Consider the following 56,904-nt stretch of genomic DNA (forward strand, 5'->3'; position numbering starts at 1 on the left):
CTCCAGCTCTTTATACATATTCAACAGCGACGGCGGAGTTTGGATCCCCGGCAGTACGGAAAAGGCCAGGCCGTGCGCCTGTCCCGGCCCGTGATAGGGATCCTGCCCGAGGATAACCACTTTTACATCCCCGATCTCGGTATAGCGAAAGGCGTTGAAAATATCTTTTTGCGGCGGGTAAATCGTAATGCCCGACTGGCGCTCTTCGGCGACGGTCTTCAGGGTATTCACAAAATAGGGCTGTTGCTTCTCTTCCGCCAGCACGTCGTGCCAGGTCAGTGGGGTGGTCATCATGCTCTCCTGCAAAGTGGTATCGCTATAGCTTAACTGCTTCTTTCTGCATAACAAAATCGCTGCCGCTTTGCTGACGTTTTGTCTGCAAAAATAGTTGAAAATTTACAAAATTATTTGGCATTGGCTATGGCGTAACTTGATGTAAAACAATAATATCCCTTCATACCCACTTTTAATTAGTGGTTTTTGTTGATTTGGGTCAATGAATACCGTGTGTTCGGCTGATATATATACACTCATACAACAATGGTTTTACCAATTGGCCATGAACGGGCCAACAGAACGAATAAATATTGCCTAAGGGAGGCATCACATGATTACAGGTATCCAAATTACTAAAGCTGCAAATGACGACCTGCTGAACTCTTTCTGGCTGCTGGATAGCGAAAAGGGTGAAGCGCGCTGCCTGTGTGCAAAAGGTGGTTTTGCTGAAGATGACGTGGTTGCGGTGAATAAGCTCGGCGAAATCGAATACCGTGAGATCCCGCTCGACGTTAAACCGGAAGTGCGCGTTGAAGGCGGCCAGCACCTGAACGTTAACGTCTTGCGCCGTGAAACTCTGATGGATGCGGTTGAACATCCGGAGAAATACCCGCAGCTGACCATCCGCGTATCCGGCTATGCGGTACGTTTTAACTCTCTGACTCCAGAGCAGCAGCGCGACGTCATCGCGCGTACTTTCACTGAAAGTCTGTAAGCGTTAGTAAAAACCCCCGGTTCAATCGAGCCGGGGGTTTTTTATTATCTCAGGCTAGCGTTCCTGCCTTACCAGCAGCGTGGTGAGGGTGAACGACAATACGATGGCGATTGCCACGCCCGACAGCGCAAAGATAAAGTAGGGGCCGATGTAAGCCGGCAGGCTAAAAATGCTCGACAGAATGTAGCCATACAGCCGTACGCCGAAGAAAGCGATAAAGGCCGAGGCCAGCGAGCTGGCAACGGTGGCCGCGACGAACGCTTTTTTATAGCGCGTTAAGACGCCAAACAGCGCGGGCTCGGTGATCCCAAGCAGCGCGGAAATTGCCGCAGACAGCGTAACCGTGCGCTGCTGGCGGTCTTTACTCACGCGCCAGATAGCAAAGGTCGCGCCCGCTATCGACATGTTGGCCATAAACATCATCGGCATCAGCATGTCGTAACCGCGATCGCTGAAGTTTTGCAGGGCAATGGGCGTCATGGCGTGATGCATCCCGGTGAGGATCGCGACCGGACGGATTGCCCCCACCACCAGTCCGGCAAAACTCGCGGAGATGCCGAACAGACCTTCAATAAACCACGCCAGCGCTTTGCCAAGCCAAATGCCAACCGGACCAATAATCACCAGCGCCGCCAGGGCACCGATAAACAGCGCCAGCGTCGGCGTGAAAACGGTTTTCAGCACCTCGGGCATAATGCGATCGACCCAGGAGTGGATATATTTCAGCGCCAGCACGGAAAAAATAACCGGGATTACGCTGGAGGCGTAGTTGAATACGGGGATCGGGACAGCGTTTAGCAGCCACAGCGCGGAAGCCGCTCCATCGTGATGGGCCGCCAGCGCCTTCGCGGCGTCAATCAGAGTCGGGTACATCAGGCAGGCGGCAACGGCGACGGCCAGATACTCGTTGGTCTTAAAAATCTTTGCCGCCGAGACGGCAAGGAAAAAGGGCAGGAAATAGAATACGCCGCTGGCGATAAGGTCGATGATCATCACGGTATCGCTATTTTGCGGTACCGCTTTCAGCGCGATCAGTCCGGCCAGCAGGCCTTTTATCATCCCGGCTCCGGCAATGGCCGGCACGATTGGGCCAAAAACGCCCGACACGGTATCCATAAACAGCGATACCAGCCCCTTGCGCTGGTGGGGTTTTTCCGCAGCCTCGCCGCCGACGGGACCTAATGCCGCGAGCAGGCGTTCATACCAGCTATTGACCTTCGGCCCGATGATGATTTGAAACTGATCGCTCTGCAGCTGCGCGCCGAGCACGCCGGGTAGTTTCTTAATCTCTTCTTTTTCTACTTTGTTATCATCAACTAAATCAAAGCGTAATCGGGTCATACAGTGCCAGACGTTATTAATATTTTCTTTTCCGCCAATCAGAAAAATAATTCTGCTGATTGCATCTTGCGTCTCCATACCGGCTCCTGGATTAAGGTGTGGTGCTGTTTGCGTCGTGAAATGGTAAATAAGCCAAACTATAAAAACAAACCAATAAAATATGATTTCAGTCACAAATTACCGTGATTAAGGTAATTTAGAGCGGTTTATGTCTAAATTGGTCCGTTTTTTAATGAAATTAAATCCGTTTTTCAGACCAAAATTTTATTAAATAAAAAGGTTTACCTTGTCTAATAAATAGGGCGAAGATAATTGGCATCATCTTTTATTTTTGCCGCAGGGAGCCTTGCCGTGAACGCTACGCTAATTACTGATATTGAGTGTTTTATCACCCGCCCCGATCGTCATAACCTGGTCACGGTACGCGTTACCACCGACAAAGGCACCGTGGGCCACGGCTGCGCGACTTTCCAGCAGCGTCCGCTGGCGGTCAAAACGATGGTTGATGAATACCTTAAGCCGCTGCTGCTTGGCCGTGATGCCAACAATATCGAAGACCTCTGGCAGATGATGAACGTCAACGCCTACTGGCGAAACGGGCCGGTAATGAATAACGCGATCGCCGGCGTTGATATGGCGCTATGGGATATCAAAGCCCAGCTGGCGGGAATGCCGCTGTATCAGCTCTTTGGTGGCAAATCGCGTGACGCTATCCCGGCTTACACCCACGCCAGCGGCGAGACGCCGGAAGCGCTGTTTATCGCCGTTGAGCGTCTGCTGGAGGAGGGCTATCGCCACATCCGCTGCCAGCTCGGTTTTTACGGCGGCACTGCGCAGGCGATGCACACGCCGGAGAACCCGACGCCGGGCGCCTATTACGACCAGGATGAGTACATCAGGAATACGGTAGAGATGTTCCGGCTGCTGCGAGCGCGCTACGGACACCGTTTTCATATCCTCCATGACGTCCACGAACGGCTCTTCCCGCAGCAGGCGCTGCAGCTGGCGAAGCAGCTCGAGCCCTACCAGCCGTGGTTTATTGAGGATATTTTAGCGCCGCAGCAGAGCGCATGGCTGGCGCAGATCCGTCAGCAAAGCGCAATTCCGCTCGCGATGGGGGAGCTGTTTAATAATCCGGCTGAATGGCATGACCTGATTGTTAACAGGCAGATCGATTTTATCCGCTGCCATATTTCCCAGATAGGCGGGATTACGCCGGCCCTGAAGCTGGCGGTTCTCTGTCAGGCCTTCGGCGTGCGCGTGGCGTGGCACGGGCCAGGCGATATGACGCCGATTGGGGTTGCGGTCAATACCCACCTGAATATCCACCTCAGCAATGCCGCAATCCAGGAGTTTATACCGCGTTCTGACGCGACCGATGCGGTATTCCCCGGCGCGCCGGTTGTCAAAAACGGATTTATCTATCCCCCTACGGCGGCGGGGATTGGCGTCGGTTTTAATCAGCAGCTGGCGCAGGCATATCCGGTGGTCTATCGTCCGCACGAATGGACGCAGAGCCGCCTGCCTGACGGCACGATCCATACGCCATAGCTAGTCCGAGGGGGCCTGGCGGAAGGTTAAGTTGTCGCGGTTATGCGGAATAACGTAGGTACAGGAGTAGTTGATATCGATGATATCGCTGATTTCATACACCTGCCCGCCGTCGAGGATCCCCCGATTGTTAATATGCATGGCCGGGATACCCTTTTTACAACCCAGCAGGGCGGCCTGCTCCCGGCTGACGCTCACCGCCTGATAGGTGGTGAGTAAATGCGAAATTTGATAGCCCTTGGCCAGCACATACTGCTGCAGGGATTTCTCGATAACCTCCCGGCTAAGATCGGCAAAGGCGGCGGCCGGCATACGCGAAATCTCAATCTGCAGCGCCACGTTATCGACGAAGCGCAGGCGGCAAAATTGCCAGATAAAATCCTCATCCGTAATGCCAAAAATCTGCTGCTCCTCGCGGTCGGGGCGCTTTTTATGCAGGCTGATTGTCCGATAGCGCATCCGATCGAAGCGCTTTTCGGTGATGGAGTTATAGACCAGCGGATTGTTGCTCATCCGCTCGTTTATCCAGATCCCCGAGCCCTGCACGATGCGTATGACGCCGATGTCGGCGAGTTTTTCCAGCGCCTGGCGGATAGTAAACCGCGAGACGCCATACTCCTCCGCCAGCCGGCGTTCAGGCGGGAGCTTGCGGGGGCCGGGGTCATTGTGCTGGTAGATTTTGCTGAGCAGATCCTGGGTGACGAAATCTTTTTTTTTCATAATGATGAATTCCTGACTCACCGGCTCAAGGGAGCGCGCCCGATACCACTCCCCGCGGCGCTGTCACCGCGGGCGTAAATGCAGAAACGCCGGGATATCCCGGCGCTCTTTTTACTTCTTAGCTCGACTGCTGCGGCGTATCGCTGCCGCTCGGCTTACGACGCTTGCCGACATTTTTAGCATCGCGGTGACGTTTCTTCACGCGCGGCTTTTCTTGTTCCTCTTTTTTCTTCTCTGCGCGCTTGGCCAGCACCTTCTTCGACGGCTTGCCGGTTTGCTTCTCGCTCGGCGCGCGGGTTGAAGGGCGCAGTCCGTCGATAACGCGCGCCTTCAGCGGCTCGTCGATGTAGCGACCGATTTTGCCCAGCAGCAGGTGGTCATGTGCCTCAACCAGAGAAATCGCCACGCCTTTCTTCCCGGCACGACCGGTACGGCCGATACGGTGCAGGTAGGTATCCGCGGTGCGCGGCATGTCGAAGTTGAAGACGTGGCTCACATCCGGGATATCGATCCCGCGCGCGGCAACGTCGGTAGCAATCAGCACGTTCATGCGGCCATCGGTCATGCGCTTAATCGCTTCGTTACGCTTGGCCTGAACCATTTCACCTTCCAGCCAGCAGGTGTTGATACCGGCTTCACGCAGCCAGGATGCCAGCTCATGAACGCGCTCGCGCTTGCGCACAAAGACGATAGAGCGGGTGGCGTCCGGCTGTTGCAGCAGGTTTATCAGCAGAGCGGTTTTATGCTTAACGTCATCGGCGCGGTAGTACCACTGATGGATTTTCTTCCGCTCGCGGGTGGAAGGGGATGCGGACACCTCCACCGGCTCTTCCAGCAGACGCTCGGCAAAATCTTTGATGGCATCGCCTTCGAGGGTCGCGGAGAACAGCATGGTCTGCTTACGCCAGCGGGTTTCGCCGGCAATATGTTCGATATCCTGCGCGAAGCCCAAATCCAGCATCCGATCCGCTTCATCGAGGATCAGCGTTTCTACGGCGCGGCAGTCGAAGTTCTCTTCTTTAATATACTGCAGCAGGCGGCCGGTGGTGGCGACCACGATATCCTGGTTTTCGCTGAACACTTCCGCGTGGTTCATGTACGCAACGCCGCCGGTGATGGTGGCGATATCGAGATGCGTGTGCGCCGCCAGCTCGCGCGCATGGTCAGCAACCTGCATCGCCAGCTCGCGGGTTGGCGTCAGGATCAGAATACGCGGAGGCCCTGACTTCTTGCGCGGGAAATCAAGCAGGTGCTGCAACGCTGGCAGCAGATACGCCGCTGTTTTACCGGTGCCGGTCGGGGCTGAACCGAGAATATCACGGCCATCGAGCGCAGGCGGAATAGCGGCGGCCTGAATGGCTGTCGGGCGTGTGAAACCTTTTTCCTGGAGGGCTTCCAGCAGGTTTTCGTCGAGTTCAAGTTCGGAAAAAGTCGTTACAGTCATTATCTACCTCTGAGTGGACCGACGATTATAGACGTTACGCGCGCAATGTTCATCTGTTTGTAAGGCTATCTGTTCTCCGGTATTGTGCATAGCCTCAAGCTCAGGAGTTTTTGCCCGCAAGGTTGTCAGGATGTCTCAGTCGAAGTTTGCGCTGCCGCGCAATGGTTTTACGTTTAAACAATTCTTTGTCGCTCACGACCGCTGCGCAATGAAAGTGGGTACCGACGGTATTCTGCTCGGCGCGTGGGCGCCGATTGCTCAGGTTAAGCACGTGCTGGATATCGGTACTGGCAGCGGCCTGTTGGCCCTGATGCTGGCTCAGCGTACCGGGGAGCAGGTGGCGCTGGATGCGGTTGAACTGGATGAAGAGGCGGCAGAACAGGCGCGGGAAAACGCCGTTGCTTCTCCATGGCCCGCCCGCATCCAGGTGCATCAAGCCGATATTCAGCAGTGGCAGCCGCCGCAAACCCGACGCTATGAGCTGATTGTCAGCAATCCGCCTTTTTTTGCCGAAGGCGTGCCCTGCGCAACATCCCAGCGCGAACAGGCGCGATATACGACCACGCTCGATCACGTGACGCTATTAAGCTGTGCCGCTGAGTGTATCACAGAGGAGGGATTTTTCTGCGTGGTGCTGCCGGTGGATATTGGCGACGCGTTTGCCCGGCGCGCGCAAACGATGGGGTGGCATCTGCGTTTACGCACCGACGTGGCGGAAACGGAAATGCGTGCGCCTCATCGGGTGCTCCTTGCCTTCTCGCCGACGGCGGGGGAGTGCTTCAGCGACAGGCTGATTATCCGTGGGCCAGAGCAGCAATACTCCGAGGGGTTTACCGCGCTGACCCAGGATTTTTATCTCTTTATGTGAGCGTCCGGCACGAGAACCGACGGCCCGCTCTCCGGCAGCAGATCCGGGTAATCCAGCGTATAGTGCAGGCCGCGGCTCTCTTTGCGCAGCATCGCGCAGCGGACAATCAGCTCGGCAACCTGCACCAGGTTACGCAGCTCCAGCAGGTTGTTGGAGACGCGGAAGCGGGCATAGTATTCGTCGAGCTCCTGCTGCAGCATGGTTATGCGCCGCAGGGCGCGCTCCAGGCGACGGGTTGTGCGTACAATCCCGACGTAGTCCCACATCAGCAGGCGCAGCTCGTGCCAGTTATGCTGGATAACGACCAGCTCATCGGGGATTTCAACCTGGCTCTCGTCCCAGGCCGGTAGGTTGGTAACCGCCTGAGCCTGCGGCATGATGCGCCGAATATCTTCGGCGGCCGACCAGCCGTAGACCAGGCATTCGAGCAGCGAGTTGGAGGCCATGCGGTTGGCGCCGTGGAGTCCGGTGTAGCTGACTTCGCCGATAGCATACAGCCCCTCGACATCGGTCCGCCCGTTATCGTCTACCATCACCCCGCCGCAGGTGTAATGCGCCGCCGGCACGATCGGCACCGGCTCTTTCGTCAGGTCGATACCGAGACCGAGCAGCTTCTCGTAGATCATCGGGAAGTGCTGACGAATAAAGGCTTCGGGCTTATGGCTGATATCCAGATACATGCAGTCAACGCCGAGACGCTTCATCTCATGATCGATGGCGCGGGCGACGACGTCGCGCGGAGCCAGCTCGCCGCGGGCGTCAAAATCGGGCATAAAGCGTAAACCGTCCGGACGCTTCAGATGGGCGCCTTCGCCGCGCAGCGCTTCGGTCAGCAGGAAATTGCGTGCCTGCGGATGGTACAGCGCGGTAGGGTGGAACTGATTGAACTCCAGGTTGGCGACGCGACAGCCCGCACGCCAGGCCATCGCAATGCCGTCGCCGGAGGAGACGTCCGGGTTGGTGGTGTATTGATACACCTTGGCCGCCCCGCCGGTTGCCAGAACAACGGCTTTTGCTCCCCAGGTCTCAACCTTTTCTTTATTACGGTTCCAGATCCACGCCCCGACGACCCGACGATCGCCGGGAAGGCCAATCTTGTCAGAAATAATCAGATCGACAGCATTGCTGCGTTCGAGCACGCGGATATTGGGGTGTGAAAGCGCCTGGCTGACCAGGGTGGTTTCCACCGCTTTACCGGTGGCATCGGCGGCGTGGAGAATGCGGCGATGGCTGTGGCCGCCTTCACGCGTCAGGTGATAGCTCTCCTCGCCGTTGGCCTGGACCTGGGTGTCGAACAGCACGCCCTGATCGATAAGCCACTGCACGCAGGGTTTGGCGTTGCTCGCCACGAAGGAGACGGCGTGACGATCGCACAGGCCCGCTCCGGCGATCAGCGTATCCTCCACGTGAGATTCGATGCTGTCCGTTTCATCAAAGACGGCGGCAATGCCGCCCTGCGCATAAAGGGTGGAGCCTTCGCTGATCGGGCCTTTGCTCAGTACGGTGACCGAACTGTGCTCCGCTAAACGCAAGGCAAGCGACAAACCGGCAGCGCCGCTGCCAATAATCAATACATCACAGGAGAACTCAGGAGTTGTATTCATGGCCTTTGTTTAATTTACTAAACACAATTGAGCCACAATAGCACCAGGTCGTGACGAATCGTACATTTTTTTTACCGTTGGTTGCAGCAACTAAACATACTGCGCTAAAGCGGCGGGGGAGAAATGAAAGAAAATATTTGCGAAGCAGATCGTTAGCTTCAGATTTTATAGTGAAATATAAACCGTGTTACGTTACCCTTCTCGCGGACCTTACGCTTTTTCCTCATCATCTTACCTGCGCTGAGTAACGGGACATATAATGAGAGATAACAAATCGTCCGCCGTTGCCAGACAAAAATCAAAGGCGTAACGGAACTTTATTGTTTTCAGGTACTCCAACGGTTGCTTGCTCATAATGCAGTGATTGGGTAGTGCTTTGAAGACTCATGGGAATTAGGTTTGGGGAGACATTACCTCGGATGAGCGAGCAGTTAACGGATCAGGTCCTCGTCGAACGGGTCCAGAAAGGAGATCAGAAAGCGTTTAACCTGCTGGTGGTGCGCTATCAGCATAAGGTCGCGAGCCTGGTCTCCCGCTACGTGCCGCAGGGCGATATCCCGGACGTTGTTCAGGAGTCGTTCGTAAAAGCATGGCGTGCGCTGGATTCTTTCCGGGGAGATAGTGCTTTTTATACCTGGTTATATCGTATCGCCGTAAACACGGCGAAGAATTATCTGGTTGCTCAGGGTCGTCGCCCGCCGTCCAGCGATGTTGATGCCAATGAGGCTGAAAACTTTGAAAGCGGCGGGGCGCTGAAAGAAATTTCGAACCCTGAGAACTTAATGTTGTCAGAAGAACTGAGACAAATAGTTTTTCGTACCATTGAATCGCTCCCGGAAGATTTACGCATGGCAATTACGTTGCGGGAGCTTGATGGCTTAAGCTATGAAGAGATAGCCGCTATCATGGATTGTCCGGTAGGGACGGTACGTTCGCGTATATTCCGGGCACGAGAAGCTATTGATAATAAAGTTCAACCGCTAATCAGGCGTTGACGATAGCGGAATACTGAAAAGGGTATCAGGCATGCAGAAAGAAAAACTTTCGGCCTTAATGGATGGTGAAACGCTGGATAACGAACTGCTTAATGAGCTGAGCGGTTCTTCTGAAATGCAAAAGACCTGGGAGAGCTACCATCTCATCCGCGATTCGCTGCGAGGCGACACCGCCGAGATGCTCCACTTTGATATCTCAGCTCGCGTGATGGCCGCCATCGAAAACGAGCCCGTTCGCCAGACGGTGCCGCTTATTCCCGAATCTCAGCCGGCACCGCACCAGTGGCGTCAGATGCCTTTCTGGCAGAAAGTGCGCCCGTGGGCCAGCTCGCTTACGCAGATGGGCGTCGCCGCGTGCGTATCTCTTGCTGTTATCGTCGGCGTCCAGCAGTATAATGGGCAAACCGAATCATCTCAGCAGCCTGAAGCACCGGTGTTTAATACCATGCCGATGATGGGTAAAGCGAGTCCGGTGAGCCTGGGCGTACCGGCAGATGCTTCCGCAGGAACCGGTCAACAGGTGCAGGTCCAGGAGCAGCGTCGTCGTATTAACGCCATGCTGCAGGACTATGAATTACAGCGTCGCCTGCATGCCGAACAGCTTCAGTTTGGTCAAGCCCAGACTCAGCAGGCCGCCGTTCAGGTACCGGGTTATCAAACTTTAGGAACGCAATCGCAGTAATGAAGCAACTTTGGTGTGCCATGTCGCTCATGGCAGGCAGCCTGTTCTTCTCTGTCAACGCCTCGGCTGATACCTCTTCCGGGGCGTTGTTGCAGCAAATGAACCTGGCTAGCCAGTCCCTCAATTATGAGCTGTCCTTTGTCAGTATCAACAAACAGGGCGTTGAGTCGCTGCGTTATCGTCACGCGCGGCTGAACAATCAACCTCTCGCTCAGCTTTTGCAGCTCGATGGTCCCCGTCGTGAGGTTGTGCTGCGCGGTAATGAAATCAGCTACTTCGAGCCAGGGCTCGATCCGTTCACCCTGAACGGTGACTACATCGTTGATTCCCTGCCTTCACTGGCCTATACCGATTTCAAACGCCTGGCGTCCTACTACGACTTCATCTCCGTGGGACGTACGCGTATTGCCGATCGCCTGTGCGAAGTGATCCGCGTGGTGGCGAGAGACGGAACGCGCTATAGCTATATCGTTTGGCTCGATGCGGAAACCCGGCTGCCGATGCGGGTTGATTTGCTCGATCGCGATGGCGAAACCCTGGAGCAGTTCCGGGTTGTGTCCTTTAGCGTTGGCGATAAGGTAAGCAGCAGCATGGAGACCCTGGCGAAGGCTAATTTGCCTCCGCAGCTGTCGGTGCCGGAAGGCGGCGATAAAGCTAACTTCAACTGGGCGCCGGCCTGGCTACCGCAGGGCGTCTCCGAGATATCCAGCAGCCAGCGCCGTCTGCCAACCTTCGACGGGCCGGTTGAATCTCGCCTCTATTCGGACGGGCTGTTTAGCTTCTCGATCAACATTAATCGCGCAACGGCGAATAGCAGCGATCAGCTGCTACGCACCGGGCGTCGTACCGTGAGTACCACGGTACGCGACAGCGCGGAGATAACCGTGGTGGGCGAACTGCCGCCGCAAACGGCTAAGCGCATTGCCGACAGCATCAAATTCAAGGCCGTACAATGATTAAAGAGTGGGCGACCGTCGTTTCCTGGCACAACGGGATGGCGCAGGTACACTGCGATGTCAAAGCGTCCTGCAGCAGCTGCGCCTCGCGCGCCGGCTGCGGTAGCCGGGTGCTGAATAAGCTGGGGCCGCAGACCAGCCACACTATCAGCGTGCCAAGCGCACAGCCGCTGAGCGCCGGGCAAAAAGTGGAGCTCGGCATCGCGGAAAGCAGCCTGTTAGGCTCCGCATTGTTAGTGTATATGGCGCCGCTGGTCGGGCTGTTTGTGATGGCATCTCTCTTCCAGGTGCTGTTCTCTAATGATTTTGCCTCCCTCTGCGGCGCGATACTTGGCGGCGTTGGCGGGTTCCTGGTCGCGCGCGGGCTCTCCCCCGGCCTGGCCGCTCGTCAGTCGTGGCAGCCGATCATCATTAGCGTGGGTTTAGCGCCCGATCTAGTGCGTATTGAAACACCCTCTTCAGAAGCAGGTCAGTGATTCCACTGGCCTTTATTTTTTATTTACCGCTCCCGTAAGATCCCGCCATTTACTCCGGCTATGCTAGCTGTAAGAGCATTTCCTGGTTTCAAGGATGTAGTGTAGAATGCGGCGTTTTCGGATTAAAAAACGTCAGGCACAGAACAGTGGCCTCATGATACGCGTAAGGCATAATTAACTCTAAATATGAAGAATATACGTAACTTTTCAATCATCGCCCACATCGACCACGGTAAGTCTACGTTGTCTGACCGTATCATCCAGATTTGCGGTGGCCTTTCCGATCGTGAAATGGAAGCCCAGGTACTGGATTCCATGGATCTTGAGCGTGAGCGCGGCATTACCATTAAGGCGCAGAGCGTCACCCTGGATTATAAGGCCACCAACGGTGAGACCTACCAGCTGAACTTTATCGACACTCCGGGACACGTCGACTTCTCCTATGAAGTTTCGCGCTCTCTGGCCGCCTGCGAAGGCGCGCTGCTGGTTGTCGATGCCGGTCAAGGGGTTGAAGCCCAGACGCTGGCTAACTGCTATACCGCGATGGAAATGGACCTGGAAGTTGTGCCGGTCCTCAACAAAATCGACCTGCCTGCGGCCGATCCGGAACGCGTAGCGGAAGAAATTGAAGATATCGTCGGTATCGACGCCACCGACGCGGTGCGCTGCTCGGCGAAGACCGGCGTAGGCGTCCCGGACGTGCTGGAACGACTGGTGCGCGACATTCCGCCGCCGGAAGGTGACCCGGACGCCCCGCTGCAGGCGCTGATCATCGACTCCTGGTTCGACAACTACCTCGGCGTCGTCTCGCTGGTGCGTATTAAAAACGGCACCATGCGCAAGGGCGACAAGATTAAGGTCATCAGTACCGGACAGGTTTATAACGCCGATCGCCTCGGTATCTTTACGCCGAAGCAGGTCGATCGTACCGAGCTGAAGTGCGGCGAAGTTGGCTGGCTGGTGTGCGCGATTAAAGACATCCTCGGCGCGCCGGTGGGCGATACCCTGACCACTTCCCGTAACCCGGCTGACAAAGCGCTGCCTGGTTTCAAAAAGGTCAAACCGCAGGTATACGCAGGCCTGTTCCCGGTTAGCTCTGACGATTACGAAAGCTTCCGCGATGCGCTGGGCAAACTGAGCCTCAACGACGCCTCTCTGTTCTATGAACCAGAAAGCTCGACGGCGCTGGGCTTTGGCTTCCGCTGCGGCTTCCTTGGCCTGCTGCACATGGAGATCATCCAGGAGCGTCTTGAGCGCGAATACGATCTGGACCTGATTACCACGGCGCCAACGGTGGTCTATGAAGTCGAGACGACCGCGAAAGAGGTTATCTACGTCGACAGCCCGTCCAAGCTGCCGCCGCTGAATAACATTTACGAGCTGCGCGAGCCTATTGCCGAGTGCCATATGCTGCTGCCGCAGGAGTTCCTCGGCAACGTCATCACCCTTTGCATCGAGAAGCGCGGCGTGCAGACCAACATGGTTTACCACGGCAAACAGGTTGCGCTGACCTATGAGATCCCGATGGCGGAAGTGGTCCTCGACTTCTTCGACCGGCTGAAGTCAACGTCTCGTGGCTACGCGTCGCTGGACTACAACTTCAAGCGCTTCCAGGCATCCAACATGGTGCGCGTCGATGTGCTGATCAACAGCGAGCGCGTTGATGCGCTGGCGCTGATTACCCACAACGATAACGCTCCGTACCGCGGCCGCGAGCTGGTAGAGAAGATGAAAGAGCTGATCCCGCGTCAGCAGTTCGATATCGCTATTCAGGCGGCAATCGGCAACCACATCATCGCCCGTGCTACCGTTAAGCAGCTGCGTAAAAACGTCCTCGCGAAATGCTATGGCGGCGACGTGAGCCGTAAGAAGAAGCTGCTGCAGAAGCAGAAAGACGGTAAGAAGCGCATGAAGCAAGTGGGCAACGTTGAGCTGCCGCAGGAAGCGTTCCTCGCCATTCTGCACGTGGGTAAAGACGGAAAATAACCATTAAGGAGTTGGCATGGCGAACATGTTTGCCCTGATCCTGGTGATCGCAACCCTGGTAACGGGGCTTTTATGGTGTCTGGATAAGTTTATCTTCGCACCGAAGCGTCGCGCAGGTCAGGCCGCAGCCCAGGAAGCGACCGCTGAAGGCCTGGATAAAACAACGCTGAAGAAGGTCGGCCCGAAACCGGGCTGGCTGGAAACCGGGGCCTCGGTATTTCCGGTGCTGGCGATCGTGCTGGTGGTGCGTTCGTTTATTTACGAACCCTTCCAGATCCCGTCAGGCTCAATGATGCCGACGCTGCTGATCGGCGATTTTATTCTGGTAGAGAAGTTTGCTTACGGGATTAAAGATCCTATCTATCAGAAAACGCTGATCGAAACCGGGCATCCGAAGCGTGGCGATATCGTGGTGTTTAAATACCCGGAAGATCCGCGCCTCGACTACATCAAGCGCGCGGTGGGTTTACCGGGTGATAAAGTCACCTACGATCCGTTGGCTAAGCAGGTCACTATCCAGCCGGGATGCAGTTCCGGACAGGCGTGCGGCAACGCGCTGCCGGTCACTTACTCTAACGTTGAGCCGAGCGATTTCGTCCAGACCTTCTCTCGCAGCAACGGCGGTGAAGCGACCAGCGGATTCTGGCAGCTGCCGAAGGGCGAGAGCAAGGCGGACGGCATCCGTCTGACCGAACGCAAAGAGACGTTGGGTGACGTTACCCACCGCATTCTGACCGTGCCGATTGCCCAGGATCAGGTGGGGATGTACTACCATCAGTCCGGTCTGCCGCTGGCGACCTGGATTGTGCCGCCGGGCCACTATTTCATGATGGGCGACAACCGCGATAATAGCGCGGATAGCCGCTACTGGGGCTTTGTGCCGGAAGCCAACCTGGTGGGTAAAGCCACGGCTATCTGGATGAGCTTCGAAAAACAGGAAGGCGAGTGGCCAACCGGCGTGCGTTTATCGCGCATCGGCAGCATCCACTAATTTCCCTGCCCGATTCACGCTGCCGCTGCAATATCGGCAGCGTGAATTATTTAATATTTAAATCCATCCAAACTAACGACATCCCCTGTCGTTGCGTATAGAATATCCCCCCGAAGTTTTGGTTGTCTCTCGTAAGAGTGACACTGCACACGAAACCGCGTTGGTTGTTTATTCTCTCAATAATTTGGGTTGCAGAAAGGCGACAAGCAAGCGCGCATGCAACGTGAAGTTGGCGAGAATGCTCAGGTCGGTTTCGTGTGCTGCATTTTTGACGCATTCATCTATTGGTAACGCATGAACCCCATCGTAATTAATCGGCTTCAACGGAAGCTGGGCTACACTTTTAATCATCAGGAGCTGTTGCAACAGGCATTAACTCACCGCAGTGCCAGCAGCAAACACAATGAGCGCCTGGAATTCTTAGGTGACTCTATTTTGAGTTTTGTGATCGCGAATGCGCTCTACCATCGTTTCCCTCGGGTTGACGAAGGCGATATGAGCCGCATGCGCGCGACGCTGGTACGAGGCAACACGCTGGCGGAAATCGCTCGCGAATTCGAGCTGGGTGAGTGCCTGCGTCTGGGGCCGGGTGAATTGAAAAGCGGTGGCTTCCGTCGTGAATCGATTCTGGCAGATACCGTCGAAGCGTTAATTGGCGGGGTCTTCCTCGACAGCGATATTCAGAATATCGAACGTCTGATCCTCTCCTGGTACCAAACTCGTCTGGACGAAATTAGCCCGGGCGATAAGCAAAAAGATCCGAAGACCCGCCTGCAGGAGTATCTGCAGGGTCGCCACCTGCCGCTGCCATCGTATTTGGTCGTTCAGGTGCGCGGGGAAGCACACGATCAGGAATTTACTATCCACTGCCAGGTTAGCGGCCTGAGTGAACCGGTGGTCGGCACGGGTTCCAGCCGTCGCAAGGCGGAGCAGGCTGCCGCCGAACAGGCGCTGAAAAAGCTGGAGCTGGAATGAGCGAAGAAAAAAGTTATTGCGGGTTTGTTGCCATCGTTGGCCGCCCGAACGTGGGTAAATCCACGCTGTTGAACAAACTGCTTGGGCAGAAGATCTCGATTACTTCTCGTAAAGCGCAGACCACCCGTCACCGCATCGTCGGCATCCATACCGAAGGGCCGTATCAGGCAATCTACGTTGATACCCCGGGCCTGCATATGGAAGAGAAGCGGGCGATCAACCGCCTGATGAACAAAGCGGCGAGCAGCTCGATTGGCGACGTTGAGCTGGTGATCTTCGTTGTTGAAGGCACCCGCTGGACCGCGGACGACGAAATGGTGCTGGGCAAGCTGCGCGACGCCAGAGCGCCGGTTATTCTTGCGGTGAACAAAGTCGATAACGTGCAGGAGAAGGCCGATCTGCTGCCGCACCTGCAGTTCCTGGCAAGCCAGATGAACTTCCTCGATATCGTGCCGATTTCCGCGGAAACCGGAACTAACGTCGATACCATCGCCGGGATCGTGCGCAAGCATCTGCCGGAAGCGATTCATCACTTCCCGGAAGATTACATTACCGATCGCTCCCAGCGCTTTATGGCTTCTGAAATCATCCGTGAGAAGCTGATGCGCTTCCTCGGGGCCGAGCTGCCGTACTCCGTAACGGTAGAGATCGAGCGTTTCCAGACCAACGAACGCGGCGGTTATGATATTAACGGCCTGATCCTGGTTGAGCGCGAAGGTCAGAAGAAGATGGTTATTGGCAACAAAGGCGCCAAAATCAAAACCATCGGTATTGAAGCGCGTAAAGACATGCAGGATATGTTCGAAGCGCCGGTTCACCTCGAACTGTGGGTGAAGGTCAAATCCGGCTGGGCCGACGACGAGCGCGCGCTGCGCAGCCTCGGTTACGTTGACGATCTCTGAGTTTGCTACTCCATGGCTTTCGAGGTGCAGGCAGGCGGCAAGACCGCGAGTCTCCGGGAGCTTACTGGCGTAAGCGACCGGGGGGACTGGACGCAGCCGGCGCGCCGGCAACCTGAAAGACGACGAGTATGATGGAAGGCTGGCAGCGCGCTTTCGTCCTGCATAGCCGCCCGTGGAGCGAAACCAGCCTGATGCTGGACGTCTTCACGGAAGAGTCGGGCCGCGTGCGCCTCGTTGCTAAAGGCGCGCGTTCCAAACGCTCCAGCCTCAAAGGCGCTCTCCAACCTTTTACCCCCTTACTGCTCCGCTTTGGCGGCCGAGGCGAAGTCAAAACGCTGCGCAGCGCCGAGGCCGTTTCGCTGGCGCTACCGCTCAGCGGGATAACGCTCTACAGCGGCCTCTACGTTAACGAGCTGCTCTCCCGGGTGCTCGAGCACGAAACCCGCTTCTCTGAACTCTTTTTCGACTACCTGCACTGCCTCCAGGCGCTCGCCGGCGCGAGCGGTACGCCGGAGCCGGCTTTACGCCGCTTCGAGCTGGCCCTGCTCGGGCATCTGGGCTACGGCGTCGATTTCCTGCACTGCGCCGGCAGCGGCGAAGCGGTCTCCGATACCATGACCTATCGCTACCGCGAAGAAAAAGGCTTTATCGCCAGCCTGGTTATTGATAACAACAGCTTTACCGGGCACCATTTGAAGGCGCTGGCTAACCGTGAATTCCCGGATAGCGATGCCTTACGTGCTGCCAAACGCTTTACCCGTATCGCCCTGAAGCCGTATCTTGGCGGCAAACCGCTAAAGAGCCGGGAGCTGTTTCGCCAGTTTATTCCCGCCAGAGCGGCGCGAGCAGATAAAACAAATAATGAACAATGAGGATTGTCATGGCTGAATTACTGTTAGGGGTCAACATTGACCATATCGCTACGCTACGTAACGCTCGCGGCACCGCATACCCGGACCCGGTACAGGCCGCGTTTATCGCCGAGCAGGCCGGCGCCGACGGTATCACCGTGCATCTGCGCGAAGACCGCCGCCATATCACCGACCGCGACGTGCGCGTCCTGCGCCAGACGCTGGATACCCGCATGAACCTCGAAATGGCGGTGACCGAAGAGATGCTGGCGATCGCCTGCGAAACCAAACCGCATTTCTGCTGCCTGGTGCCGGAAAAGCGTCAGGAAGTGACCACCGAAGGCGGCCTGGACGTGGCCGGCCAGCGCGAAAAAATGCGCGACGCCTGCCAGCGCCTTGCCGATGCCGGCATTCTGGTTTCGCTGTTCATTGATGCCGATTTTGCGCAAATTAAGGCGGCGGCGGAAGTGGGCGCGCCCTATATCGAAATTCATACCGGCTGCTACGCGGATGCCGAAAGCGACGCGCAGCAGGCCAAAGAGCTCGAGCGCATTGCCAAAGCGGCCACCTACGCCGCCAGCCTTGGCCTGAAGGTCAATGCCGGCCACGGTCTGACCTACCACAACGTCAAGGCCATCGCCCGACTGCCGGAAATGCATGAGCTGAATATTGGCCACGCGATTATCGGTCGCGCGGTGATGAGCGGCCTGAAGGAAGCGGTTGCTGAAATGAAGCGCCTGATGCAGGAAGCCCGTCCTTAATGGCTATTCTCGGGCTGGGCACGGATATCGTTGAAATTGCCCGCATTGAAGCGGTGATCGCCCGCAGCGGCGATCGCCTTGCCCGCCGCGTTTTAAGCGATAGCGAGTGGGCAATCTGGGAGCAGCACCAGCAGCCGGTGCGTTTTCTGGCCAAGCGCTTTGCGGTGAAAGAGGCGGCGGCAAAAGCGCTAGGTACCGGGATTCGTAACGGTTTGGCTTTTAACCAGTTTGAGGTTTACAACGATGAGCTGGGTAAACCGAAGCTGCGCCTGTGGGGCGAGGCGAAGAATCTGGCGGAGCGTCTGGGAGTCAGCGCGGTTCACGTCACGCTGGCCGATGAGCGCCATTACGCCTGCGCAACGGTCATTATCGAAAGCTAGATTTTATCCGCGTGGTGCATCAGCACAAACTTATCCCACAGCTGCTCTTCGTTCTCGAGGTGCGCCGGATCTTTGAGGATCGTATTGGGGATCGGGCACACTTTTTGACAGGTGGGCGTTTCGTAATGACCCACGCATTCCGTGCAGCGATCGCTGTTAATTTCATAAATGCTATCACCCATCGAAATGGCCTCGTTCGGACATTCCGGTTCGCACATATCGCAGTTGATGCATTTTTTGGTAATTAACAGCGCCATCAGGTAATTCTCAGAAACAACACAAACAGGGCGGGCATTATACGCCCATTTTCTGCTCACACCAGCTTTTTCACCAGCGCCTCGCTGTGGCGAATACGGTCCGGCGCATGCTCAAGATCCTGCTGGACCAGCGCCATAAACAGCAGGTCCGTCAGCATCATCTGCGCGCTGGTCGAGGAGATCGCCGCGCTGCGCGTCGCCTGCTCTTCGGCAATGGTGTACAGGCACTGGGAGGCCTGCTGCTGCAGCGCGTTGGGGCTGAAGCCGGTGATCGCCAGGATCCGACAGCCAACGCGCAGGGCTTCTGCCGCCGCCATGTTGATTTCCCGCCGCTCGCCGGAGTAGGAGATAGCGAGCAGCAGATCGTCTGGCGACATCGCCTGGACGGTGGCCAGCAGGGCGTGCATATCCTGCTCGGCGACGGCGTTGACGCCAATCTTCATCAGCTTCCAGCTGAAGTTGCGCGCCACCAGGCCCGAGGCGCCGATGCCGGTAATAATGACCCGACGGGCGGTGCGCAGCAGCGCAACGGCCTCCAGCAGCTTCTCTTCGCTGTTCACGTCCAGCGAGGCGTGCATCGCCGCCACGTTATCCTTAATCAGCTTTTCGCCCACCAGACGCAGCGGATCGTCGCCGAGGATCTGGTTATGCACCGGTACCGACTGCGGGTCGGGCGCGCTGGCCAGCGCTTCGCTCAGCGCCAGCTTCAGGGCCGGGAAACCTTTGAAGCCCATCTTCTGAGCGAATTTCACCACGCTCGACTGGCTGACGCCCGCTTCACCCGCCAGCTGCTGCGAGCTCAGGTGCCGGGTCTGGTCCGGCTCGGCGAGGATAAAATCAGCCAGCTTCTTATCGCTTGCCGCCAGCGACGGATAGCGCTGGCGAATGCGGATTAAACAGTTCATAGGTTTTCCTGAGGACAGCCTTCACCCTCTGCTGAAAGAATTTTGTATTCGATTATAAGAGGATTATGGCGAATTAAAAATTCTGGCGCTGAGATTTATTAATCAACGACCTTAACCTAAATTCAACGCCCGCAGATGTTTTTAATATTAAGGGTGCAAGGCTGGTAAGCTAGCGGGCAGCCGGAATGACGAAAAGAAGAGGTTGAGTTTGAATAGCGCTATGCGTCGGGTGGTCTTTTTTGATCTTGATGGAACCCTGCATCAGCAGGATATGTTTGGCAGCTTCATACGCTACGTTCTGCGTCATCAGCCTTTGAATCTGCTGCCGGTACTGCTTTTGCTGCCGGTTATCCTCGGCGGACTGCTGGTCAACGGCAGGGCGGCGCGCTGGCCGATGAGCCTGCTGCTGTGGGCCTCCACCTGCGGGCGCAGCGAGGCGAAGCTCAAGCGTCTTGAGGCGAACTTTGTCCGCTGGTTTCGCCAGCACGTGACGGCGTTCCCGGTGGTGCATGCCCGGCTAACGGGCTATTTGACCAGCACCGATGCCGACGTCTGGCTGATTACCGGTTCACCGCAGTCGCTGGTGGAGCAGGTCTATTTTGATACGCCCTGGCTACCGAGAGTGAACCTCATCGCCAGCAGAATGGCGCGCCGCTACGGCGGCTGGGTCCTGACTCTGCGCTGCCTGGGGCATGAAAAAGTGGTGCAGCTGGAGCAACAAATTGGCGCGCCGCTGCGGCTGTATAGCGGCTACAGCGACAGCGAGCAGGATAATCCGCTGCTCTGCTTTTGCCAGCACCGCTGGCGGGTGACGCCGCAGGGCGATCTGCATCAGCTAGAGTGATAGTGTCTAATGCGCGGCCGGCATGTATAATGCGCCCCGCTTTTGCACAGGAGTCCCGCTTTGTCTGACCATGAACGCAATGATGAATACTGGATGCGTCACGCTTTGACGCTGGCTAAACGCGCCTGGGAAGAGGGCGAGGTGCCGGTGGGCGCCGTGCTGGTACACAATAACCAGGTCATCGGCGAGGGCTGGAATCGTCCGATCGGCCGTCACGATCCGACCGCGCACGCTGAGATCATGGCCATCCGCCAGGGCGGGCTGGTGCTGCAAAACTACCGCCTGATTGACGCTACGCTGTACGTGACGCTCGAGCCCTGCGTGATGTGCGCCGGGGCGATGGTGCATAGCCGCATCTCGCGGCTGGTATTTGGCGCCCGGGATGCGAAAACCGGCGCCGCCGGATCGCTTATCGACGTGCTGCACCATCCGGGGATGAACCATCGGGTTGAGATCGCTGAAGGCGTTCTCGCCGAGTCATGTTCGGCCATGCTGAGCGATTTTTTCCGCTGGCGGCGGGAAGAGAAAAAGGCGCTGAAAAAGGCGCATCAGGCGGGCGAGGGCTAGTGGCTCATCCCGGGGATTTTGAACCTGGCGTTATCGACCAGCGCTTCGGTGCGGAATTTGAAAAACGGTAGCGCCTGCTCTTCCTTTTTATCTACCTCATCCGGCATAACCGCCGGATAGTCACCGGCCATCGCCAGCGCCTGCTGGTCCTTCCTCTCCTTCTCGGACAGATAGCCGACCAGGCTAATGTGGTATTTGCGAATGTTCTCGACGTAAGCGTAGGCTTCATGGCCCCGCGCGTAGCCGTATTTCAGCCTGCTATAGTAGGATTTTTGGCTGAGCAGCGGCAGGCGCTGCTTCACGTCTGCCCAGCTGTTAGGATTCCCTTGCTGTTTTTTCGTCAGGGCGATGGCGTCGAGAATATGCGCGTAGCCCATATTGTACGCCGCCAGCGCAAACCAGATCCGCTCATCTTTGGGGACCGAATCCGGAACCTTGTTCATCATATCCTGCAGATAGCGCATGCCGCCGTTGACGCTCTGCTCGGCATCGGTGCGGTCGGTTAATCCCAGGCTCTGAGCGGTGTTTCTGGTGAGCATCATCATCCCGCGAACCCCGGTCGGTGAGGTGGCCTGCGGATCCCAGTGCGACTCCTGCCAGGCAATCGCTGCCAGCAGGCGCCAGTCGATCTGGCGGGCGTACTTTTCAAACATCGGCTGCAGGTCCGGCAGGACATTCTCTACCGCCCGCAGGAAGGTGCGCGTATCGACATAATCGAAATCGTTGCCGTGCCCGAGATACTTCTCTTCCAGCCGCGCCAGGGTGCCGTCTTCATTAATGTTGTTGAAGAAATCGAGCATCGCCGCCGAGAGCGAGTTGTCTTCGCCCTTCACGCTAAACCAGGTCACCGGCTGCTCATCGCTGATATCCAGCGCGACCGCCAGCTCAGGATGAACGCGCTGAAACAGGCTGACCGCCACGGAATCGGCGATGGTGTAGCTCAGATCGCCATCGATCACCGCCTGCATTAGCGCCGTGGTGCCGCGCTTTTCATCGACGCGCCAGCCGAGATCGGGGTACTTGCTCTCCTTCAGGCTCTGCAGGTCGTTAATGGCGACGTGGCCCGGCGCGATAGCCAGCTGGTCGGCATTGAGAGTAGCAAGGGTGCGCGGGCGGGGGCTGCCGACCCGGTAGACCAGCTGCTGCGATACGGAGTAGTAGCTCGGTCCCGGCTGATAGTTCTTCACCCGCTCGGAGTTGTAGACCAGCCCGGCGCCGAGCATGTCGGCCTTCCCGCTGTCCAGATCGTCAAACAGCTGGCTGATATTCTGCCGAACGGTGATCTTCAGCTTTACGCCGAGGTAGTCGGCGAACTGCTGCGCCAGCTCGTAATCAAGACCGTAGGTTTTGTCATTGATGGTCGCAAAGGTCATCGGCGAATTGAGGGTGCTGATGCGCAGCTCCCCGCGCGACATAATTCCCGCCACGCGGTTCTCTGGTTTTCCCGACCACGGGATCGACGGCCACAGGGCAGCCGCCAGCAATAAGGTAACAATGCCGATGAGCAGATAATTAATCTTTAGTTTTTTCAGATAGTTAATCTTCTGCAGCTCTGTGTTCCTCAGCAGACTATGACCGGAAAAAGTAAAAGGTTGTCGGTGAATGAGCGGCATTTTGCTTAAGAATGCGCCAGTTGGCAACTTATTCGCGATAGAGGTCACATTTAATGATAAACGCGGCGAATGATTTTATTTCCACGCAAACGGTTTCGTCAGGGCGCAGGATTCACTATAATAGCGCCCGTTTCCCCCCTGGCTCATATTGAAAGCTTCGAAGACGAGAGACTTATGATGGAAATTTTGCGTGGTTCACCTGCACTGTCGGCATTTCGTATCAATAAACTGCTGGCACGTTTCCAGGCGGCCAACATCCCGGTAAGCACAATATATGCAGAGTATGTTCATTTTGCCGACCTGAACGCCCCGCTCGGCGGCGAGGATCGCGAGAGGCTGGCACGACTGCTCAAGTATGGCCCAAGCTTAAGTAGCCATACCCCAACCGGTAAATTACTGCTCGTCACCCCCCGCCCTGGCACCATCTCCCCCTGGTCTTCTAAAGCTACCGATATCGCCCATAACTGCGGCCTGGCACAGGTTGTGCGCCTTGAGCGCGGCGTAGCCTACTACGTTGAAGCCGGCACGCTGAGCGCAGAGCAGTGGGCCGTTGTTGCAGACGAGCTGCACGACCGAATGATGGAAAGCGTATTCGACGCGCTGGAAGAGGGCGCGAAGCTGTTCGCTCAGCATCAGCCTAAGCCGGTCACCAGCGTCGATCTGCTGGGCCAGGGCCGTCAGGCGCTAATTGACGCCAACCTCCGTCTGGGGCTGGCGCTGGCGGACGACGAAATCGACTACCTGCAGGATGCTTTCAAAACGCTGGGCCGTAACCCGAACGATATCGAACTCTATATGTTCGCGCAGGCTAACTCCGAGCACTGCCGCCACAAGATTTTTAACGCCGACTGGGTCATCGACGGCGAGCAGCAGCCGAAGTCGCTGTTTAAGATGATCAAAAATACCTTTGAGAAGACCCCGGACTACGTTCTGTCCGCTTACAAAGACAACGCCGCGGTCATGGAAGGTTCAGAGGTTGGGCGCTTCTTCGCCAGCCATCAGGACGGGGTTTATGACTACCATCAGGAAGCGGCGCATATCCTGATGAAGGTAGAAACGCACAACCACCCGACGGCGATTTCTCCGTGGCCGGGCGCAGCGACCGGTTCCGGCGGTGAGATTCGCGATGAAGGCGCAACCGGACGCGGGGCAAAACCCAAAGCGGGCCTGGTCGGGTTCTCGGTCTCTAACCTGCGCATCCCGGGCTTTGAGCAGCCGTGGGAAGAGGACTTTGGCAAACCGGACCGCATCGTGACCGCGCTGGATATCATGACCGACGGCCCGCTGGGCGGCGCGGCGTTTAACAACGAATTTGGTCGTCCGGCGCTGAACGGCTACTTCCGCACCTATGAAGAAAAGGTTACCAGCCACAACGGCGAAGAGCTGCGCGGCTACCACAAGCCGATCATGCTGGCTGGCGGCATCGGCAACATTCGCGCCGATCATGTCCAGAAAGGCGAAATTATCGTTGGGGCGAAGCTTATCGTGCTCGGCGGCCCGGCGATGAACATTGGCCTCGGCGGCGGTGCGGCCTCGTCTATGGCATCCGGCCAGTCTGATGCGGACCTCGATTTCGCCTCCGTCCAGCGCGACAACCCGGAAATGGAGCGCCGCTGTCAGGAGGTCATTGACCGCTGCTGGCAGCTGGGCGACGGCAACCCGATTCTGTTTATCCATGACGTCGGCGCGGGCGGCCTTTCGAACGCCATGCCGGAGCTGGTGAGCGACGGCGGCCGCGGCGGTAAATTCCAGCTGCGCGATATCCTCAGCGACGAGCCGGGCATGAGCCCGCTGGAAATCTGGTGTAACGAATCCCAGGAACGCTACGTATTGGCAGTGGCGCCGGACCAGCTGCCGCTGTTCGACGAGCTGTGCCGCCGCGAGCGCGCGCCTTACGCCGTGATTGGTGACGCCACCGAAGAGCTGCATCTGAATATGAGCGACAGCCATTTCAACGACCAGCCGATCGATCTGCCGCTGGACGTGCTGCTGGGCAAAACGCCGAAAATGACCCGCGACGTGCAGACCCTGAAGGCCAAAGGCGAAGCGCTGAATCGCCAGGGAATAACCGTTGCCGACGCGGTAAATCGCGTTCTGCACCTGCCGGCTGTGGCGGAAAAAACCTTCCTCGTCACCATCGGCGACCGCACCGTTACCGGCATGGTGGCGCGCGATCAGATGGTTGGCCCATGGCAGATCCCGGTGGCGAACTGCGCGGTTACCACCGCCAGCCTCGATAGCTACTACGGCGAAGCAATGGCCCTTGGCGAACGTTCGCCGGTGGCATTACTCGATTTCGCGGCCTCCGCCCGCCTGGCGGTCGGGGAAGCGCTGACCAACGTGGCGGCAACGCAAATTGGTGCGCTGAATCGCGTGAAGCTTTCGGCAAACTGGATGGCAGCGGCCGGACACCCGGGCGAAGATGCCGGTCTGTACGAAGCGGTGAAAGCGGTTGGCGAAGAGCTGTGCCCGGCTCTGGGCCTGACTATCCCGGTCGGCAAAGATTCAATGTCGATGAAAACCCGCTGGCAGGAAGGCAGCGAGCAGCGCGAGATGACCTCTCCGCTGTCGCTGGTGATCACCGCCTTTGCCCGCGTGGAAGACGTGCGCCGCACCGTGACGCCGCAGCTCTTGACCGAAGACAATGCCCTGCTGCTGATTGATTTAGGCAACGGCCGCAACGCGCTGGGCGCGACCGCGCTGGCGCAGGTTTATCGCCAGCTGGGCGATACCCCGGCGGACGTTCGTGACGTCGCGCAGCTGAAAGGCTTCTGGGATGCAATGCAGGCGCTGGTGGCTGAACGCAAGCTGCTGGCATACCACGACCGTTCCGACGGCGGCCTGCTGGTGACGCTGGCCGAGATGGCCTTCACCGGCCACTGCGGCGTGGATGTGGATATCGCTGCGCTGGGCGACGATAGCCTGGCGGCGCTGTTCAACGAAGAGCTCGGGGCGGTTATTCAGGTTCGCGCCGCGGATCGCGAGGCGGTTGAAGCGCTGCTGGCCTCCCACGGTCTGGCGGATTGCACCCACTACCTGGGTCAGGCAACGGCGAGCGATCGCTTCGTCATCACCGCCGACGGCAGCCCGGTATTCAGCGAAAGCCGTTCTACGCTGCGTATGTGGTGGGCAGAAACCACCTGGCAGATGCAGCGTCTGCGCGATAACCCCGAGTGTGCCGATAGCGAGCACGCCGCGAAAAGCAACGATAGCGATCCTGGCCTCAACGTTAAGCTCTCTTTCGATATCAACGAAGATATTGCCGCGCCGTACATTGCGACCGGCGCGCGTCCGAAGGTGGCGGTACTGCGCGAGCAGGGCGTTAACTCGCACGTTGAGATGGCCGCGGCCTTCCATCGCGCGGGCTTTGATGCCGTTGACGTGCATATGAGCGACCTGCTTGCGGGCCGTACCGGCCTTGCCGACTTCCAGGCGCTGGTGGCCTGCGGCGGCTTCTCCTACGGCGACGTGCTGGGGGCGGGCGAAGGCTGGGCGAAATCGATTCTGTTCAACGACCGCGTGCGCGATGAGTTTGCGACCTTCTTCCATCGTCCGCAGACCCTGGCGCTGGGCGTGTGTAACGGCTGTCAGATGATGTCCAACCTGCGGGAGCTGATCCCGGGAAGCGACCTGTGGCCGCGTTTCGTACGTAACTATTCTGACCGCTTTGAGGCGCGCTTCAGCCTGGTTGAAGTGACGCAAAGCCCGTCTCTGCTGCTGCAGGGAATGGTCGGCTCAATGATGCCTATCGCCGTGTCTCACGGTGAAGGGCAGGTGGAGGTTCGCGACGGCGCGCATCTGGCGCAGCTTGAGAGCAAAGGCCTGGTCGCGCTGCGTTTCGTTGATAACTTCGGTAAAGTGACCGAAAGCTACCCGGCGAACCCGAACGGTTCGCCGAACGGGATTACCGCCGTTACCAGCGAAAGCGGCCGCGCCACCATCATGATGCCGCACCCTGAGCGCGTCTTCCGCAGCGTGGCAAACTCCTGGCACCCGGAAAACTGGGGCGAGGACAGCCCGTGGATGCGTATTTTCCGCAACGCGCGTAAGCAGCTGGGCTAAACCGAGCCCTGGCTGATGCTCTAAAAGGCCTCCCGCGAAAGCGGGGGGCCTTTTTGTTTGTGATGGCTATCGCTGCAGGGTGTCGGGATTTACCGACAAACGCCGGGGAGGGGTGTCTCTAAAAGGAGACATTTAACTACCTGATTTTAAAGGTGGTTGCTAAGTCAGTGTTTAAGTGTTGCTAAATGGCGACACAGTGGCTAAAAAACAGACCTCACCGTCGAGGGTTTGAAATATAGAAAACCATTTATATTTCATTGTGTTAATAAAATGTTTTGTAATGTGGCATAGAACGTGCATAATAATATGCAGTGGCTCATTCACCTTCTTATGTCAGCCCCTTCGGGACGCGCTACATAAACTTCGAATGACGCACAACAAGGTGCCTGCCGTCCAACTCCTGATAATAGCTCTGCTTTATCAGCCATCGGGCGAAACGTCGAGTTAGGCACCGCCTTATTTCTTAATAAAGCCAGGCAAATGCCTGGCTTTATTATGTCTGCGGTATGGCAAGCCGTCGGCGCGCGGGGATAATGATCCGCGCCGTTGACGGGAAATGCCCCGGCCCGTCTCCCTTCGTGCGGCAGATCTGCTGATTGCACCTGTTACTCTGCGGCGTCCTCGGTTAGCATCGTCTTAAGCGAATGTTTGAGGCTATATACTTGAAGCGACTCTCCCTTTTCCCCCGATCGTTGCGCCAGCTGGTGACGCTCTCCTTTGTGCTGATCCTGCTACCGCTGCTGGTTCTGGCCTGGCAGGCGTGGCAGAGCCTGAACGCTCTCAGCGCCCAGGCCGCGCACATCAACCGCACCACCCTGGTTGACGCCCGGCGCAGCGAGGCGATGGTTAACGCTTCGCTGGAAATGGAGCGCAGCTACCGCCAGTACTGCGTGCTGGACGATCCGACGCTGGCGAAGGTTTATCAAAATCAGCGCCAGCGCTACAGCGAAATGCTGGACGCGCACGCCGGCGTGCTGCCGGATGAGAAAATTTGGCAGGCCCTGAGCCAGGATTTGAGCGACCTGGCGCAGCTGAGGTGCAAAAACAGCAGTCCCGACGCGAAGTCGGCAGAGAGCCTGGAAGCCTTCGCTACGGCCAACAGCGTGATGGTGCAGGCCACCCGAACGGTTGTTTATTCGCGCGGGCAGCAGCTGCAGCAGGAGATCGCCGAACGCGGGCAGTTCTTCGGCTGGCAGGCGCTGGTGCTGTTCCTGCTGAGCCTGGCGCTGGTGCTGCTGTTTACCCGCATGATCATCGGCCCGGTAAAAGGGATTGAGAAGATGATTAACCGGCTGGGGGAGGGGAAGTCGCTGGATAACGCGGCGCTGTTCACCGGGCCACGCGAGCTGCGCTCGGTCGGCGAACGCATTATCTGGCTGAGCGAGCGCCTGGCCTGGCTGGAGTCGCAGCGGCATCAGTTTTTGCGCCATCTCTCCCATGAGCTGAAAACGCCCTTAGCCAGCATGCGCGAAGGTACGGAGCTGCTTGCCGACCGCGTTGCCGGGCCTTTGACCGCCGAGCAGCAGGAGATTGTCGAGATCCTCGACGCCAGCAGCCGCAACCTGCAAAAGCTGATTGAACAGCTGCTTGATTACAACCGCAAACAGGCCGACGGCCCGGTGGCGCGCGAGACCGTTAACCTCGCGGAGCTGGTCGAAAGCGTTGTTTCTGCCCACAGCCTGCCGGCAAGAGCTAAACTGATGCGCACGGATCTCAGCCTGGAGGCCCGATTCTGCCAGGCGGAGCCGGATTTGCTGGCGAGCGTGCTGGATAATCTCTACTCCAATGCGGTGCACTATGGTGCTGAATCCGGTAACATTCATATTCATAGCTACCGGCACGGCGAGCAGGTGCGCATCGACGTAAGCAACAGCGGCGAGCCGATACCGCCAGTGGAAAGAAAAATGATTTTTGAGCCCTTTTATCAGGGAAGTCACCAGCGTAAAGGGGCGGTAAAAGGCAGCGGCCTCGGGCTAAGCATTGCTCGGGACTGCGTTCGACAAATGCAGGGCGAGCTAAGCCTGGTCGACGATCTACCCGGGCTTATCTGTTTTCGCATCACGCTTCCCGCCGCCGAGCCGGGAAAAATCAACACATGAATCAACAATGGGTGACTATGTCCCACTTTTTCGCATGGTTTCGTCCCGTCAAGGTCTGGGTGCTGACCGGCATTTCCTGCCTGGCGCTGGCCGGATGTTCCACGGCTTTATCACCGCACGCGGCAGGCGACAAGGCGCAGCCCGAGCTGCCGCAGCACCAGGTGGCGGATTTCCTCTCGGTTGAGTGCGCGGATATCTGGTCCCTGAGCGGGGATATCAGCGATAAAAATCCGCTCTACTGGCTGCGCGGAATTGACTGCGCCGATCGCCTTTCTCCGGCGCAGGCGCGGGCGGAAGCCCGGCTTCACGATGACGACCGCTGGCAGGATGCGTTTAAGCGCGGCATTTTGCTGGCGGACGCCAAAATTACCCCCGACGAGCGGCGCGAGCTGGTTTCTCGCCTGGACACCTTCAGCTCGCAAATAGCCGTCCAGGTGCGCCCGCTTTACCAGCTCTGGCGCGACGGCCAGAGCCGACAGCTGCAGCTGGTGGACGAACGCTCCCGCTACGCGAAGCTACAGCAGACCAGCGATGCCGAACTCGACGCGCTGCGCCAGCAGGAGCAGCAGCTGCGCGGCGAGCTGGAGCTCACCACGCGTAAGCTGGAAAATCTCACCGATATCGAGCGTCAGCTCTCCACCCGCAAGCCGGGCGGCAATTTTAATTCTGACGTCGGGCACGGCGGCGAAAAAATCCTGGAGGCCACGCATGACGAGCCGTAAACCCGCGCGCCTGCTGCTGGTGGACGATGATCCAGGGCTGCTGAAGCTGCTGGGGATGCGCCTTGTCAGCGAAGGATACAGCGTGACCACTGCCGAAAGCGGCCCGGAGGCGCTGCGCGTGCTGGGGCGCGACAAGGTCGACCTGGTGGTCAGCGATTTACGCATGGATGAAATGGACGGCCTGCAGCTGTTTGCCGAAATCCAGAAGGTGCAGCCGGGAATGCCGGTGATTATTCTCACCGCCCACGGCTCGATTCCGGAGGCGGTGGCCGCGACCCAGCAGGGGGTGTTCAGCTTCCTGACTAAGCCGGTAGACAAAGACGCCCTGTACAAAGCCATTGATGACGCGCTGGAGCACAGCGCGCCGACGACGGACGAGCGCTGGCGTCAGGCGATTGTGACCCGTAGCCCGCTGATGCAGCGTCTGCTGGAGCAGGCGGGCATGGTGGCGCAGTCGGACGTCAGCGTGCTGATTAACGGCCAGAGCGGCACCGGCAAAGAGATCGTCGCCCAGGCGATTCATAACGCCAGCCCGCGCCACGCTAAGCCGTTTGTCGCCATTAACTGCGGCGCCCTGCCGGAACAGCTGCTGGAGTCGGAGCTGTTTGGCCACGCCCGCGGCGCCTTTACCGGCGCGGTCAGCAATCGGGAAGGGCTGTTCCAGGCTGCCGAAGGGGGCACGCTGTTCCTCGATGAGATCGGCGATATGCCGGTGGCCCTGCAGGTAAAACTGCTGCGCGTCCTGCAGGAGCGCAAGGTCCGCCCGCTGGGTAGCAACCGCGATATTGACATCGACGTGCGGATCGTCTCCGCCACCCACCGCGACCTGCCTAAGGCGATGGCCCGCGGCGAGTTCCGCGAAGATCTGTTTTATCGCCTGAACGTGGTGAACCTCAAGATCCCGCCTCTCGCCGATCGCACCGAGGATATCCCGCTTCTTGCCAACCATCTGCTGCGGCAGTCGGCCGACCGGCACAAGCCGTTTGTCCGCGCCTTCTCGACCGATGCGATGAAGCGGCTGATGGCCGCCAAATGGCCGGGCAACGTGCGTCAACTGGTGAACGTGATTGAGCAGTGCGTGGCGCTGACCTCATCGCCGGTGATCAGCGACGCGCTGGTGGAGCAGGCGCTGGAAGGCGAAAATACCGCGCTGCCGACCTTCGTTGAGGCGCGTAACCAGTTTGAGCTGAACTACCTGCGCAAGCTGCTGCAAATAACCAAAGGCAACGTGACGCACGCGGCCAGAATGGCCGGACGCAACCGCACCGAATTTTATAAACTGCTGTCGCGCCACGAGCTCGACGCCAACGACTTTAAAGAGTAGCTCCGCGGCATAGCGCAAGTTATGATACGGTAAGCAACCGGTTACGCGACTAAGACAGGAACACCATGAAAAAGATTGATGCGATTATTAAACCTTTCAAGCTGGATGACGTGCGTGAAGCGCTGGCGGAAGTCGGCATCACCGGGATGACGGTAACGGAAGTGAAGGGTTTTGGCCGTCAGAAGGGCCATACCGAGCTGTACCGCGGTGCGGAGTATATGGTGGATTTTCTGCCAAAAGTGAAAATCGAAATCGTGGTCACGGATGATATCGTCGATACCTGCGTCGATACCATTATCCGCACGGCGCAGACCGGTAAAATCGGCGATGGCAAAATCTTTGTCTTTGACGTGGCGCGCGTGATCCGTATCCGTACCGGCGAAGAAGACGACGAAGCGATTTAAGTTTTAACCCTCTCCCCGGCGGGGAGAGGGGCATCAGTTACAGCACCTTGTGCGGGCCAAAGCATTCGTAATGAATGCGCTCGCTATTGACCCCAAGCGCCACCAGCTGCTTTGCAGCATGCTGCATAAAGGCCACCGGGCCGCAGAGGTAGAACTGCATCTGCGGGTCGCGCAGGCTCTCGGCCTGAGCGGTCAAATCCATCAAACCTTCGCTATTAAAACGCGCCGCCTGACGGTCCTCTTCACCTGGGCTGCGATACCAGACGTGAGACGCAAACTTAGGCAGGGCCGCGCCCAGCGCGCTGACCTCATCGGCAAAGGCGTGAACCTCACCGTTTTCCGCCGCGTGGAACCAGTTAACCTGCGCCGGATGGCGCGCTTTTGCCAGCGAATCCAGCATTGCCAGCATTGGCGTCTGGCCGACGCCGCCGGAGAGCAGCGTTACCGGGGTTTGGGCATCAACGGTAAGGAAGAAGTCACCCGCCGGCGCTGCCAGGTGGACAACGTCCCCTTCGCTTGACGCATTGTGCAGCCAGTTAGATACCTGGCCGCCGCTCTCGCGCTTCACGGCGATACGATAGCCTTTGCCATCCGCCTTACGCGTCAGGGAGTACTGGCGAATCTCCTGATATTCAAACCCTTCTGGCTTCAGCCAGACGGCCAGGTACTGGCCCGGCTGATAGTCGGCAACCGGCTGGCCGTCCACCGGCTCCATTTCGAAGCTGGTGATCAGCGCGCTGCGCGGGGTTTTCTTCACGATGCGGAAGGCGCGGGTTCCTTCCCAGCCGCCGGTCTTGCTGGCGCTATCCTGATAGATTTCGGCTTCGCGATTGATAAAGACGTTAGCCAGCACGCCGTAGGCTTTGCCCCACGCATCAAGGACTTCCTGGCCCGGGCTGAACATTTCATCCAGCGTCGCCAGCAGGTGGCCGCCGACGATATTGTACTGCTCCGGACGGATCTGGAAGCTGGTATGCTTCTGCGCGATTTTCTCTACCGCCGGCAGCAGGGCCGCCAGGTTATCGATATTGCTCGCGTAGGCAGCAATAGCGTTAAACAGCGCTTCACGCTGATCGCCGTTGCGCTGGTTGCTCATATTGAAGATTTCTTTGAGTTCGGGGTTATGAGCAAACATGCGATCGTAGAAGTGGGCGGTCAGCTTAGGACCCGTTTCGACCAGCAGGGGAATGGTGGCTTTGACCGTAGCGATGGTTTGAGCGTCGAGCATAGCAGCTTCCTTTAGTGTTATCTTAATGATGCATTTTAAATGCATCTTATATAAATAACCCTGCAATGTAAATGGTTCTTTAACACTCCGCATTAAAACAGTTACAACCTGAAGAATTTGCATCACAAACCTGAAAAGAAATCCGTTGATAATCGTAGAGGCGTTATTGCTCAAAGCCTTGTGTCATGCGGAGCCAAACGTTTGCGTAAAATCGTTTGTCAAGACCTGTTATCACCGAACGATTCAGTTATACTGTGGGCCGTCGCCCAAAAAGGCCCCCATTTAGAGCTGTAATTTATTGTTAGCTGAGCAGGAGATGCGGATGTTAAAGCGTGAAATGAACATTGCCGATTATGATGCCGAACTGTGGCAGGCTATGGAGCAGGAAAAAGTACGTCAGGAAGAGCACATCGAACTGATCGCCTCCGAGAACTACACCAGCCCGCGCGTGATGCAGGCTCAGGGTTCTCAGCTGACCAACAAATATGCCGAAGGCTATCCGGGCAAGCGCTACTACGGCGGCTGCGAATACGTGGATGTCGTCGAGCAGCTGGCTATCGATCGCGCAAAAGAGCTGTTTGGCGCCGATTACGCCAACGTGCAGCCGCACTCCGGTTCTCAGGCTAACTTCGCGGTTTACACCGCTCTGCTGCAGCCGGGCGATACCGTTCTCGGCATGAACCTCGCGCAGGGTGGCCACCTGACTCACGGCTCCCCGGTTAACTTCTCCGGCAAGCTCTACAACATCATCCCTTACGGTATTGATGAGTCCGGTAAAATTGACTACGAAGACATGGCGAAGCAGGCGCAGACCCACAAGCCGAAGATGATCATCGGCGGCTTCTCTGCCTATTCCGGCGTCGTTGACTGGGCAAAAATGCGTGAAATCGCCGACAGCATCGGCGCTTACCTGTTCGTTGATATGGCCCACGTCGCCGGCCTGATCGCCGCTGACGTCTATCCGAACCCGGTTCCGCACGCTCACGTTGTGACCACCACGACCCATAAAACCCTGGCGGGTCCGCGCGGCGGCCTGATCCTGGCGAAAGGCGGTAGCGAAGAGCTGTACAAAAAGCTGAACTCTGCCGTCTTCCCAAGCGCCCAGGGCGGCCCGCTGATGCACGTTATCGCTGCAAAAGCCGTGGCGCTGAAAGAAGCGATGGAGCCTGAGTTCAAGGTCTACCAGCAGCAGGTCGCTAAGAATGCTAAAGCGATGGTGGAAGTGTTCCTGAACCGCGGCTACAAAGTGGTCTCCGGCGGTACTGAAAACCACCTGTTCCTGCTGGATCTGGTTGATAAGAACCTGACCGGTAAAGAAGCTGACGCCGCCCTGGGCCGCGCCAACATCACCGTGAACAAAAACAGTGTGCCGAACGATCCGAAGAGCCCGTTTGTGACTTCCGGTATCCGTATCGGTTCTCCGGCCGTGACTCGCCGCGGTTTCAAAGAAGCGGAAGTGAAAGAGCTGGCCGGCTGGATGTGTGACATTCTGGACAATATTAATGACGAAGCGGTAACCGAGCGCGTTAAAGGTAAAGTTCTGGATATCTGCGCCCGCTTCCCGGTTTACGCATAACGCTTAGCTGTTGAAAGCGAATAAAAGGCCGCGAATGCGGCCTTTTTTACGTCCGTTGCCCGATGACTAACGGCGGTCGAGGGAGATGGCGCCCGGGCCGACTATCGCCAGCAGCAGGAAGGCGCCGGCAATGCTGACGTTTTTATAGAAGTTAATCATATTTGGCATTACCGCATCGCCGGACATATCCCAGTAGTGGTGGCCAATAACCGCCGTACCCAGCGTATAAAAAATAAAAATAACCGCCAGCGGACGCGTGAAGAAGCCGAGAATAATCAGGATCGCTGCCGGAACCTCCATCACGATAGCAATAATGGCCGCCAGCGTCGGCAGCGGCGCGCCGGATGACGCCATATACTGCACGGTGCCGCTAAACCCCATCAGCTTTGGGTAGCCAAAGATGATAAACAGCAGCACGACGGCAATTCGTGCAATCAGGAGCAGTACGTGGCGCGAGGAACCAAAATCAAAATAGCGTAATGCGTTCATAACCAGCACCTTATGAAAGACGTGTTCTTTAAACGTAATACACAATTTTGCTCCCCGCCACGAATTGAGACCGGCGTCTAAATTTTCTCCAGCGCCTCCTCCACGTACAGATAGCCAATACCCAGCAGCTGCTGCGGGCGGGTGAGCCGACCGAAGCTAATTTGGGTAGCATGCGCGCGCGGAGCGTCGCCGTGGTCAAAGGGGTTGAAGCTGGTTTGTTTAACAATGGTGTTGAGCCACTGCTCGCCAAAAGCGCAGCTGCGGCCATAGAGCCATATCTGATTAATATTGAGCAGATTGAGGAAGTTATACAGGCTCAGGCCAATGGCGTTGGCGGAGCGTTCAACCCAGGCGCGGATATGCACGTCGCCCCGTTCCCAGGCCGCAATAAGCGACTCGGTGGTGAGTTTTTCGGGGGAGGGCTGCACCTCCGGCTGGGTTTTTAGCCACACCCGAGCCTGCTTTTTCAGCGCGCTGAGCGAGGCGATGGTTTCCAGACAGCCATAGCGTCCGCAGTCGCAGGCCGTGCCGTCAGGATTGACGATCGTATGGCCAATCTGGCCGCTGCCGTAGAGGCTTCCGCGGTAGATCTGATCGTTAATAACAAACGATGAACCAATACCGTAATCGACGTTGATCACGCAAAAATCCTGCGGCGCAGCGCTGTTCTGCCATTTTTCGGCCAGCGCCAGCATGGCGCAGTCATTATCGACCCTGACCTGAACGCCGAGCTCCTCCTCAAGTAAATATTTGAGTTCGACAGGCGTTTTCCAGCGCGCCTGCGGCATGGTTTGCGAAACGCCGGTTACCGGATCTACCTGCCCGTGAACACCCAGCGCGACGTTGATTTTATGCTGCGGATAGCGGCGGTGGACGCGGCGCCAGCAGTCGATAATCGCTACCAGTAAAGCCTGAGGCGTCGGCGCATCGATACGAATATGCTGGTGCGCGTCGACGGCCAGCAGGCGAGCGTCGGCGAGCTGGTACTCAATGCTGGTGGGGGTGATATTCATACATAGCGTCCAGGCGCCGTGCAGCGGGATCTGAAAGCTACCGCTATTGACGCCCCGATTGCTCATTTTTTCTGCAGAATGGCTGATGAGGCCTTCGCCGAGCAGCTCGTCGAGTATGTTGCTCACCGCCGGAATGGAAAGCCCGCTGAGCTGAGCGAGCTGCGATTTGCTGAGCTGCTTTTCCCGCCACAAACAGGCCAGAAAGATTGATTTGTTGGCCTGCCTGACCCGAACGTTGTTGAATCCGGTTAGCTGCATACACTTAACTCCCTTAACTATATTGCGTGAGCATTGCGCATTTTAACCGCTAATCAAGATTATAAACTCGCCTCCATCAGGTTTTTACTTAATTAATTTTAGTGGAGAGCGCTATGCACGGTTCGGTTAAGGTCTGGCAGGAAACGATTACACTCCCGACTTGGACGACGGGAGCGGAGGATCCTAACCCGATGTTCCTCGAAAAGCGGGTCTATCAGGGTTCCTCCGGCAGCGTGTACCCCTATGGCGTGGTTGATACCTTAACCGGCGAGCGGGAGATGCGCGACTATCGGGCGGTGTGGATGGAGAATGATTTCATTCGCGTCATGCTGCTGCCGGAGCTCGGCGGCCGCATCCATCGCGCCTACGATAAAGTTAAGCAGCGTGATTTCGTCTACTACAACGAAGTGGTGAAACCGGCGCTGGTCGGCCTGCTCGGGCCGTGGATATCCGGCGGGATCGAGTTTAACTGGCCGCAGCACCATCGTCCGACAACCTTTATGCCCGTTGATTTTACCATCCAGCAGGGGGAGGGCGGCGTGCAAACCGTATGGATGGGCGAAGCCGAGCCCATGCGCGGGCTGCAGGTCATGGCCGGTTTTACCCTTTACCCCGACCGCGCGCTGATTGAAATTACCGGCAAGGTCTTTAACGGCAACGCCACGCCGCGCCACTTCTTATGGTGGGCCAACCCGGCTGTGAAGGGCGGAGATGCCCACCAGAGCGTGTTCCCACCTGACGTTACCGCCGTGTTCGATCACGGCAAGCGCGACGTTTCTGCCTTCCCCATCGCCACCGGCACCTACTATAAAGTGGACTACAGCGCGGGCGTGGATATCTCCCGCTATAAGAATGTCCCGGTGCCGACCTCCTACATGGCAGAGAAATCAGCATATGATTTTGTCGGTGCCTACCATCACGACGAACGAGGCGGACTGCTGCACGTCGCCGATCACCATATCTCGCCGGGTAAAAAGCAGTGGAGCTGGGGCTATGGTGATTTCGGCCAGGCCTGGGATCGCAATCTGACCGACGCTAATGGTCCCTATATCGAGCTGATGACCGGCGTCTTTACCGATAACCAGCCCGATTTCACCTGGCTTGCGCCCTATGAAGAGAAAATTTTTGTCCAAAACTTCCTGCCGTATAGCGAGCTGGGAATGGTGCAAAATGCGAATACCCGCCTGGCGCTAAAGCTGGTTCGTGAAGATGAGCAGCTGCGGCTGGGAGTCTATGCGATTGCGCCGCTGGAAAATATCGTGCTGGAGCTGAGCGCGGATAATCAGCCGCTCTATGAAACCCAGCTAACCCTGCTGCCGGGTGAAAGCTGGCAGCACGCGCTACCCGAGAATGGCGCTTCGCGCTTGACCCTGCGGGCGAAAAGCGCCGAGGGCGAGCCGCTGCTGCATTATCAGGAGCATCTCGCCCAGCAGACCCCGCTACCGGAGCCAGCAACCGCTCCGGCGCTGCCGGACGAGATCGACAATGGCGATGAGCTCTATTTCATTGGCCAGCATCTTGAGCAGTATAACCACGCCAGCCGCTACGCCGGAGACTACTACCGTCGGGCCATTGCGATTGATCCTGAGGATTACCGAAATAACGTCGCTCTTGGCACCCTGGCGCTCAACGGCGCCGACTGGCCGCTGGCGGAGCAGTGCGCCCGCGCCGCGCTGCGGCGCGCCCATCGGCTGAATAAAAATCCGCGCGACGGCGAGGCCAGCATGCTTCTCGCCAGCGCCCTGGAAAGGCAGGGGGATGAAGCCAGCGCCTGGGATAGCTATTACAAAGCCTCATGGAGCGGCGGCAGCCGCGATGCGGCCTACTGGTCGCTGGCCCGGCTGGCGATGAAGCGCGGCGAGGTTGCCGATGCGCTGGAAAAAGTCGACATCAGCCTGCAATTCAATGCCACCAACCACCTCGCGATGGGCCTGAAGGCGCTGGCGCTGGCGAAATTAGGGCGCGGCGATGAGGCGCAGGATTATATCGACCGATGCCTCGGGCAGTATCCGCTGAGCTACCCGCTGCACTGCGTGCGCTGGATGATTGGCCAGGATCGCGAATCCCGGGAAAACCTGCTGCGCGTCACCGGCCGCAGAGGCGCCAATGCCAGCCTGCTGGCGGGATGGCTGCTCTCTATCGGACAGCCGTCGTCTGCACAGGCGCTGCTGGCGCTACTGGATTCTCAGGAGGCGCTGCCGATGCTGTGGCGCGCCGCGCTATGCGAAGATGCAGACGAGCGCCAGCAGTTCATCGCCTCGGCGCAGCGCTGTCACGCCCTGCGGGTTCGCTTCCCCAACACGCTGGATGAAGTCTGGATGCTGCAACGGCTGGAAGAGAGCGCGTTTGCCCGCTATCTGCTGGGCTGCTTCTGGTATAGCAAGCGCCGCTACGAGGATGCCGTAAGCTGCTGGCGTGACGTGCTGGCAAAAGACCCAGACTACGCGCCGGCCCATCGCCTGCTTGGCGTCTACGCGTGGAATAAGCGGCAGGATCTTCCCCAGGCGCTGGCCAGCCTGCAGCGAGCGGTGGACATTGAACCGCAGAATGCGCGCTTTCTCTTCGAGCTCGACTATCTCAACAAGCTGACCGGGGCGCCGGTTGGCGATCGATTACGCGATCTGCAGGCGCATCGCGCCGTGGTGCTGAAGCGGGACGATCTCACCGCCGAGTTGCTCAGCCTGTGGAACAGCAGCGGGCGCTATGCCGAGGCCGCAGATATTCTCCGTACGCGAAAATTCCATCCCTGGGAGGGCGGGGAGGGCAAGGTGACGGGGCAATATCTGCTTAACCAGCTGCACGTTGCCTTACAGGCGATTGAGGGCCGGGCGTACTCTGCGGCGACCCAGCGGCTGGAGGAGGCGCTGCGCTATCCCCTAAACCTCGGGGAGGGAAGGCTTCCGGGGCAGACGGATAACGATATCTGGTATTTGCTGGCCCACTGCGCCGCACAAGCGGGAGAGACCCAGCGCGCCGCAGCCTGTTACCAGCGCGCGAGCCTGGGGGGATCGTCGCTGGATGCCGGTCGCTACTACAACGATCAGCCCGCCGACTATCTCTTCTGGCAGGGAATGGCGCTGCGCAAGAGCGGCGACGTGCAGCAGGCGGACCGCCATTTCCACAATTTCATCGACTGGGCCCGACGCCATCGTGACGACGTCCCGGACGCTGATTTCTTCGCCGTCTCGCTGCCTGACCTGGTGGTGCTTGACGTCCCGGCGGCAGCGCAGCATCGGCAGCACTGCCTGTTTATTGAGGCGCTGGGATATCTGGGTCTGGGGAATGTGGCTGACTACCGGCGAGCGATTCAGCAACTGCTGGCCGTCAACCCCGCCCATGATAAGGCGCATCTGATCGACCACGCCCTGCAAAGCGGCATTTTTTCCTGAACCTCAACCGGCGGGCTCGCGCCCGCCAACCCTACTGTTCCCTGCGTTTCCCTGAAAGAGGAATCCTTATGAATAACGCGCAGACACAACTGAAAATGGGCTACGTCTGGACGATCTGTCTGGTTGCCGCCTGCGGTGGTTTACTGTTTGGCTATGACTGGGTGGTGATCGGCGGCGCGAAGCCGTTTTATGAAGCCTATTTTTCCATTACCGACCCGGCGCAGTCCGGCTGGGCGATGAGTTCAGCGCTGGTTGGCTGCGTTTTCGGAGCGCTGGCTTCCGGATGGTGCGCGGATAAGTTTGGCCGCAAAATTCCGCTCATCATCGCCGCGGCGCTGTTTACGCTCTCGGCCTGGGGCACGGCGCTCGCCGGCAGCTTCGATCTGTTCGTGGCGTGGCGTATCGTTGGCGGCCTGGGGATCGGGCTGGCTTCTGCGCTAAGCCCAATGTATATCGCCGAGATAAGTCCCGCCGCGCAGCGCGGACGCTTTGTGGCGGTGAATCAGCTGACTATCGTTATTGGCGTTCTGGCGGCGCAGCTGGTTAACCTGGCGATCGCGAAGCCGGTGGCCAGTAGCGCTACGCTGGCAGAGATCAGCGCCAGCTGGAACGGACAGGTTGGCTGGCGCTGGATGTTTGGTTCCGGCGTCGTGCCCGCGCTGGCGTTCCTGGTCCTGATGTTTTTCGTTCCCGAGTCGCCGCGCTGGCTGGTCCGCGTGGGGAAAAGCCAGCGTGCGCACCAGATGCTAATGCGCATCGGCAATCAGCGCTACGCCGATGAAACCATCAGGGATATCGAGCAAACCCTCAGCAAAGACACGCAAAAAGTCTCCTGGTCCGCGCTGTGGCAGCCCAAAGTTCGCCCGATCATTGTGATGGGTATGGTACTGGCAATGTTCCAGCAGTGGTGCGGTATTAACGTTATTTTCAACTACGCGCAGGAGATTTTCGCCTCCGCCGGATTTGACATTAACAGCACGCTGAAATCGATCGTGGCGACCGGGCTTATCAACCTGATCTTTACCATCGCCGCGCTTCCGCTGGTCGACAGGATTGGTCGCCGCAGGCTGATGCTGCTCGGCGCCGCCGGGCTGACCATCATCTATGCGCTGATCGCTGCGGCCTATGGTCTGGGGATCCTGGGATTACCGGTACTGATTCTGGTGCTGGCGGCGATCGCTATTTACGCGCTGACGCTGGCGCCGGTGACCTGGGTTCTGTTATCGGAAATTTTCCCTAACCGCGTGCGCGGGCTGGCGATGTCGCTGGGTACGCTGGCGCTGTGGGTGGCCTGCTTCCTGTTAACCTATACCTTCCCGCTGCTGAATGCCGGGCTGGGCGCGTCGGGCAGCTTCCTGCTGTACGGGGTTATATGCGCGGCGGGGTATCTGTACATTCTGCGCAACGTTCCGGAAACTAAAGGCGTTACGCTGGAAGCGCTGGAAGAGCAGCTGGCGCAGCGTCATGCCGGCAGGCAGGCGTTGAAACAGGAGCAGACGCGCTAATGGCGGACGGCTTCATTCTGGAAAACGCGCATCTACAGATGCGCGTCGATCCGCAGGGCGGTAAGGTGCAAAGTCTGTTCTCCCGCCGGCATCAAACCCCGGTATTGCATGAAAATCCTGCCGGCGGCCTGTTCCCGATGGTGCCGCTGGCAAACCGGGTGGCCGGCAACCGCTTCTCCTTTCGGGGGCGCGAAATCATCCTGCCTAATCATCAGGCTGACGCGCGTTTTTTTCTCCACGGCGACGGCTGGTTGAGCGAGTGGGAGGTCATCGAACGCTGCGCAGAACGCTGCGTACTGGAGCTGCATAGCCGCCACTCCTGCGGATTCGACTATCGCGCACAGATCCGCTACGAGCTACGGCAGGGGGAGCTTCTCGCCTCCCTGACCGTTACCCACTGCGGCGACGAGCCGATGCTTTACGGCGGCGGCTTTCACCCCTTTTTTGCCTTCGACAGGCTAAGCCGGATGCAGTTTTTGGCGAGCGGCCACTGGCCAGAGGGCGAGTTGCACTTGCCGCTTAGCTGGCGCGGTGAGCTGCCGGAGGGCGGCGATTTCACGCAGTCTGCCTGTGGAGAGGATCGCTGGCTGAACGTCTGCTATTCCGGCTGGAACGGCACGGCCGTCATCCAACGAGAAGTGATGTCCGTCACAATTTCATCGCAAACTCCATGGCTTATGCTGTTCCGTATGTCGGGTGAACCGTTTGTCTGCCTTGAGCCGCAAAGCCATCCTGTAAACGCGCACAACGTGGACGGGCAGCCTGGTCTGGTGGTATTAGGCCCGGAGGATAGGGTTTCATGGTCGCTGAAAATTGCGGTTAAATAGGCCTGATTCAGCGGGTTATACCTAAATCCCCGGCTTGCGCCCGCCGGGGTTTGTCGCCAGACTGTCGCCTCCATTCGGGAGGAAATCATGGTCTTGCACTCCACGCGCTGGCTGGCGCTTAGTTACTTTACCTACTTCTTTAGCTACGGCATCTTTCTGCCGTTCTGGAGCGTCTGGCTGGCAGGCGCGGGGCTGACGCCGGAAACGATCGGTATGCTGCTCGGTGCCGGGCTGGTGGCGCGTTTTCTCGGCAGCCTGCTGATTGCGCCGCGGGTAAGCGATCCCTCCCGGCTCATTTCCGCCCTGCGGGTGCTGGCGCTGCTGGCCCTGCTGTTTGTCCTTGGCTTTTGGGCCGATAGCCGCGTCGCCTGGCTGATGGTGGTGATGGTCGGCTTCAATCTGTTTTTCTCTCCGCTGGTACCGCTGACCGATGCGCTGGCGAATACCTGGCAAAAGCAGATAACCATGGACTACGGGCGCGTGCGTCTGTGGGGATCGGTGGCGTTTGTGATCGGCTCCGCGCTGACCGGCAAGCTGGTCAGCCTGTTTGATTATCGGGCGATCCTGGTGCTGCTAAGCCTCGGCATCGCCTCCATGCTGCTGGGCATGCTGCTTACACCCTCGGTGATGCCGCAGGGGGAAGTTCGCCACCAGCAGGCGGCCGGGCTCCCGGCATGGCTGAAGCTGGTGCGCCAAAGCTGGCGCTTCCTCGCCTGCGTCTGCCTGCTGCAGGGCGCCCATGCCGCCTACTATGGCTTCAGCGCGATTTACTGGCAGGAGGCGGGCTATTCCGCTTCGGCGATCGGCTATCTGTGGTCGCTGGGGGTGGTCGCGGAGGTGGTTATCTTTGCGCTGAGCAAAAAAGCCTTTAGCCGCTTCAGCGCGCGGGATCTGCTGCTGCTCTCCGCCGTTTGCGGGCTGGTTCGCTGGACGCTGATGGGCTGGACCACCGAGCTGCCGTGGCTCATCGTCGCGCAGATCCTGCACTGCGGCACCTTTACGGTATGTCACCTGGCGGCGATGCGCTATATTTCGGCGCGTCAGGGCGGGGAGGTGATTCGTCTGCAGGCGGTCTACTCCGCGGTGGCGATGGGGGGCAGCATTGCGGTAATGACGGTATTTGCCGGCTTCCTCTACCAGCACCTGCACCAGGGCGTGTTCTGGGTGATGGCGCTGGTTGCCCTGCCGGCGCTGGTGCTGAGGCCGAAGGCGGTATCCTAGTCCTCAAGCATTTGACAAATATGCTGCCGCTGGTGATCGCTGAACATCTCCTCAGCGTGAAACAGCGGCGGTGAAAACAGCGGCAGCGCCGTAGCATAAGGGGTCACCACCAGCGCCACGCCCTTCGGTGCGCCCTCCTTTTGAAAGGCGTGAACGTTCTGATATTTGATATTGAGCGGCAGCAGGGTCAGCTCGCGCAGCTGCAGCTCAAGCGCCTGCTCGAGGTCGGGATTGTCGTGGGTCAGCAGCACCACCTGCTTCTCGTGCAGCTCGCTTTTCTGCATCAGCCATGCGCCAAAAATCACCGCAATCAGCCCCACTTCCTCCTGATTAAAGCGAACCCGGTAGGCGCTCTCAAACTCCTCCAGCGCCGTTTTTGTGGTGCGCATCAGGCGCGGATAGAGGCGGCTCATCTCCTCCGGCAGCGCATTATCGATACCGATCGCGAACACGCTGCGGTTTAGCGCCTGGGAGAGATGAATATAGAGCTGATCGCTCAGCCCCCGATCGTCGCTAAACGGCCGGCCGGATAGATCCTGGAAACGGTGGATCAGCCCGGAGATAGCCAGGTGCAGGCGGCGGTCCTGCTGGTGGCCATCGCGGATAGGATCGGGCGTTTTGAGCAGCATGAATAGCAGGGTCAGAAACAGCTGCTCGCCCGCGTGCGGCGCGGTAGCGACCCGACGCTGCCAGTGGCGGATAATCTCAGCGGCAAGTATCGACTCCGCCGCCTCCTGGGTCCAGCGCTGCTGATCTTCGGTAAAGGTCGGCGTCTGCCCGAGATGATGCTGAAGCAGGCAGTACTGCAGATAGAGGCGCAGGAAGTGAATATCCCGACAGTCAAACTGGCGGTTAAGCGTCCGGGCGCAGCGGTTGACCAGCGCCTGCAGATTGGTGTCGTCATATAAGGTGCGCGCAACGCCCTGCAGTTTAAGCTGCGTTTTTAATGCCGGGGTAAAATGGTGGCGGATAAAATGCGGACACAGGCGCAGCGCCCGGCGTAAGCCGTGCAGCAGGCACAGGCGTTGATCGATTGCGGCGCCTTCAATCCGATAGCTGCCGTCCACCTGCGACGCGAGGGTCAAGCGGTGGTAACGCTGAATGTCACGTTCCGTCTCCGCGATATCCTGCCGGGCCGTCGCCTCGTCAACAAGGTTGATCGCGCTAAGCCGCTCGGGGGTGACCGGCTGCCCGGGCAGATAAAACATCAGCAGGACCTGGTTACGGCGCTGTGGACTGGAAAGCGCAGATGGTGGTTCAATCACGGTCATCATCTGATAAGTTCCAGTTAGGGTTTTCGCTAAGAATAGCCAATGGATGAACAGAGAGCAGGGCAGGCTGGCGTCTTTACGTCAGGATTGCTGGATAAGTTCACAGAATTTTTCACGTGAGGAACGGATGAAGAGAGTGAAACAATGCACCGGTGCGGCATTTTTCATGGTTTTATCATTTAGCGTGCTGGCGCATCCGCATAGCTTTATCAGCCTGCGGACGGAGGTGGTCGCCGATAACGGACAGCTCACCGGTTTCAAAATGCGCTGGACGATGGATGAGATCACCTCCTCAGACCTGCTTTACGATGCCGGCAGCGCAAAGCCGGGAGATGAAGTATGGAAAAAGCTGGCGGCGGAGGTGATGGCGAACGTCCTTGGGCAGCACTACTTCAGCGAGCTTTGGCATAACGGCCAGCACGTGAAGTTTGATAATCGCCCCGACGGCTACGGTCTGGAGCGCGACGGACACCAGGCGGTGCTGACCTTCACTCTGCCGCTGGCTAAACCGCTGCCCCTGGCGGGACAAACCCTGACGCTTTCGACCTTCGACCCGACCTATTACGTCGATATGTTCTATGACAAGCCGGGCGACGTCACCCTACCTGCGGCGCTGCGCGCGGGATGCAAGGTGACGGTGGTGACGCCAAAGCCGAATGATAAAATGACGGCTTTTGCGCAGTCGCTCGATAAAGCCGATGCGCCGCCGGAAGATATGGCGCTCGGAACCTATTTTGCTCAGAAGGTGACGCTGACATGTCAGTAGTATTCTCAACCCCCTCCCGGGCTTCCCGCCTGCGCCAGCTGTGGCCGCTGGCGCTGTTTTTAGCGCTGGCAGCGGGCGCCGGCGTCTGGCTCTGGCAGGCCTGGCCAGAAGTGATGCTGCAAAGCACTATCTGGCAGCGGGCGCTCAATTTTGAACTCAGCGGCCTGCTGAAAGCGGTGGCGGAAAATCCGCGAGCGGCCGGGCTTTCGCTGCTGGCGTTTAGCTTTATCTACGGCGTCCTGCACGCCCTGGGGCCGGGGCACGGCAAGATTGTGATTACCACCTGGCTGGCGACGCATCCCGCGAAGCTCCGCTCGAGCATTGCGCTGACGCTGGCCGCCTCTCTCCTGCAGGGCGCGGTGGCGATTGTGCTGGTGGTGGTGGTGCTGACCCTGCTGCAGCTGCCCGCAAGGCAGCTTCATCTCAGCAGCTTCTGGCTGGAGAAGGGGAGCTATCTGCTGGTCGGCGCGCTGGGCCTGCTGCTGTGCTGGCGGGCGCTGAAAAAGCTGCGCGGGCAGCTGCGTCGGCCAACGTTTACCGCCTTTACGCCCCATCACGTTCATCATGAGCACTGCGGCTGCGGGCATCAGCATATGCCGGCGCCGGAACAGCTGCAAAGCGGCGATGACTGGCGCGCGCGGCTGGCCATCGTTTTGTCGATGGGCATGCGTCCCTGCTCAGGGGCGATCATGGTCCTGCTGTTTAGTAAGGTGATTGGCGTATTTGGCTGGGGGATGGCGGCGGCGCTGGCAATGGCGGCGGGAACCTCGCTGACTATCAGCGGGCTGGCGCTGCTGGTGCACGGCTTTCGTCAGCTGGCCGTTAAGCTTAGCGCGAATAAAACGCCGCCTCTTTGGCAGCAGATTGGCTGGTCGACTTTGGCGCTGTCCGGCGGCGTCGTTTTAGTGGCGGCGGCGGTGGTGATGTGGAGCAGTGCGGTGCCGGGCGGCGGCGGACTGCGGCCGTTTTGAGCGATACTCTCACCCCGGGCGGGCCGGGGTGAGGTGAGAGAGATTAACGCTTCAGCGCTTCGCTCAGCTCTTCGCGCATGTTGGCCAGCATGGCTTTAACAACGCGCGGGTTGCCGGCAACGATATTGCCGCTGTACAGGTGGTTATGGCCACCGGTGAAGTCGCAAACGATAGCGCCCGCTTCACGAGCAATCAGCTCGCCAGCAGCGAAATCCCACGGCTTCAGCGCGATCTCGAAGTAGCCATCAACGCGGCCGGCGGCAACGTAGGCCAGATCCAGGGCTGCGGAACCGGTGCGGCGGAAGTCAGCGCATTCGGTAAACATTTTGCCCAGAATATTCATGTAGGTGGTGGCGTGCTGTTTCGCTTTGAACGGGAAACCGGTGGCGATAATCGTACCATCCAGATCGCGAGCGCTGCTGCCGCGCAGACGATAGCCGTTCAGCTGAGCGCCCTGGCCGCGGGTTGCGGTGAAGAGTTCGTTGCGCATTGGATCGTAAACCACGGCGACTTCGGTACGGCCTTTAATGCGTACGGCGATGGATACGGAGAAGTGCGGCAGACGTTTTACGAAGTTGGTGGTGCCATCCAGTGGATCGATAACCCATTGAACATCCTGATCTTCACCTGCGTGCTCACCGCTTTCTTCGGTGATAATGGTGTGCTGCGGGTAAGATTTGCGAATCGTTTCAATAATCAGCGCTTCGGCTGCCTTATCGACGTTAGTCACAAAATCATTGCTGCCTTTCTGGCTGGTTTCTACGGAGTCTGGCGTTTCGTAGTGCTTGGCAATTAAATTACCCGCCTTGCGCGCTGCGCGCACGGCGATATTCAGCATCGGATGCATCGGTCTCTCTCACTGGATGTTAAAGAACGGGAAAAAACGGCGCACATAGTAACAGTGAAATCTGCTTATGTCTTCGTTTTATGATAGCATGCGTGAATAATCTTTAGCCGAAGAACACTAATGCTGCAAAATATTCGAATCGTACTGGTAGAAACTTCACACACTGGCAATATGGGCTCCGTGGCCCGGGCAATGAAAACCATGGGCCTGACAAACCTGTGGCTGGTTAATCCGCTGGTTAAGCCTGACTCTCAGGCTATCGCCCTGGCGGCCGGCGCCAGCGACGTTATCGGCAATGCGCATATCGTCGATACGCTGGATGAAGCCCTGGCCGGATGCAGCCTGGTGGTCGGTACCAGCGCCCGTTCGCGTACTTTGCCGTGGCCAATGCTCGACCCGCGCGAGTGCGGCCTGAAGAGCGTTTCAGAAGGCCAGCACGCCCCGGTGGCGCTGGTCTTTGGCCGGGAGCGCGTCGGTTTGACCAACGACGAGCTGCAGAAATGCCATTACCACGTCGCGATTGCCGCCAACCCGGAGTATAGCTCGCTGAACCTGGCGATGGCGGTGCAGGTCATCGCTTATGAGGTGCGGATGGCATGGCTGGCGACTCAGGAGCAGGAGCAGGAGCAGGTCGAACAGCAGGAAGAGGCGCCGTATCCGCTGGTGGATGATTTAGAGCGCTTTTACGGCCATCTCGAGCAGACGCTGCTGGCGACCGGCTTTATTCGTGCCAGCCATCCTGGGCAGGTGATGAACAAGCTGCGCCGTCTGTTTACCCGCGCGCGCCCGGAAAGCCAGGAGCTGAATATCCTGCGCGGAATGCTGGCGTCGATTGAGCAGCAGCACAAGAACAAAGAGTAAATCGGCCTCTTTGCGGCGCATCAAGGCCGCAGAGGACGCGCTGAGTCGTTGAACCGGTCGCCCTGAGAGCCGCAGTACGGCCGGGAATATGGGCGTCAGGACGCAAGGGCACAGATAGCCAAATACCTGACTAAAACAGTCAAGTAAATAGTTGACCAAATTACTCGGGAATGTCAGACTTGGCCCTGCTATGCAATACCCATATTAATAAAAAGCCCGGGCAGGGGCGAGTTTGAGGTTAAGTAAGACATGAGACTGACATCTAAAGGGCGTTATGCTGTGACCGCGATGCTGGACGTCGCGCTCAACTCTGAATCGGGCCCGGTTCCGTTAGCTGATATTTCTGAGCGTCAGGGGATTTCGCTTTCCTATCTGGAACAGCTGTTTTCCCGCCTGCGTAAAAATGGTCTGGTATCGAGCGTTCGCGGTCCAGGCGGCGGTTATTTATTAGGTAAAGAAGCCGGTAGCATCGCCGTTGGTGAAGTTATCAGCGCGGTTGATGAGTCCGTTGACGCCACCCGTTGTCAGGGTAAAGGCGGCTGCCAGGGCGGCGATAAATGCCTGACCCACGCGCTGTGGCGCGACCTGAGCGAGCGCCTGACCAGCTTCCTGAACAACATCACGCTGGGCGAACTGGTGAACAACCAGGAAATCCTCGATGTTTCAGGCCGTCAGCACAGCCATGAATCCCAGCGTAATACCCGCACTCAGGACGCTATCGACGTCAAACTGCGTGCGTAGTACTCGTTCTGTTTCAGCTTGCGGCCCGTTCGCCGCAGGGTGAAACGTTCAGGGTAACAATTATAAAAGATTTTCGAATCAGGCCGGGATGTTGCGACATCCCGTATACCCGGTCGTACATCAAGCCGGCCGCCTGGTTCCTTGCATTGAGTGATGTACGGAGTTAAAGAGCAATGAAATTACCGATTTATCTCGATTACTCCGCAACAACGCCGGTGGACCCGCGTGTTGCCGAGAAAATGATGCAGTTTCTGACCCTGGACGGGACCTTTGGTAACCCGGCCTCTCGTTCACACCGTTTTGGCTGGCAGGCTGAAGAGGCGGTTGATATCGCCCGTAATCAGATTGCCGAGCTGGTCGGTGCCGACCCGCGCGAAATCGTCTTTACCTCAGGCGCAACGGAATCCGACAACCTGGCGATCAAAGGTGCAGCCAACTTTTATCAGAAAAAAGGCAAGCACATTATCACCAGCAAAACCGAGCACAAAGCCGTGCTGGACACCTGTCGTCAGCTGGAGCGTGAAGGCTTCGAGATAACCTACCTTGCGCCTCAGCGCAACGGGATTATCGATCTGAAAGAGCTGGAAGCGGCCATGCGTGATGACACCATCCTGGTCTCCATCATGCACGTGAACAACGAAATCGGCGTGGTGCAGGACATCGCTACCATCGGCGAAATGTGCCGCGCGCGCGGTATCATTTATCACGTAGACGCCACCCAGAGCGTGGGCAAACTGCCTATCGACCTGAGCCAGCTGAAAGTTGACCTGATGTCCTTCTCCGGTCACAAAATTTATGGCCCGAAAGGCATTGGCGCGCTGTACGTCCGTCGCAAACCGCGTATTCGTATTGAAGCGCAGATGCACGGCGGCGGTCACGAGCGCGGCATGCGTTCAGGCACTCTGCCTGTCCACCAGATCGTCGGTATGGGTGAAGCTTACCGTATCGCGAAAGAAGAGATGGAAACCGAGATGGCGCGCCTGCGCGGTCTGCGTAACCGTCTGTGGGAAGGCGTAAAAGATATGGAAGAGGTTTACCTCAACGGTGACCTCGCGCAGGGCGCGCCGAACATTCTCAACGTCAGCTTCAACTATGTTGAAGGCGAATCGCTGATTATGGCACTGAAAGACCTGGCCGTTTCCTCCGGTTCCGCCTGTACCTCGGCGAGCCTCGAGCCATCCTACGTGCTCCGCGCGCTGGGCATGACTGATGAACTGGCACACAGTTCTATCCGTTTCTCTTTAGGTCGTTTTACTACCGAAGAAGAGATTGACTACACCATCAACCTGGTTCGCAACTCCATTGGTCGTCTGCGCGATCTTTCTCCGCTGTGGGAAATGTTCAAGCAGGGCGTGGATCTGAACAGCATTGAATGGTCACATCATTAATCGGTAGGCATTAAGGAGAATTAATCATGGCATACAGCGAAAAAGTTATCGATCATTACGAGAATCCGCGCAACGTCGGCTCTTTTGACAACAGCGACGACTCCGTCGGTAGCGGCATGGTCGGCGCGCCGGCGTGCGGCGACGTTATGAAGCTGCAGATCAAAGTCAACAATGAAGGTATCATTGAAGACGCGCGCTTCAAGACCTACGGCTGCGGTTCCGCTATCGCCTCCAGCTCCCTCGTCACCGAGTGGGTGAAGGGCAAGTCTCTGGACGAAGCTCAGGCTATCAAGAACACCGATATCGCCGATGAACTCGAGCTGCCGCCGGTAAAAATCCACTGCTCTATCCTGGCGGAAGACGCGATTAAAGCCGCGATTGCGGATTACAAAAGCAAACGTGAAGCGAAATAATTAAGAGGTTATTGTATGTCGATTACTCTTAGCGACAGCGCAGCGTCGCGAGTGAATACCTTCCTGGCCAACCGCGGCAAAGGCTTTGGCCTGCGCTTAGGCGTTCGCACCTCCGGCTGTTCAGGTATGGCCTACGTGCTGGAATTTGTTGACGAGCCGGCGGCAGAAGACACCGTGTTTGAAGATAAAGGCGTCAAGGTAGTGATCGACGGCAAAAGCCTGCAGTTCCTCGACGGCACTCAGCTGGACTTTGTTAAAGAAGGCCTGAATGAAGGGTTTAAGTTTACCAACCCGAACATCAAAGATGAGTGCGGCTGCGGCGAAAGCTTCAACGTGTAATCTGCACTATATCCGCTGAATTTCGGCGCAGCATCGCGGCGGCAGGCGGGCGTTTCCCGACAGTAGGCGAACGCCGCCGGTTAAGATGCGACCTGAGAGGCGCGGATATATAACCCCACAGCGGAGTACCGTGCGTGGGGTTTGCTTTATCTCGTTAACCCTGAGGTTACTATGGACTATTTTGCCCTCTTCGGGTTACCGGTCAGTTATACCCTTTCGCAAGAACAGCTGGCTGTCCGGTACCAGGATTTACAGCGCCAGTATCACCCCGACCGGTTCGCCAGCGCCAGCGCCGCCGAACAGCTCGCCTCCGTGCAGCACTCCGCGACGATCAATCAGGCATGGCAAACGCTGCGTCATCCGCTGACCCGCGCCGAATACATCCTTTCGCTTCACGGCTTCGATTTAGCCAGCGAACAGCACACCGTGCGCGACACCGCGTTCCTGATGGAGCAGCTGGAGCTGCGCGAAGAGCTGGATGAGATCGAAAAATCGCAGGACGAAGCGCGTTTGACCGCATTTATTCAGCGCGTGAAGGGGATGTACGACGTTCGTCAGCGGCAGGTCGTTGAGCAGTTAGACAGTGAAGCGTGGGAGAGCGCGGCGGATACCGTGCGTAAGCTGCGTTTTCTCGATAAACTTCAGAATGTTGCAGAACAACTCGAAGAAAAGTTTTTTTCACTCTAACCTGTTAGGGTCGCTATGCAGCCAACGTAGCTGCAACACAGATTATGACGAGTAAATTAATATTCGGAAGCAATTATGGCCTTATTACAAATTAGTGAGCCTGGCCTGAGTGCCGCGCCGCACCAGCGTCGTCTGGCGGCGGGTATTGACCTGGGTACCACCAATTCACTGGTCGCCACCGTGCGTAGCGGCCAGGCCGAAACTCTGCCCGATCGCCAGGGACGCTACCTGCTGCCTTCGGTGGTGAACTACCAGCCCTCGGGCCTCAGCGTCGGCTATGATGCCCGACAGAATGCGGCGCTGGATCCGGTTAACACCATCAGCTCGGTAAAGCGCATGATGGGGCGCTCGCTGGTCGATATTCAGACCCGCTACCCGCATCTGCCTTATCAGCTGCAGGCCAGCGAAAACGGCCTGCCGATGATTCAAACCGCCGGCGGCCTGCTTAATCCGGTCCGCGTTTCCGCCGATATCCTCAAGGCGCTGGCCGCCCGCGCCACGGAAGCCCTTGCCGGTGACCTCGACGGCGTGGTGATTACCGTCCCGGCCTACTTCGACGATGCGCAGCGCCAGGGCACTAAAGACGCCGCGCGTCTGGCCGGCCTGCACGTGCTGCGCCTGCTGAACGAACCGACGGCGGCGGCGATAGCCTACGGCCTCGACTCCGGTCAGGAAGGGGTTATCGCGGTCTACGATCTCGGCGGCGGCACCTTTGATATTTCCGTGCTGCGCCTCAGCCGCGGCGTTTTCGAAGTTCTGGCCACCGGCGGCGACTCCGCGCTCGGCGGCGATGATTTTGACCATCTGCTGGCGGACTACCTGCGCGAGCAGGCGGGCCTTAGCGATCGCAGCGATAACCGCCTGCAGCGCGAGCTGCTGGACGCGGCTATTGCGGCCAAAATTGCCCTCAGCGCGGCGGAAACCGCCCGCGTTGACGTCGGCGGCTGGCAGGGCGAAATCACCCGTAGCCACTTTAATGAGCTGATTGCTCCGCTGGTTAAGCGTACTCGGCTGGCCTGTCGTCGCGCGTTGAAGGACGCCGGCGTGAGCGCGGAAGAGGTGCTGGAAGTGGTGATGGTGGGCGGCTCAACCCGCGTGCCGCTGGTGCGCGAGCGCGTCGGCGAGTTTTTTGGCCGTACCCCGCTGACCACCATTGACCCGGATAAAGTTGTCGCCATCGGCGCCGCCATTCAGGCCGATATTCTGGTCGGCAACAAGCCGGACAGCGAGCTGCTGCTGCTCGACGTTATCCCGCTCTCTTTGGGGCTGGAAACGATGGGCGGCCTGGTGGAGAAAGTGATCCCGCGCAATACCACCATTCCGGTGGCCCGCGCCCAGGAGTTCACCACCTTTAAAGACGGTCAGACGGCGATGTCCATCCACGTCATGCAGGGCGAGCGCGAGCTGGTGCAGGACTGCCGTTCGCTGGCGCGTTTTGCGCTGCGCGGTATCCCGGCAATGCCGGCGGGCGGGGCGCATATTCGCGTCACCTTCCAGGTCGATGCCGACGGGCTGCTGAGCGTCACCGCTATGGAGAAATCGACCGCGGTCGAAGCGTCCATTCAGGTGAAGCCCTCCTACGGCCTGAGCGACAGCGAAATCGCCACCATGATCAAAGATTCGATGAGCCACGCCGAGCAGGACGTCAAGGCGCGAATGCTGGCCGAGCAAAAAGTCGAAGCCGCACGCGTTCTGGAAAGCCTGGAAAGCGCGCTGGCCAGCGATGCCGCGCTGTTAAGCGCCGCAGAACGTCAGGCTATCGATGACGCAACGGCGCAGCTGCGCGCGGTGGCGGCAGGCGATGACGCCGATGCAATAAAAGAAGCCATTAAAAATACAGACACACAAACCCAGGAATTTGCCGCACGCCGCATGGACCAGTCGGTCCGTACCGCGCTGAAAGGCCAATCCGTGGACGAGGTTTAATATGCCAAAGATTGTTTTTCTACCCCATCAGGACCTGTGCCCGGATGGCGTAGTTGTGGAAGCTAAAATCGGTGAGACCATTCTTGATGCCGCGCTGCGTAGCGGTATTGAGATTGAACACGCCTGTGAAAAATCCTGCGCCTGCACCACCTGCCACTGCATCGTGCGTGAAGGTTTTGACTCGCTGGCCGAAAGTACCGAAGATGAAGACGATATGCTGGATAAGGCCTGGGGGCTGGAACCCGACAGCCGTCTGAGCTGCCAGGCGCGCGTGACCGCCGACGATCTGGTCGTCGAAATTCCGCGCTACACCATCAACCACGCACGCGAGCATTGATATGGCACTGAAATGGACCGACAGTCGCGAAATTGGCGAAGCGCTGTATGACGCCTTCCCGGATCTCGACCCGAAAACCGTTCGCTTCACCGATTTGCATCAGTGGATTTGCGAGCTGGAAGAGTTTAATGACGATCCAAACGCATCCAATGAAAAAATTCTGGAGGCAATTCTGCTAGTCTGGTTAGACGAAGCAGAATAATTTTCGCGTCATGTTCCACGTTGCAGATGCGTTGGCCGCGTTCGCTCACCCCAGTCACATAGTTATCTATGCTCCAGGGGATTTGCTTACTTGCCGCCTTCCTGCAACGCGAATCATTTAGCGGAAAAATTTTAACGGGCTGCCATAGGGTGGCCCGTTTGCTAATAAGGATGAATAAAATGACCGAAGCCATGAAGATTACGCTGACGACCCAACCCGCCGACGCACGCTGGGGAGAAAAAGCGGCTTACAGCATTAACAACGACGGCATCACCTTGCATCTGAACGGTAAAGACGACCTGGGCCTGATTCAGCGCGCGGCGCGTAAAGTTGACGGCATGGGCATCAGGCACGTTGCGCTCGACGGCGAGGGCTGGAATACCGACCGCGCGTGGGCATTCTGGGCGGGCTATAAAGGGCCGAAAGGCAGCCGTCAGGTTGAGTGGCCGGCGCTGGATGACGCGCAAAAGCGCGAGCTGGATAGCCGTCTGGCCATTATTGACTGGGTGCGCGACACCATTAACGCCCCGGCGGAAGAGCTCGGTCCGGAGCAGCTGGCCCAGCGCGCGGTCGATCTGCTGTGCGGCGTTGGCTGCGACAACGTGACCTACCGCATCACCAAAGGTGAAGACCTGCGCGAGCAGAACTATCTTGGTCTGCACACCGTCGGACGCGGCTCCGAGCGCCCGCCGGTCCTGCTGGCGCTGGACTACAACCCAACCGGCGATAAAGATGCGCCGGTCTACGCCTGCCTGGTGGGGAAAGGCATCACCTTCGATTCCGGCGGCTACAGCATCAAGCAGAGCGCGTTTATGGATTCGATGAAGTCCGACATGGGCGGCGCGGCAACGGTGACCGGGGCGCTGGCGTTTGCGATCGCCCGCGGCCTGAATAAGCGCGTGAAGCTCTATCTGTGCTGCGCCGACAACCTGATTAGCGGCAACGCCTTCAAGCTGGGCGATATCATTCGCTACCGTAACGGTAAAACCGTAGAAATCATGAACACCGACGCCGAAGGCCGTCTGGTGCTGGCGGATGGCCTGATCGATGCCTCTGCGCAGAAGCCGGAGCTGATTATCGACGCGGCGACGCTGACCGGTGCGGCGAAAACCGCCCTGGGCAACGACTACCACGCGCTGTTCAGCTTCGACGACGCGCTGGCGTCTCGCCTGCTGGCGAGCGCGCAGGCGGAAAACGAAGCCTTCTGGCGTCTGCCGCTGGCGGAATTCCATCGCGGCCAGCTGCCGTCGAACTTCGCCGAGCTGAACAACACCGGCAGCGCCGCCTATCCGGCGGGTGCGAGCACGGCGGCAGGGTTCCTCTCCCATTTCGTTGAGAACTATCATCAGGGCTGGCTGCACATCGACTGCTCCGCGACCTACCGTAAATCCGCCGTTGAGCAGTGGTCAGCCGGCGCGACGGGGCTCGGCGTGCGTACGATTGCCAATCTGTTAACCGCAGAGTAAAAAATGGCGGGGCGCTGGCGCCCCGGATTGTGTCACCCCGGCCCGCGTCCACGGCCGGGGGATTTCTGATTCTGATGTTGTGAGAGCCATGTCCGAAACTAAAAATGAATTAGAAACGCTGCTGGAAAAGGCGGCGATTGAGCCAGGCCATCGCCCGGCTTTTTTCCGTACGCTGCTGGAGTCCACCGTCTGGGTGCCCGGCGCGGCGGCGGAAGGTGAACAGGTTGTCGAAGAGAGTGCCGTAGACCTGCAGCACTGGGAAAAAGACGATGGCGCCTCGGTCATTCCCTTTTTTACCTCGCTGGAGGCGCTGCAGCAGGCGGTCGAAGACGAGCAGGCTTTTGTGGCGATGCCGGCGCGTACGCTGATGGCGATGACCCTGGGCGAGACGCTGTTCCTCAATGCCAAACTGCCGGCCGGAAAAGAGTTTACACCGAACGAAATCAAGCATCTGCTGGGTGAAGATGGCGGTCCTCTGAGCGCGCAAACCGTGCTGGAAGGCGGGCAGCCTCTGCTGCTGTCTGAGGTGGCCGAGCCGCCGGCGCAGATGGTGGATTCGCTGACCACGCTCTTTAAATCCCTGAAAACCGTGAAGCGCGCGTTTCTGTGCTCGATTAAGGACAGCGCCGACGCGCCGGCGAATCTGCTTATCGGCATTGAGGCCGAGGGGGATATTGAAGAGGTCATCCAGGCGACCGGCAGCGTGGCAACCGACACGCAGCCCGGCGATGAGCCGATCGATATTTGTCAGGTCGTGGAAGGGGAGAAGGGCATCAGCCACTTTATGATTGCCCATATCGCGCCCTTCTATGAAAAGCGCTGGGGCAGCTTCCTGCGCGATTTCAAGCAGAACCGCATTATCTGATGACGGCGGGGCGTGAACCCCGCCGCTATTTTTATTGCGCCGGCTCTATCGGCAGATCCGGGCGGGCGCCCCATTCGCTCCACGAACCGTCATACAGGCTGACGCCGTTAACGCCCAGGGTTGTCAGCGCCAGCACCACCACCGCCGCCGTGACGCCGGACCCGCAGCTGGCGATAATCGGCCGCTCGAAGTCCACGCCCTGGCGCAGGAAAATATCGTTCAGCTCGTCGATAGTTTTCAGCTCGCCGTTAATCACCAGCTCGGTCCACGGAACGTTCAGCGCCCCGGGAATATGCCCCCGGCGCAGTCCCGGGCGCGGCTCGTCAACGAGACCGTTAAAGCGCCCGGCCGGACGCGCGTCGACGATCTGGGCCGATCCTTCATGACTCACCAGCAGCACGTCGGTCAGCCGCTTAACCACCAGCGGATCGAAGCGGCCGTCGAATTCGCCCTCCGGCAGCTGCGGCTCGTCCTGCTCCAGCGGCAGCTCATCGCGCCGCCAGCCGGCCAGGCCGCCGGCGAGAATAGAGACGTTTTCGACCCCGAAGGTCCGCAGCATCCACCAGGCGCGCGGCGCCGAGAAGAGGTTGCCCTCATCGTAAACCACCAGATGCTTATCGCTGCTCACGCCAAGCTCGCGCATCGCCACGGCGAAGGCTTCCGCGCGCGGCATCATATGCGGCAGCGGGCTGGTGCGATCGGAAAGCGCTTCAATATCGAAAAATACGGCGTTGGGAATATGACCCGCGCGATATTCGGCGTGCAAATCGCGATCTTCCTGCCCTGGCGGCGCCATTCGGGCATCGATAATCTGGATTTCCGGGTCATCAATATGTTCCGCTAACCAGTCGGCGGCGACAAAAAACGAAGTGGACATGGCTATCTCCGTGTCATCAACAATAGATAGATTGTTGATGTTTTTGCCCTTACCGACAAGGCATTTTCACGTAATACATATCGTAATGTGATATGTCCCCGGCGCAGGCCGGGGGAGAAACGATCAGAAGCGGTTTTGATGCAGATAGCGCCAGGCGTACTGGGCGTACA

The 56,904-nt window shown here is 58.2% G+C and carries 54 protein-coding genes (2 of these 54 running past the window's edge); 39 read left to right on the top strand and 15 right to left on the bottom strand.

Annotation, left to right across the window (positions count from 1 at the left end):
* A protein-coding gene (ung, locus tag MMW58_RS07310) for a uracil-DNA glycosylase (protein ID WP_241723699.1) crosses the window boundary here: on the bottom strand, positions 1-291 show its 5' end (the start). 399 nt of this gene lie to the left of the window's left edge; only the first 291 of its 690 coding nucleotides appear in the window; it begins with the start codon at positions 289-291; its stop codon lies off the left edge, out of view.
* Positions 292-607: 316 nt separating this feature from the next.
* On the opposite strand from ung, the gene grcA reads away from it, so the two are divergent.
* Complete coding sequence (grcA, locus tag MMW58_RS07315) at positions 608-991, top strand: autonomous glycyl radical cofactor GrcA (RefSeq protein WP_076947771.1); 384 nt, start codon at positions 608-610, stop codon at positions 989-991.
* Positions 992-1,045: 54 nt separating this feature from the next.
* Here the strand turns inward: grcA and MMW58_RS07320 are convergent, their stop codons facing one another.
* Complete coding sequence (locus MMW58_RS07320) at positions 1,046-2,410, bottom strand: PTS transporter subunit EIIC (RefSeq protein ID WP_133601145.1); 1,365 nt, start codon at positions 2,408-2,410, stop codon at positions 1,046-1,048.
* A 273-nt stretch (positions 2,411-2,683) separates the two neighbouring features.
* Between MMW58_RS07320 and MMW58_RS07325 the strand changes: the two genes are divergently transcribed.
* Complete coding sequence (locus tag MMW58_RS07325) at positions 2,684-3,883, top strand: enolase C-terminal domain-like protein (protein WP_241723012.1); 1,200 nt, start codon at positions 2,684-2,686, stop codon at positions 3,881-3,883.
* Here MMW58_RS07325 and MMW58_RS07330 read toward each other — a convergent pair whose 3' ends face one another.
* Positions 3,884-4,603, bottom strand: a complete 720-nt coding sequence (locus MMW58_RS07330; protein ID WP_133601147.1) for a GntR family transcriptional regulator — start codon at positions 4,601-4,603, stop codon at positions 3,884-3,886.
* Positions 4,604-4,721: 118 nt separating this feature from the next.
* Positions 4,722-6,047 (bottom strand): ATP-dependent RNA helicase SrmB, encoded by a 1,326-nt coding sequence (gene srmB, locus MMW58_RS07335; RefSeq protein WP_159237909.1) that lies wholly within the window; start codon positions 6,045-6,047, stop codon positions 4,722-4,724.
* Positions 6,048-6,177: 130 nt separating this feature from the next.
* On the opposite strand from srmB, the gene trmN reads away from it, so the two are divergent.
* The gene (gene trmN, locus MMW58_RS07340) at positions 6,178-6,915 is read left to right on the top strand and encodes a tRNA(1)(Val) (adenine(37)-N(6))-methyltransferase TrmN (RefSeq protein ID WP_123551844.1); all 738 of its coding nucleotides are present in this window, start codon (positions 6,178-6,180) and stop codon (positions 6,913-6,915) included.
* Here the strand turns inward: trmN and nadB are convergent.
* A complete protein-coding gene (gene nadB, locus MMW58_RS07345) occupies positions 6,900-8,519 on the bottom strand; it encodes an L-aspartate oxidase (protein WP_241723013.1) in 1,620 nt (539 codons plus the stop codon). The two genes, trmN and nadB, sit on opposite strands and share 16 nt — an antisense overlap.
* A gap of 419 nt (positions 8,520-8,938) precedes the next feature.
* On the opposite strand from nadB, the gene rpoE reads away from it, so the two are divergent.
* From rpoE to acpS, 11 genes are all read left to right on the top strand, one after another.
* Positions 8,939-9,514: an RNA polymerase sigma factor RpoE gene (gene rpoE / locus MMW58_RS07350; RefSeq protein ID WP_041146760.1), complete on the top strand. Its 576-nt coding sequence runs from the start codon at positions 8,939-8,941 to the stop codon at positions 9,512-9,514.
* Between the two features lie 31 nt (positions 9,515-9,545).
* Entirely contained in the window at positions 9,546-10,196 is a 651-nt protein-coding gene (rseA, locus tag MMW58_RS07355) for an anti-sigma-E factor RseA (protein ID WP_041146759.1), read from the top strand.
* Positions 10,196-11,152 (top strand): sigma-E factor regulatory protein RseB, encoded by a 957-nt coding sequence (rseB, locus tag MMW58_RS07360; protein ID WP_045856390.1) that lies wholly within the window; start codon positions 10,196-10,198, stop codon positions 11,150-11,152. Before rseA ends, rseB begins: the two co-directional genes overlap by 1 nt.
* The gene (rseC, locus tag MMW58_RS07365; RefSeq protein WP_133601151.1) at positions 11,149-11,628 is read left to right on the top strand and encodes a SoxR-reducing system protein RseC; all 480 of its coding nucleotides are present in this window, start codon (positions 11,149-11,151) and stop codon (positions 11,626-11,628) included. Before rseB ends, rseC begins: the two co-directional genes overlap by 4 nt.
* A 186-nt stretch (positions 11,629-11,814) precedes the next feature.
* Positions 11,815-13,614 (top strand): translation elongation factor 4, encoded by a 1,800-nt coding sequence (gene lepA / locus MMW58_RS07370; RefSeq protein WP_045856386.1) that lies wholly within the window; start codon positions 11,815-11,817, stop codon positions 13,612-13,614.
* Between the two features lie 16 nt (positions 13,615-13,630).
* Positions 13,631-14,605 (top strand): signal peptidase I, encoded by a 975-nt coding sequence (gene lepB / locus MMW58_RS07375; RefSeq protein WP_159867995.1) that lies wholly within the window; start codon positions 13,631-13,633, stop codon positions 14,603-14,605.
* Between the two features lie 294 nt (positions 14,606-14,899).
* On the top strand, positions 14,900-15,580 hold the full coding sequence (rnc, locus tag MMW58_RS07380) for a ribonuclease III (RefSeq protein ID WP_041146753.1): 681 nt from the start codon (positions 14,900-14,902) through the stop codon (positions 15,578-15,580).
* Positions 15,577-16,482, top strand: a complete 906-nt coding sequence (gene era / locus MMW58_RS07385) for a GTPase Era (RefSeq protein ID WP_095100195.1) — start codon at positions 15,577-15,579, stop codon at positions 16,480-16,482. The genes rnc and era overlap by 4 nt, the downstream gene beginning before the upstream one ends.
* Before the next feature lie 131 nt (positions 16,483-16,613).
* Positions 16,614-17,354 carry a DNA repair protein RecO gene (gene recO, locus MMW58_RS07390; protein WP_041147718.1) on the top strand — a complete coding sequence of 247 codons (741 nt, stop codon included), beginning with the start codon at positions 16,614-16,616 and terminating at the stop codon, positions 17,352-17,354.
* A gap of 8 nt (positions 17,355-17,362) precedes the next feature.
* Entirely contained in the window at positions 17,363-18,094 is a 732-nt protein-coding gene (gene pdxJ, locus MMW58_RS07395; protein ID WP_045856382.1) for a pyridoxine 5'-phosphate synthase, read from the top strand.
* A complete protein-coding gene (acpS, locus tag MMW58_RS07400) occupies positions 18,094-18,474 on the top strand; it encodes a holo-ACP synthase (protein WP_159237913.1) in 381 nt (126 codons plus the stop codon). Before pdxJ ends, acpS begins: the two co-directional genes overlap by 1 nt.
* Here the strand turns inward: acpS and MMW58_RS07405 are convergent.
* Both MMW58_RS07405 and MMW58_RS07410 read right to left on the bottom strand, forming a co-directional pair.
* Positions 18,471-18,731: a YfhL family 4Fe-4S dicluster ferredoxin gene (locus tag MMW58_RS07405; RefSeq protein WP_045856379.1), complete on the bottom strand. Its 261-nt coding sequence runs from the start codon at positions 18,729-18,731 to the stop codon at positions 18,471-18,473. The genes acpS and MMW58_RS07405 overlap by 4 nt on opposite strands.
* A 56-nt stretch (positions 18,732-18,787) precedes the next feature.
* Positions 18,788-19,636, bottom strand: a complete 849-nt coding sequence (locus tag MMW58_RS07410) for a MurR/RpiR family transcriptional regulator (RefSeq protein WP_045856377.1) — start codon at positions 19,634-19,636, stop codon at positions 18,788-18,790.
* A gap of 220 nt (positions 19,637-19,856) precedes the next feature.
* Here MMW58_RS07410 and yfhb point away from each other — a divergent pair, with 220 nt between their 5' ends.
* On the top strand, positions 19,857-20,480 hold the full coding sequence (yfhb, locus tag MMW58_RS07415) for a phosphatidylglycerophosphatase C (RefSeq protein ID WP_166646238.1): 624 nt from the start codon (positions 19,857-19,859) through the stop codon (positions 20,478-20,480).
* 60 nt (positions 20,481-20,540) lie between these two features.
* Complete coding sequence (tadA, locus tag MMW58_RS07420; RefSeq protein WP_133601155.1) at positions 20,541-21,047, top strand: tRNA adenosine(34) deaminase TadA; 507 nt, start codon at positions 20,541-20,543, stop codon at positions 21,045-21,047.
* Here the strand turns inward: tadA and mltF are convergent.
* Positions 21,044-22,660 (bottom strand): membrane-bound lytic murein transglycosylase MltF, encoded by a 1,617-nt coding sequence (mltF, locus tag MMW58_RS07425; protein WP_241723014.1) that lies wholly within the window; start codon positions 22,658-22,660, stop codon positions 21,044-21,046. The genes tadA and mltF overlap by 4 nt on opposite strands.
* Positions 22,661-22,834: 174 nt before the next feature.
* Between mltF and purL the strand changes: the two genes are divergently transcribed.
* The 5 genes from purL to glnB all read left to right on the top strand — a co-directional run bounded on the left by purL (position 22,835) and on the right by glnB (position 31,271).
* A complete protein-coding gene (gene purL, locus MMW58_RS07430) occupies positions 22,835-26,722 on the top strand; it encodes a phosphoribosylformylglycinamidine synthase (protein WP_133601157.1) in 3,888 nt (1,295 codons plus the stop codon).
* 662 nt (positions 26,723-27,384) lie between these two features.
* Positions 27,385-28,821 carry a sensor histidine kinase gene (locus tag MMW58_RS07435; protein ID WP_133601158.1) on the top strand — a complete coding sequence of 479 codons (1,437 nt, stop codon included), beginning with the start codon at positions 27,385-27,387 and terminating at the stop codon, positions 28,819-28,821.
* Between the two features lie 17 nt (positions 28,822-28,838).
* Positions 28,839-29,543 carry a two-component system QseEF-associated lipoprotein QseG gene (qseG, locus tag MMW58_RS07440; RefSeq protein WP_241723700.1) on the top strand — a complete coding sequence of 235 codons (705 nt, stop codon included), beginning with the start codon at positions 28,839-28,841 and terminating at the stop codon, positions 29,541-29,543.
* A complete protein-coding gene (gene glrR, locus MMW58_RS07445; RefSeq protein WP_045856364.1) occupies positions 29,530-30,867 on the top strand; it encodes a two-component system response regulator GlrR in 1,338 nt (445 codons plus the stop codon). Before qseG ends, glrR begins: the two co-directional genes overlap by 14 nt.
* A gap of 65 nt (positions 30,868-30,932) precedes the next feature.
* Complete coding sequence (gene glnB, locus MMW58_RS07450; RefSeq protein ID WP_041146740.1) at positions 30,933-31,271, top strand: nitrogen regulatory protein P-II; 339 nt, start codon at positions 30,933-30,935, stop codon at positions 31,269-31,271.
* 37 nt (positions 31,272-31,308) lie between these two features.
* Here the strand turns inward: glnB and hmpA are convergent, their stop codons facing one another.
* Complete coding sequence (gene hmpA, locus MMW58_RS07455; RefSeq protein ID WP_133601161.1) at positions 31,309-32,499, bottom strand: NO-inducible flavohemoprotein; 1,191 nt, start codon at positions 32,497-32,499, stop codon at positions 31,309-31,311.
* Between the two features lie 322 nt (positions 32,500-32,821).
* On the opposite strand from hmpA, the gene glyA reads away from it, so the two are divergent.
* Positions 32,822-34,075, top strand: a complete 1,254-nt coding sequence (gene glyA, locus MMW58_RS07460; protein WP_045856360.1) for a serine hydroxymethyltransferase — start codon at positions 32,822-32,824, stop codon at positions 34,073-34,075.
* Between the two features lie 66 nt (positions 34,076-34,141).
* Here glyA and MMW58_RS07465 read toward each other — a convergent pair whose 3' ends face one another.
* Positions 34,142-34,564, bottom strand: a complete 423-nt coding sequence (locus tag MMW58_RS07465; RefSeq protein ID WP_128877428.1) for a DoxX family protein — start codon at positions 34,562-34,564, stop codon at positions 34,142-34,144.
* Between the two features lie 77 nt (positions 34,565-34,641).
* A complete protein-coding gene (locus MMW58_RS07470) occupies positions 34,642-35,835 on the bottom strand; it encodes an ROK family transcriptional regulator (protein WP_133601163.1) in 1,194 nt (397 codons plus the stop codon).
* 113 nt (positions 35,836-35,948) lie between these two features.
* Between MMW58_RS07470 and MMW58_RS07475 the strand changes: the two genes are divergently transcribed.
* The 4 genes from MMW58_RS07475 (at position 35,949) to MMW58_RS07490 (ending at position 42,777) form a co-directional block, all read left to right on the top strand.
* The gene (locus MMW58_RS07475; protein WP_241723015.1) at positions 35,949-39,224 is read left to right on the top strand and encodes a DUF5107 domain-containing protein; all 3,276 of its coding nucleotides are present in this window, start codon (positions 35,949-35,951) and stop codon (positions 39,222-39,224) included.
* A 68-nt stretch (positions 39,225-39,292) separates the two neighbouring features.
* Positions 39,293-40,729 carry a sugar porter family MFS transporter gene (locus MMW58_RS07480; RefSeq protein ID WP_241723016.1) on the top strand — a complete coding sequence of 479 codons (1,437 nt, stop codon included), beginning with the start codon at positions 39,293-39,295 and terminating at the stop codon, positions 40,727-40,729.
* On the top strand, positions 40,729-41,556 hold the full coding sequence (locus MMW58_RS07485) for an aldose 1-epimerase (RefSeq protein WP_241723017.1): 828 nt from the start codon (positions 40,729-40,731) through the stop codon (positions 41,554-41,556). Before MMW58_RS07480 ends, MMW58_RS07485 begins: the two co-directional genes overlap by 1 nt.
* Before the next feature lie 87 nt (positions 41,557-41,643).
* Positions 41,644-42,777 carry a 3-phenylpropionate MFS transporter gene (locus MMW58_RS07490; protein WP_133601167.1) on the top strand — a complete coding sequence of 378 codons (1,134 nt, stop codon included), beginning with the start codon at positions 41,644-41,646 and terminating at the stop codon, positions 42,775-42,777.
* On the opposite strand, the gene csiE is transcribed toward MMW58_RS07490, so the two are convergent.
* Positions 42,774-44,051: a stationary phase inducible protein CsiE gene (gene csiE, locus MMW58_RS07495; RefSeq protein WP_132514317.1), complete on the bottom strand. Its 1,278-nt coding sequence runs from the start codon at positions 44,049-44,051 to the stop codon at positions 42,774-42,776. The genes MMW58_RS07490 and csiE overlap by 4 nt on opposite strands.
* A gap of 124 nt (positions 44,052-44,175) precedes the next feature.
* Here csiE and MMW58_RS07500 point away from each other — a divergent pair, with 124 nt between their 5' ends.
* Together MMW58_RS07500 and MMW58_RS07505 are read left to right on the top strand one after the other, a co-directional pair.
* Positions 44,176-44,814 (top strand): DUF1007 family protein, encoded by a 639-nt coding sequence (locus tag MMW58_RS07500; RefSeq protein ID WP_133601169.1) that lies wholly within the window; start codon positions 44,176-44,178, stop codon positions 44,812-44,814.
* Positions 44,805-45,785, top strand: coding sequence for a nickel/cobalt transporter (locus tag MMW58_RS07505; protein WP_241723018.1), 981 nt, complete (start codon positions 44,805-44,807; stop codon positions 45,783-45,785). The genes MMW58_RS07500 and MMW58_RS07505 overlap by 10 nt, the downstream gene beginning before the upstream one ends.
* Positions 45,786-45,828: 43 nt before the next feature.
* On the opposite strand, the gene suhB is transcribed toward MMW58_RS07505, so the two are convergent.
* A complete protein-coding gene (gene suhB / locus MMW58_RS07510) occupies positions 45,829-46,632 on the bottom strand; it encodes an inositol-1-monophosphatase (RefSeq protein WP_045856343.1) in 804 nt (267 codons plus the stop codon).
* Between the two features lie 120 nt (positions 46,633-46,752).
* Between suhB and trmJ the strand changes: the two genes are divergently transcribed.
* From trmJ to sseB, 11 genes are all read left to right on the top strand, one after another.
* Positions 46,753-47,493, top strand: a complete 741-nt coding sequence (gene trmJ / locus MMW58_RS07515) for a tRNA (cytosine(32)/uridine(32)-2'-O)-methyltransferase TrmJ (RefSeq protein ID WP_241723019.1) — start codon at positions 46,753-46,755, stop codon at positions 47,491-47,493.
* A 249-nt stretch (positions 47,494-47,742) separates the two neighbouring features.
* Positions 47,743-48,234 carry a Fe-S cluster assembly transcriptional regulator IscR gene (gene iscR, locus MMW58_RS07520; RefSeq protein WP_041146727.1) on the top strand — a complete coding sequence of 164 codons (492 nt, stop codon included), beginning with the start codon at positions 47,743-47,745 and terminating at the stop codon, positions 48,232-48,234.
* Between the two features lie 173 nt (positions 48,235-48,407).
* The gene (gene iscS / locus MMW58_RS07525; protein WP_045856338.1) at positions 48,408-49,622 is read left to right on the top strand and encodes a cysteine desulfurase; all 1,215 of its coding nucleotides are present in this window, start codon (positions 48,408-48,410) and stop codon (positions 49,620-49,622) included.
* A 26-nt stretch (positions 49,623-49,648) separates the two neighbouring features.
* Positions 49,649-50,035, top strand: a complete 387-nt coding sequence (gene iscU / locus MMW58_RS07530; RefSeq protein ID WP_004866383.1) for a Fe-S cluster assembly scaffold IscU — start codon at positions 49,649-49,651, stop codon at positions 50,033-50,035.
* Positions 50,036-50,050: 15 nt separating this feature from the next.
* Positions 50,051-50,374 (top strand): iron-sulfur cluster assembly protein IscA, encoded by a 324-nt coding sequence (gene iscA, locus MMW58_RS07535; protein ID WP_041146725.1) that lies wholly within the window; start codon positions 50,051-50,053, stop codon positions 50,372-50,374.
* A gap of 171 nt (positions 50,375-50,545) precedes the next feature.
* Positions 50,546-51,061, top strand: a complete 516-nt coding sequence (gene hscB / locus MMW58_RS07540) for a co-chaperone HscB (protein ID WP_241723020.1) — start codon at positions 50,546-50,548, stop codon at positions 51,059-51,061.
* A 75-nt stretch (positions 51,062-51,136) separates the two neighbouring features.
* Entirely contained in the window at positions 51,137-52,987 is a 1,851-nt protein-coding gene (gene hscA, locus MMW58_RS07545) for a Fe-S protein assembly chaperone HscA (RefSeq protein ID WP_241723021.1), read from the top strand.
* A gap of 1 nt (position 52,988) precedes the next feature.
* Positions 52,989-53,324 carry an ISC system 2Fe-2S type ferredoxin gene (gene fdx / locus MMW58_RS07550; protein WP_095100276.1) on the top strand — a complete coding sequence of 112 codons (336 nt, stop codon included), beginning with the start codon at positions 52,989-52,991 and terminating at the stop codon, positions 53,322-53,324.
* Between the two features lies 1 nt (position 53,325).
* The gene (gene iscX, locus MMW58_RS07555) at positions 53,326-53,526 is read left to right on the top strand and encodes a Fe-S cluster assembly protein IscX (protein WP_041146721.1); all 201 of its coding nucleotides are present in this window, start codon (positions 53,326-53,328) and stop codon (positions 53,524-53,526) included.
* A gap of 179 nt (positions 53,527-53,705) precedes the next feature.
* A complete protein-coding gene (pepB, locus tag MMW58_RS07560) occupies positions 53,706-54,992 on the top strand; it encodes an aminopeptidase PepB (RefSeq protein WP_159236823.1) in 1,287 nt (428 codons plus the stop codon).
* A gap of 88 nt (positions 54,993-55,080) precedes the next feature.
* The gene (gene sseB, locus MMW58_RS07565) at positions 55,081-55,857 is read left to right on the top strand and encodes an enhanced serine sensitivity protein SseB (RefSeq protein WP_241723022.1); all 777 of its coding nucleotides are present in this window, start codon (positions 55,081-55,083) and stop codon (positions 55,855-55,857) included.
* 31 nt (positions 55,858-55,888) lie between these two features.
* On the opposite strand, the gene sseA is transcribed toward sseB, so the two are convergent.
* On the bottom strand, positions 55,889-56,734 hold the full coding sequence (sseA, locus tag MMW58_RS07570; RefSeq protein ID WP_159236821.1) for a 3-mercaptopyruvate sulfurtransferase: 846 nt from the start codon (positions 56,732-56,734) through the stop codon (positions 55,889-55,891).
* A gap of 123 nt (positions 56,735-56,857) precedes the next feature.
* Positions 56,858-56,904, bottom strand: the final stretch of a protein-coding gene (locus MMW58_RS07575) for an amidohydrolase (RefSeq protein ID WP_241723023.1). It continues 1,138 nt past the right edge of the window; only the last 47 of its 1,185 coding nucleotides appear in the window; the start codon falls outside the window, past its right edge — the gene reads right to left on this strand; the stop codon is at positions 56,858-56,860.

It is taken from the genome of Klebsiella sp. HC6 (assembly GCF_022605325.1).
Taxonomy (GTDB): Bacteria; Pseudomonadota; Gammaproteobacteria; order Enterobacterales; family Enterobacteriaceae; genus Klebsiella; species Klebsiella terrigena.

Excerpts from the sequence above, each read along its gene's own strand:
- sseA (WP_159236821.1), bottom strand. The coding sequence starts at position 56,734 with ATGTCCACTTCGTTTTTTGTCGCCGCCGACTGGTTAGCGGAACATATT.
- rseA (WP_041146759.1), top strand. The coding sequence starts at position 9,546 with ATGCAGAAAGAAAAACTTTCGGCCTTAATGGATGGTGAAACGCTGGAT.
- qseG (WP_241723700.1), top strand. The coding sequence starts at position 28,839 with ATGTCCCACTTTTTCGCATGGTTTCGTCCCGTCAAGGTCTGGGTGCTG.
- sseB (WP_241723022.1), top strand. The coding sequence starts at position 55,081 with ATGTCCGAAACTAAAAATGAATTAGAAACGCTGCTGGAAAAGGCGGCG.
- nadB (WP_241723013.1), bottom strand. The coding sequence starts at position 8,519 with ATGAATACAACTCCTGAGTTCTCCTGTGATGTATTGATTATTGGCAGC.
- acpS (WP_159237913.1), top strand. The coding sequence starts at position 18,094 with ATGGCTATTCTCGGGCTGGGCACGGATATCGTTGAAATTGCCCGCATT.
- rpoE (WP_041146760.1), top strand. The coding sequence starts at position 8,939 with ATGAGCGAGCAGTTAACGGATCAGGTCCTCGTCGAACGGGTCCAGAAA.
- glnB (WP_041146740.1), top strand. The coding sequence starts at position 30,933 with ATGAAAAAGATTGATGCGATTATTAAACCTTTCAAGCTGGATGACGTG.
- era (WP_095100195.1), top strand. The coding sequence starts at position 15,577 with ATGAGCGAAGAAAAAAGTTATTGCGGGTTTGTTGCCATCGTTGGCCGC.
- hscA (WP_241723021.1), top strand. The coding sequence starts at position 51,137 with ATGGCCTTATTACAAATTAGTGAGCCTGGCCTGAGTGCCGCGCCGCAC.
- MMW58_RS07485 (WP_241723017.1), top strand. The coding sequence starts at position 40,729 with ATGGCGGACGGCTTCATTCTGGAAAACGCGCATCTACAGATGCGCGTC.
- purL (WP_133601157.1), top strand. The coding sequence starts at position 22,835 with ATGATGGAAATTTTGCGTGGTTCACCTGCACTGTCGGCATTTCGTATC.
- suhB (WP_045856343.1), bottom strand. The coding sequence starts at position 46,632 with ATGCATCCGATGCTGAATATCGCCGTGCGCGCAGCGCGCAAGGCGGGT.
- iscS (WP_045856338.1), top strand. The coding sequence starts at position 48,408 with ATGAAATTACCGATTTATCTCGATTACTCCGCAACAACGCCGGTGGAC.
- lepA (WP_045856386.1), top strand. The coding sequence starts at position 11,815 with ATGAAGAATATACGTAACTTTTCAATCATCGCCCACATCGACCACGGT.
- MMW58_RS07330 (WP_133601147.1), bottom strand. The coding sequence starts at position 4,603 with ATGAAAAAAAAAGATTTCGTCACCCAGGATCTGCTCAGCAAAATCTAC.
- iscU (WP_004866383.1), top strand. The coding sequence starts at position 49,649 with ATGGCATACAGCGAAAAAGTTATCGATCATTACGAGAATCCGCGCAAC.
- yfhb (WP_166646238.1), top strand. The coding sequence starts at position 19,857 with ATGCGTCGGGTGGTCTTTTTTGATCTTGATGGAACCCTGCATCAGCAG.
- fdx (WP_095100276.1), top strand. The coding sequence starts at position 52,989 with ATGCCAAAGATTGTTTTTCTACCCCATCAGGACCTGTGCCCGGATGGC.
- iscR (WP_041146727.1), top strand. The coding sequence starts at position 47,743 with ATGAGACTGACATCTAAAGGGCGTTATGCTGTGACCGCGATGCTGGAC.
- glyA (WP_045856360.1), top strand. The coding sequence starts at position 32,822 with ATGTTAAAGCGTGAAATGAACATTGCCGATTATGATGCCGAACTGTGG.
- MMW58_RS07405 (WP_045856379.1), bottom strand. The coding sequence starts at position 18,731 with ATGGCGCTGTTAATTACCAAAAAATGCATCAACTGCGATATGTGCGAA.
- lepB (WP_159867995.1), top strand. The coding sequence starts at position 13,631 with ATGGCGAACATGTTTGCCCTGATCCTGGTGATCGCAACCCTGGTAACG.
- pepB (WP_159236823.1), top strand. The coding sequence starts at position 53,706 with ATGACCGAAGCCATGAAGATTACGCTGACGACCCAACCCGCCGACGCA.
- hscB (WP_241723020.1), top strand. The coding sequence starts at position 50,546 with ATGGACTATTTTGCCCTCTTCGGGTTACCGGTCAGTTATACCCTTTCG.
- glrR (WP_045856364.1), top strand. The coding sequence starts at position 29,530 with ATGACGAGCCGTAAACCCGCGCGCCTGCTGCTGGTGGACGATGATCCA.
- MMW58_RS07480 (WP_241723016.1), top strand. The coding sequence starts at position 39,293 with ATGAATAACGCGCAGACACAACTGAAAATGGGCTACGTCTGGACGATC.
- csiE (WP_132514317.1), bottom strand. The coding sequence starts at position 44,051 with ATGATGACCGTGATTGAACCACCATCTGCGCTTTCCAGTCCACAGCGC.
- rnc (WP_041146753.1), top strand. The coding sequence starts at position 14,900 with ATGAACCCCATCGTAATTAATCGGCTTCAACGGAAGCTGGGCTACACT.
- trmN (WP_123551844.1), top strand. The coding sequence starts at position 6,178 with ATGTCTCAGTCGAAGTTTGCGCTGCCGCGCAATGGTTTTACGTTTAAA.
- MMW58_RS07465 (WP_128877428.1), bottom strand. The coding sequence starts at position 34,564 with ATGAACGCATTACGCTATTTTGATTTTGGTTCCTCGCGCCACGTACTG.
- MMW58_RS07500 (WP_133601169.1), top strand. The coding sequence starts at position 44,176 with ATGAAGAGAGTGAAACAATGCACCGGTGCGGCATTTTTCATGGTTTTA.
- MMW58_RS07410 (WP_045856377.1), bottom strand. The coding sequence starts at position 19,636 with ATGAACTGTTTAATCCGCATTCGCCAGCGCTATCCGTCGCTGGCGGCA.
- grcA (WP_076947771.1), top strand. The coding sequence starts at position 608 with ATGATTACAGGTATCCAAATTACTAAAGCTGCAAATGACGACCTGCTG.
- rseB (WP_045856390.1), top strand. The coding sequence starts at position 10,196 with ATGAAGCAACTTTGGTGTGCCATGTCGCTCATGGCAGGCAGCCTGTTC.
- hmpA (WP_133601161.1), bottom strand. The coding sequence starts at position 32,499 with ATGCTCGACGCTCAAACCATCGCTACGGTCAAAGCCACCATTCCCCTG.
- iscX (WP_041146721.1), top strand. The coding sequence starts at position 53,326 with ATGGCACTGAAATGGACCGACAGTCGCGAAATTGGCGAAGCGCTGTAT.
- iscA (WP_041146725.1), top strand. The coding sequence starts at position 50,051 with ATGTCGATTACTCTTAGCGACAGCGCAGCGTCGCGAGTGAATACCTTC.
- trmJ (WP_241723019.1), top strand. The coding sequence starts at position 46,753 with ATGCTGCAAAATATTCGAATCGTACTGGTAGAAACTTCACACACTGGC.
- MMW58_RS07490 (WP_133601167.1), top strand. The coding sequence starts at position 41,644 with ATGGTCTTGCACTCCACGCGCTGGCTGGCGCTTAGTTACTTTACCTAC.
- MMW58_RS07320 (WP_133601145.1), bottom strand. The coding sequence starts at position 2,410 with ATGGAGACGCAAGATGCAATCAGCAGAATTATTTTTCTGATTGGCGGA.
- recO (WP_041147718.1), top strand. The coding sequence starts at position 16,614 with ATGGAAGGCTGGCAGCGCGCTTTCGTCCTGCATAGCCGCCCGTGGAGC.
- MMW58_RS07505 (WP_241723018.1), top strand. The coding sequence starts at position 44,805 with ATGTCAGTAGTATTCTCAACCCCCTCCCGGGCTTCCCGCCTGCGCCAG.
- MMW58_RS07470 (WP_133601163.1), bottom strand. The coding sequence starts at position 35,835 with ATGCAGCTAACCGGATTCAACAACGTTCGGGTCAGGCAGGCCAACAAA.
- srmB (WP_159237909.1), bottom strand. The coding sequence starts at position 6,047 with ATGACTGTAACGACTTTTTCCGAACTTGAACTCGACGAAAACCTGCTG.
- MMW58_RS07475 (WP_241723015.1), top strand. The coding sequence starts at position 35,949 with ATGCACGGTTCGGTTAAGGTCTGGCAGGAAACGATTACACTCCCGACT.
- rseC (WP_133601151.1), top strand. The coding sequence starts at position 11,149 with ATGATTAAAGAGTGGGCGACCGTCGTTTCCTGGCACAACGGGATGGCG.
- mltF (WP_241723014.1), bottom strand. The coding sequence starts at position 22,660 with ATGCCGCTCATTCACCGACAACCTTTTACTTTTTCCGGTCATAGTCTG.
- pdxJ (WP_045856382.1), top strand. The coding sequence starts at position 17,363 with ATGGCTGAATTACTGTTAGGGGTCAACATTGACCATATCGCTACGCTA.